This is a genomic window from Vibrio cyclitrophicus (assembly GCA_023206055.1).
GTDB classification, from domain to species: Bacteria; Pseudomonadota; Gammaproteobacteria; order Enterobacterales; family Vibrionaceae; genus Vibrio; species Vibrio cyclitrophicus_A.
Map to the genome: position 1 here is coordinate 1,672,472 of CP065366.1, position 57,671 is coordinate 1,730,142.

Genomic DNA, 57,671 nt, shown 5'->3' on the forward strand with positions numbered 1-57,671 from the left:
GGTGCGTACAGAGTTACACGAATTCTAACTCTGGGTGATGGTACGCCTCGTGACAAACCGTGAGCACATGGTCAATGTCTCGTAGCGTCATGTCAGCATTCACTGAAAATCGGATGATGTTCTTATTCTTACCCGTCGCTGGACGGCAGAACACTGCGCCGAACACATCCCGCTCTTCAAGGAAATCGCGTACTCGCTCTGTATTTCTTTCATTACCGCATTCTAGCGAGACGATTTGAGATTCACTACGGATGTTAAAGCCGATCCGCTTTAAACCCGTAATGAGCGATTGTGCTCGCTTAAACAGGGTTTCTCGTTTGTCATCTGCACCTTTAATCACCTCCAATGTTTTCTCTAAACGAATCACCTCTTGCGGCAACACAGTTGAGCTAAAAATGGCGGGATAAGCGACAAACGGCAAAGTATCGGATAGCTGTTTGGGCCCAAGGATCGCGCCTGCACGATAAGCGAAGGTTTTGGCTAAGCTGACCGTGATAAAGTCGACTTGGTCATTGAGCCCGAGAGCTTGCACCAAGCCTGCACCTTTTTCACCGTGCGTTCCTAATGAGTGCGATTCATCGACGATAACAGCGCAGTCAAACTCCTGCGCCATTTCGTAGATGTCGCGGAGCGGGGCAATGGTACCGATGGTGCTGTAAACCGAGTCGACAACAACCACACCGGAACCATGACGTTCCAGTTGCTTACGTAAATGACTCATATTGTTATGCATAAATGGGTGAGCCATCGCACCCGCCGCGCGAATACCTTCCCATAGCGACATGTGTGCAAAGAAGTCGATATACACAGGCGTATTTGGCGGACAGATTGTTTGAAGCAACCCAATATTGGCTGCCCAACCAGATTGAGAAAGTAGGCAACTTTCCATTCCAACATAGTTCGCGAGTTCGGTTTCAAACGCAGGTTTAGAGTCTGCATCTTGTAAGAAAATCGCAGACATCACGACGTTGTCATCGTGTTCACAGATCGCAGCTTGGTGAGCTTGTTGGATTGCTTTGTTGTGCGACAAAGACAAATAATCATTGCTTTGCAAGACAACGGCGTCGCGCGATGGACGTTTACCCAATACCAAGTGTTTTTGGCTTTGGTTCTGGGTAATTAGATCTTGAATATAGAAGCTCAAGCGTTCTTCAATAAAGGAAGGTAATGGTTTGTTTTTGGTTTTATCACTCATAATAGTTCTCTTCAAATACAGGATAACGCCAGCGCTGACGGCTGTATATTGACGACAAAAAGTGATGTGTCATTAGCCAAGTTGCATAATTTTGTGGGTGCTTGCAAACTCAGCATTTAAGGGTTTTGAGGCGATTGAATTTCCTTACGGTTTGGGGCTTTAGCCGAGTCAAGATATAAAGAATAGCGCGCTCTATTATGATGTAAGGTTATTAAAATTCGATTCTGAATAGCTATCGAATATGAGCTGTGAACGAGGATAAGTTTTATCAATGAGTCCTCTTTTGGTATCAAGGCTATTCTCGATGACTACTTGATAAACGTTAATTGATTCAGATTTGGGATTTGCTGTCTGTCGCTGAACTTAACTGGAGAATTGGGGTTTTGATTGTTATGTTATATCATATCAAAAATAGAACACTCGACATTTGGACATCAATATCATGGATAAAATTAAGCAAGTCTTGCTGGTTGCCGGAACACACGGCAATGAGCTCTCAGGTATTTACCTACACAAGCTGATCAAAGAGCGTATGTATGCCGCCGATCGTTCGACATTTTCTACGAATTCAGTTATCGCAAACCCTAAAGCGGTAGAGCAGAACGTACGATACCTTGATACCGACCTAAACCGTCAGTTTTCTAATGCTAACCACGACGACACTATGGGTTTAGCAGAGTACACAGTGGCGCGACAGTTTATAGACAGACACGCAAGCAAAGAGCAACAACTGATTGTGGATTTACACAACACGACCAGCAATATGGGGGCGACACTAATCTTGCTTTCCAATGATGCTTTCTATCAAAAAATGGGCGCGTATGTGAAACAACGAATGCCTGAAGCTAATATTCTGTTTGAAGATAGAAAGCCTTGGGATGAGCAGCCTTACCTTTGTACTGCTGGGAAGTGTGGGGTGATGATTGAAGTTGGTGCTCAGGCACATGGCTCACTGAAGTTCGATACACTCAAATTGATGAAGCAGATGCTGACCATGGTTCTTGATTACGTTGAGAAGCACAACCTCAACCAAGTACAAGCGTTAGAAGACTACGATGCTTTCTTCTATGTTGAAGAGGTGAATGTTCCGCTTGGCCCAGACGGTATGCGTGTTGCTACTGTGCACCCAGCGATCTGTGGTCGAGATTTCGAGGTAGTGAAGAAAGGTGAGCCAATACTGGCGACTTTCTTTGGCTATGATATTTACTGGGAGCGTGAACAAGACACCTATCCACATTTCATTAATGAAAGTGCTTACGCTAAAGCCAACATTGCCATGGCACTGGCCGACAAGCGTTTGGTCTCAGTGAACTAGCGTTTTGAACCTATAACGGATTAGTTAAAAAGCCCTATGAATGTATCAATTCATAGGGCTTTGATTTTAGGGAGCGGGAGAATTAACCAGTTCTGGTTAGATCTGACACGCCAACAATTGGTTTTCTAGATCGTTGTCGATGCTATAACCAATGACTTCTATTCTGGTTTCATTGCACTCATCTAACTCACACTCTGTTAGGCCATCTTCCGTTAGGTTGTAACCAAAGATGCCGCTTTGAGTGATGAACACCGCTTTCATTCGTTCGGCTTTGAGTCCAACTAATACCTTAAGCAATTGCTGGCGATCGAACAGTTTATCAGCCGCGAATCGCCAACCAATACTTTCAAACCCTTCACCTTGGTTATTAGCCTTTATCATACCGCTCTCTGGCATCGGTAATTCTGAAGCGAGTGGCTTGTCTTGTTTATGATGATGGTGGTGATGGTGCCCATGAGCTTGATGATGGTAAAAGTTGGTGTCTCCTTCAAACTCACCGAAAGGGATCTTACCGTGATGGGCAAATATGAGTTTTGTGTCTGGGTGGCAAACCTGAGCGACGTACTCCGCCAGTTTTTCTGCATCGCCACTTTTGTAGAGATCGACTTTATTACCCACGATGGTATCGGCAATGGTGATTTGCTGATTGAAGGTATCGTGTTCAGAGTAACGTGCGTCAGATAGCTTACGGGCATCGACTAAAGTAACGTTCTTCTGTAGTGACAACACTTTACGATAGTGTTCTGAAGACAGGACTTCTAGCACTTCTTTAGGGTGACCAAGCCCGGTCGGCTCGATCAACAAGCGATCGGGTTTTGCCTCAAACAGCAGTTGATTCAGTGCGATTTGCATCGGTAAACCAGCCGCGCAACATATACAGCCGCCAGGCACTTCTCGGATAAACACTTGTTGTTTGTTGTCGTTCCCTTGGATCAAACTGCCGTCTACGCCGATTTCTCCAAATTCGTTCACCAAAATAGCCCAGTTTTCATCTGCGGGTTTGTTCTTCATTAGATTGAGAATTGCGGTCGTTTTACCTACGCCGAGAAAGCCGGTAATGATATTGGTTGGAATACCCAAGAGAGGCTTTTTATCAGAGTTCATTGGCAATTCTCCTATAACCTTGCACAAGGGTATGGTTTGCCGAAACAACGGACTCTGAAAACGCAGAATACTCGGGTGGTACTTTTGAGATATTGTTCAAATCAAACCCTGAACCGATGTTAGTCATTGGTGGTACATGGAAGTTCTCAGGTAAGTCGTGTCCGTCCACTACACAGTTATGGCGAATCACACAACCTTTGCCAATCACCGCATTAAAGACGACTGAGTTGAAGCCAATAAATACGTCATCACAGACCTGACAAGGACCATGAATGATCGATCGGTGAGCGATGGATGAGCGTTCACCAATAGTGACGGCAGCGCCAGCTTTAGAGTGAATAACCACACCATCTTGAATGTTGGTGTCGCGCTTAATCACAATGGCTTCCATGTCACCTTGTTCGTTGACCTCGTCAGCTCGAATCACAGCGTAAGGGCCAATAAACACGTTGTCTTCAATGATGACCTTGCCGCAGATGATGGCGGTCGGGTCAATGAAAGCGGTCTCCGATACTTCTGGCATATGACCGCTTGGATTTCTTCTTAACATATTGATTTCTTTTTATTGATGGTAATAACTGCTGAACTAGCGCTCGAATGACAGCCTCATTGCTGGAGTGACCATGTCACTAGATATGCCTTTTGATGCATCAGCGATATGCGTATTTTGGTTATCAGGGGATTCTGGATTGCTATAAACCTTGGCACCATTGACCCATGTGTGTTTTATCTGAGCAGAGAATTCGTGCCCTGCGAATGGCGACCACCCACATTGATATAAGCTGTTGTCATTGCTGACTAAAGTAGGTGCTTGCGAGTCAACCAGTACTAAATCAGCGTAGTAACCTTCGCGAATAAAGCCTCGTTCACGTATTGCATAGCGCAGTGCTGGGTTGTGAGCCGTTTTCTCTACAACCTGAGCTATTGTCATTCTTCCAGACTTCACATGGTCAAATAGGGTCAACAATGCATGTTGGACTAAAGGCAAACCGGCGGGTGCTTGTTCATAGGGAACTTGTTTCTCTTCCCATGTATGTGGCGCGTGATCTGTCGCGATGATGTCGATTTGGCCCGTGCTCAATGCTGCTAATAGAGCGTCTTTATCACTAGGGTATTTGACGGCTGGGTTGCACTTAATTTGGTTACCGAGCGTTGCGTAATCTTTATTGCTAAACCATAAGTGATGGACACAAGCTTCTGCGGTAATACGTTTTCCCTGAATGGGGCCGGCTTCAAACTGAGCGAGTTCTTTTTCTGTCGTGATGTGCAGCACATGAAGTTGACTGTTGTGTTTTTTGGCTAGCTCAATCGCATAGGAAGAAGAGGTATAACAAGCTTTGTCATCTCTTAGAATGGGGTGATCTTCAATCGTGAAAACCGCTTTCTCTTTTCTTAATTGTTCTTGGTTTTTCGCGATAACAGGCCCGCTTTCACAGTGAGTGACAATTAGGACGGGAGAATCACGGAATATGGCATTGAGTGCTTGAGGATCTTCAACCAACAGGTTGCCCGTTGAAGCGCCCATAAACACCTTTACACCGCAGTGCTTAGTTGGGTCGAGACGTTTAATTTGTTCGAGATTGTCTTCGGTTGCTCCGAGATAAAACGAGTAATTTGCTAACGAGCTTTGTGCTGCAATATCAAACTTTCTTTCTAAGGCTTCAATGGTCGTTGTAGCAGGGTTTACGTTTGGCATCTCCATATAGCTGGTAATACCGCCTGCAACCGCAGCTCGTGACTCAGTGGCGATTGAGCCTTTGTGTGTTAATCCCGGTTCGCGAAAATGGACTTGGTCGTCAATCATTCCAGGAAGGAGGTAGCAGCCTTGAGCGTCAATAATCTCATCATCTGGCTTTGGTTCGATGTTGTTGGCTATTCTTTCTATTCGCTGGTTAATGATCAATAGATCCGATTCGGTAATGATGCCTTCATTGACCAAACGGGCATTCTTGATGAGTGTTGCAGACATAGCGGTTCATTCTTCCTTTTTGATTAGTGCTAATGCTGGGGGAGTGTCTAAGAAAATAGCGTTACGGCTATGCTTCTTAGAGCTTAGAGCTTAGAGCTTAGAGCTTATGTATCGACGCATTCATCACATACGCAGCTAATCTCTAACTGAGGGCTTGTTACAGTAAAGCCTTCTTGTTTTGCGTGAGATTGAAGATCGCGAATGATAGAAGGGGCGATGGTTTGCTCGCTGATTTTGTCGCACTTAGAGCAAATCAAAAACTGCGGGATACCGTGCTCATGATCGCAAAGGATATGGTCGCAAAGTATGTACTTGTTCGAGACTTGCAGTTTGTGCGCCAAGTGTCGCTCTTCAAGAAATTCCAACACTCGATAAACCGACATCGCTTGAACGTGTTGATCAAAGTGTTCCTTACAATATTCAACGATTTCATACGCAGACAGAGCTTTGTCGGCATGAACCAGTGCTCGCAGTATCAACAGTCTCTTAGCGGTAAACTGTTTTCCGTTTGTTTTACAGCCTTGTTTTACGTGCTCAATGATCGCTTCGATGTCTCTCATTCAATCCACAAAATTAGTGATAATATAGATATGTTATAACATAACAATCAATTTCAAGAAACGAACTTTTACTTCAAGAATCTTTTAGGTGGGATCTCTCTTTTGGTGCGTACCTCGTAGATGCACATAGACGAACATGAGCTATTTATTGTCCACCATTTGCATGTTGTGCCAAAGAAGCTTTCCTATAATGATTGAATTACTGATTAAAAGCCTAAAAGAACATGGGTTATTATAAGTGAATTCGAATTAAATTCTGAAATGATACAAATCTCATATTTAATAACGCTTATTTAGTAACCTCTGTTGAGTCTCATATCAAATCAAGTGGCTGATTTTATTGGGTATCAGAGAAAAGTCTCAAAAATTATTATTTAGATCGCTAAAGTTTTAAATTCTGTATTGTGGTGTTTGTGTGGAGTATAATTCCATTTGGTAGCTATGGATTAGATGGTTTTTAGCTATATGTGTGAAATTTTAAGTGAGTTATCTTTCTGATTTGAAAGAATAATTAAATAGTTAGGATAAAAAAGTTGGCGAAAATCAGAAGCTTGGCATACACTTTCCTTGTAAATGACCTTATCTCATTGATTGAATAGGGTAAATGCTTTGGCGCTACTGGCGATAGTAGCAATGTTTAACATAGCTTTGAGGAAAGTTTTATGGCACTCACGAAGGCCGATTTGGCTGAGAACCTGTTTGAGACACTCGGATACAGCAAGCGGGATGCCAAGGAAACGGTGGAAGTGTTTTTCGAAGAAGTTCGTAAAGCGCTCGAAAATGGCGAACAGGTAAAACTGTCTGGTTTTGGTAATTTTGATCTTCGCGAGAAAAACGAGCGACCTGGTCGTAACCCGAAAACTGGTGAAGACATTCCAATTTCTGCTCGACGTGTTGTTACTTTTAGACCGGGACAAAAACTAAAGGCCCGTGTCGAAAATATTAAAATCGAGAAGTAGCCAAGCAATAGACCACGCCTAGCGTGGTCTTTTTGTATGTGACGTCTAATTTTAAACTGCGTTAAAACTATTCCCTTTATTCTTATCTCTATCTCTATCTCTATCTCTATCTCTATCTCGTCTAGCTTTCTAGAGCTATAAGCCGATAGATTCACTTTGAGCTTTTCGGCTAGCTACGCTGCCTAACTGATCTCCAGAATGTAATATAGCCAAAAAGAAAGGGCTGCAAATTAATGGCAGCCCTTTGAGTTGATATTCTGTGGTGTTCTAAACGGTTTACGCGGCTTTAATATGAGTCGTGATATACGGTTGCCATGCTTGTTGGTAAAGCTCTAAAGATTGGCGTCTTAGGCTATTAATTTGCGCCGCTTCGATATCGTTGATTGGGCGATGTTCTGCAATGGCGTGACGCTCAATACCTTGGATAATTTTATATAGCTCGTGCTCAGGGCCACTTTTCACGTCAGCAATTGCTTTCAAGTGAAGCTGAACTTCAGCAATAATGTTGGTTTTAGGTAAACGAACCAACAAGTTAAGGTCACGGTAGCCTGAGTCAGCTGGCGATTTAAACTTGTTTTTCAGCTTAACAACGTCTGCTTCGCGGCTTAGCGCTTCGTAGACTTCAACCAAGCTCTCTACATCGTTCGCGATGATAGTTGCACGGGCTAAGTCGGTAATTTTTGTTACATCACCATCAAGCTCAAGGGCGATTTTTTCTTCTGCACGAGCTTGAGATTTAACGCCAGCAAATAGCGCTTCAGAATTGGTGAGTAGGGCTGTACTTTTACAGATAGTTTCTAGTTCAGCTTGGCCTTGATGAGCTTTGCTGTACAGAATATCGAAGTCGGTATAAGGCTGAGTCGGACGTGAGTCGAATGCCTTGATGCCATACAAGCCGCTTAGACTATGGCGGAATACATTTGATGAAACTTGGTTTTGCGATGACGCTGTGCGCGATTGATCAGTTGAACTTGTTGAAACAGGTGCTGCTGCGAATGCAGGCGCTCGGCTCAATACCAGAAGCATTAGGGCCGTCGTACGGAGAAATACACTCATTCAAACTCCAAAATACAAGGTTACAAAAACGGGTAGTCAAAAGGGGTAACCAGTAACGCAAAAGAGTAAAAACAGCCTAACTTAACTCGCTACATATTAAATGGGGCTAGTTAAGACAGAAACCAACTTTAACGTTTAATATTGCTTTAAAATGTGAAGATATAGACAAATAATCCAACCGTTAGTTCCGCAATTATCAGAACTTTGAACTTAATCAGTTTCTGATTTTATCGAAACCAATTTGGTACTTTAAACCAAGCTAAGGTTGCTCTTACCTCTCTATACTGTACCCTTGCATTATGACTGTTTAACATGAACGAAAGATGAATAATCCTGAATTTTGGCACAATAAATGGGCAGCCAACCAAATTGGTTTCCACCTTGAAGATGTAAACCCACTTCTGATTAAATTTTGGGAAAAGACTGAGCCTAGCTACGAGAAGAGTGTGTTTGTTCCACTTTGTGGTAAAAGTGAAGATCTGATTTGGCTAGCTTCAAAGCATGAAGATGTTCAAGGTGTCGAGTTAAGCCAGATTGCGGTCCGTGCATTTTTTGCAGAGCACCTTTACACGCCGACTGTGACTCAAATCAATGGTCAGCACGAGCTGTATCAATTCGATGAACTGAACATCTATACAGGCGATTATTTCACAGCGCCGATCCAGCCTGTCGATACCATTTATGATCGCGCGTCTTTAGTCGCATTGCCTCAAGAGATGCGAGTGCAGTATGTCGAGCGTTTAAAACAACTGGTGAAACCGGGTGGAAAGATCCTTCTGGTGACTCTGGATTATGACCAAAGCGAGATGACAGGGCCTCCGTTTAGCGTACCTAAATTAGAGATCGATCAGTTGTTTGCAGGATACAAAATTACATTGTTGAATCAAGATATCGCAGACGATGAACATCCGAAGATTGCTAAGAAAGGCTTGTCTCGATTCAGTGAAGAAGTGTATTTGATTGAGTCAGACGCTTAAATTCAGTGAGCTTTCAAACGAAAAGACCGCTCAAATAAAAAAGATGACACCAACAAAAAGACGGGCTCGATAGCCCGTCTTTTTTATTGTTCAGATTTGAACTCGTGATTGTTCAGAATTGAATAGCTGGTTAGTAAATCACTTTTACTTTTGAAGCACTCTCAATTGCATCTTCAATCGCTGTTTCAGTGCTCTTACGACGAGTAAGTGCCACACCTAAACGACGGCGACCATCGATGTCTGGCTTACCAAACAAGCGAACTTGTGTTTGTGGTGCGTCTAGCGCCTCTGTAAGACCTTCAAAACGAATGTTGGTTGAAGTGCCTTGGCCTAGAATAACCGCTGATGCACACGGGCCGTATTGTGTGATTGATTTGATTGGCATACCCGTAAAGGCGCGCACGTGCAGTGCGAATTCAGATGAGTCTTGAGACATCAATGTTACTAAGCCAGTATCGTGTGGGCGAGGGGAGACTTCGTTGAAGATAACGTGATCGCCTTTAACAAACAGCTCGACACCAAAGATACCGTGACCGCCTAATGCGTTAACCACTTGTTCTGCCGTGTATTGCGCCGCTTTCAGAGCGTTGTCTGACATGATTTGTGGCTGCCATGATTCACGGTAGTCACCGTCTTCTTGGCGGTGACCGATTGGGGCACAGAAATGAACACCGTCGACTGCACGAACGGTTAGAAGAGTGATCTCGTAATCAAAGTCAATAAAGCCTTCAACGATCACACGACCCGCGCCAGTACGACCACCTTCTTGCGCGTAGTTCCAAGACTTTTGAATGTCTTCTTCTGTTTTGATAACGCTTTGGCCTTTACCTGAAGAACTCATTACTGGCTTAACAACGCAAGGCATACCGACGAATTCAACAGCAGCGGCAAAATCTTCAAAGGTGTCTGCAAAGCGGTAAGGAGAAGTGCTTAGTTTTAGCTCTTCTGCGGCTAGGCGACGGATACCTTCGCGGTTCATCGTTAGCTTGGTCGCATTCGCAGTTGGAACGACATTTAAGCCTTGTGCTTCTAGCTCTACTAGCTTGCTGGTAGCAATAGCTTCAATTTCAGGAACTACATAATCTGGCTTTTCTAGTTCGATGATAGCTTGAAGAGCATCACCATCTAACATGTCCACTACATGGCTACGGTGTGCAACTTGCATTGCTGGTGCGTCTGCATAACGGTCACAAGCAATAACTTCCAAACCTAAACGTTGGCACTCGATAGCAACTTCTTTGCCGAGTTCACCTGAACCTAATAGAAGTACACGAGTAGCATTTTCACGAGTAGCAGTACCAAACATAGAAATTCCTTCCGATCTTTTAACGATTGATTGAAAACGGGGTGATCATACTTATTTCAATGATAAAAGCAAACGTTTGCGCAAGTTGTTGCGTTAATTACAGGCATAAAAAAAAGCAGCCCTGTTAAATAGAGCTGCTTATTTAAATTTTTGTTAATTAGATGTACTTAGATTGCTAAGTAAGTCACTGGAATGTCGGGATTTATCGCTTCTAATGTAGATTGCGTATCCGCTAGGTGACTGATGCTACCTTCTGCTATTTCAACCAAAGCAGCACTTTCAATTTGCTCAAAATCGAAGCCAGCCAGTTTAAGTTGAATTAACGCGACTTGCAGAGGTGGAAGGCTTGGGTTGAACGCCGCATTTTCTGCGTAAGCACCCGTGAAAATCTCACCCGATGTCAGTTGTAGTGAAACACCACTTAGGTTTTTTGTGTAAGGAGCATGACTGCGGTTTAGTGCCGCTAGCGCTTCTACAACAATAGGCGTTGTTTCTTCGGTCGTGTACTTATGATCAAGCTTAGTCATTAGGCCAGTTGTCACACCTAGATCAGCAGGGCCGAATGAGTCTGGCAGGTACTCTTGCAGAGACATTTCATCACGTTGTGGCAGCTGAACTTTAAGTTCTTTTGCTGTTGTCAGCTCATTCATGAATTGACGACAGTGACCACAAGGGCTGAAGTTGATCGTGATATCGGAGATACCTTGCTCGCCTTTCATCCAAGCGTGACTGATTGCAGATTGCTCAGCGTGCACTGTTTGACCAAGTTGAGCACCCGCTATTTCAAGGTTTGCACCAAAATACAGAGTACCAGACAAACCACGCACGATAGCACCAACATAAAAGTCAGATAACGGAGCGTAAGAATACGCTGCGGCAAAAGGAAGTAGCGCAATACGTAGCTCGTCATCAGCTAGACCACTTGCTTGCAGTAAGCTGGCAAATTGTTCTGGAGACAATGTCGCGTCAAAGTTGTCTGCTAATACGATGTCACTCAAAAGCGCTTTCATTGATGATGGAGCACTTTCCAGCGCCAGGGTAATACGACTGTTCATGTTGAATCCTTAATTGACCTTAGGCTTTAATTCTATGCGATACTCAGGAATTTTCTGTGATAGTGATCACTATTGCTCTGTTGCTGTTACATTGGCTTGCATAATTAGAGTGAGGTCACAGATGAAATCGATTGCAAAGACAAAAACTACCCTTGATATCGCATTTATTGTCTGAAATTGGGTGCGTTTAGCTAAAAATTGATGAAAAAATGAGAACAAAAAGCCCAAACAGACACTGAAATGCTCAGAGTTTCGCTTGGGCTCATTGGATGTTTTTAAAACTTAAGTCCCAGTCTATTAGCTTAAACTGAAGCCATTAGTTTAAGCGTAGATCCAAACCACGATAGAAAATATGGTCGGTGCAATAATCGAGGTAATTACGCCACAAAGAACTAAAGCTAGGGAACTGAATGCTGCATCTTCCTGATTCTTTTCAGCACACGTTGCCGTACCCAAAGCGTGGGATACGGTACCCATGGTTAAGCCACGGGCGATAGGGCTCTTAATACCAATGATATTGTAGATTGGATAAGCGAAAATTGCCCCAAACAGACCAACAATCAATACTAATATTGCCGCAATCGCTGCTTCACCACCTAAATGGCTCGATACTTCCATCGCTATTGGCGTGGTGACTGATTTACCTAATAAACTCGCAATCAAGGTTAAGTCAGCTTTAAAAGCCACTGCAATTAATGCTGTTGTTGTCATCGACATGACACTGCCGAGCGTGCAAGCAAAGGTAATGATACGCCAGTTGGATCGGATTTGAGGTAACTGTTCATATAGAGGAAAAGCCAGCGCGACTACCGCGGGTTGGAGCATGTAGGTAATCCAAGTATTGTCTGCGTAATAGGTTTCAAAAGGTACTTTGAAAAACAACAGGATTGGAATGATGATACCAATACTGATGAGTAGAGGATTACAAAATGGCGAATTAACTTTTTGGCTTACCCAACGAGCAAACAAGAAAACCACAATGGTCAGTAGAATCCACATGATTATTTACCTCTCGAAAGCAAGCGGTCTAAGAACCATGATAAGGAAACCAACACGATTAAGGTTCCGCCAACGGCGCTTGCCATAATTGGTAAAGCATTGGCGATAAGCATGTCAAAATGATCCATAAGCCCGACGCTGATAGGGACAAACAATAAGATCATCAAACGGATAATCAAGCTTGCACCAGGCTGAACCCAATGCTCAGGAACAATACCAATCACCATAGCGGCAAACAGAATCAACATACCAAAAATACTGCCAGGAATAGAGGTATCTAATAAATGCTGTAACGCGTTACCTGCTGTGAGTGCACCTATGATTAAGGTGAAGGAGATTAAGCAGTATACGAGTTTGATCAATCTTTCTTTCAAAGTGTCACATCTCTTGATAATGGAATTAGCTGGCTAACTTTTCTACGTATTGATAAACCGCCTTCAAGATAGCCATTTTCTTCTCGTCGCTTTCATGTTCGTGCGCAAGGTTTTCTAGGTTCAACATATACTCTTCTAAACGGCTCTCATAAAACTCACGACAATGGTTTGCCCATTTCAGTTGTTCAGTTTCGTCGAGCGTCCATGGGAAATGACGAGCACGATAACGGAACAACAACGGCTTAATGCGTTCATCACTGAAAGTGATATCCAAAGCGGCCAAGTTATTTGGGTCAGTTTCACGAATGATGTTCATCGCTGTTTTGTCAGCAGGTGAAAAGAAACCGTCGTAAAGGTGTGTATCAACATCATCACTCTTTTCATACTCTCGTTCTTGTGAGTACAGGCCGATCAGTTTTTCGCGAATCTCTGGATGTTCGCGCAGTAGTGCCAAGTTCTTCAAACATTGTTGACGATCGATACCGATGGTTTCGGCATTTTCAGCCGTCAGCGTTTTGGCTGGAGCAAGAATAGGGCACTTGTTCAGTTGAACCAATTTGATGGGTACGGGTAACTCGTCTTGACCCAGTTCACTGCGTTTAGTGTAGAGCCTTTCTCTGAGTTCATCAGCATCCAGTTCTAATAGCGGGCTTGGATCTTTCGCTAAATCAACCACGATAACCGCATTTTGGTTGGTTGGGTGCCAAGCCATCGGCACTATCCAACTCGTGTAATTACAATCACGACCAAACATGCCCGAAACGTGCATTAATGGTGTCATGTTTACAATATCAACCAGGTCATTCAGCTTACGCTTATGACGCATGTTGTAAAGGTAATCGAACATCTTAGGTTGTGCAGCTTTTAGCTTCTTCGCTAACTCGATAGTCGCAATAACATCGGCCATCGCGTCGTGCGCGTTTTCGTGTTCAATGCCGTTTGCCACAGATAGGTGCTCCAGTTTGAAGCTTGGATACCCTTCTTCGTTCTCTGGCCAAACAATGCCTTCAGGGCGAAGTGCGTGAACAGCGCGCATTACATCTAATAGATCCCAACGTGAATTACCGTTCTGCCAGCTCCACGCATATGGGTCAATGAAGTTTCGATAACAGGTGTAACGCGTCACTTCATCATCAAATCGAATACTGTTGTAGCCAAGGCTTGTGGTGTTTGGTTTCGCTAATTCAGCATGGATCTTAGCGATAAATTCTGGTTCAGGAAGACCTTGTGAAGCCGCTTTCTGTGGTGTGATACGGGTGATCAACGCTGCTTCAGGTGCAGGGAGGTAATCAGCAGGGGGCTGGCAATAGATAACCAGAGGCTCTCCAATAACATTGAAATCTTGATCGGTACGAACACCCGCAAATTGACTCGGACGGTCTTTTGCTGGGCTAACGCCCCAAGTTTCGTAATCGAAAAAGAAATAGGTTGGCTGATTATCTGAACTCATTGAATTTCCTGAACAGTAGGCGAAGACCGTCTACTGTGGCTGAAGGTTAGTTTTGTTCAGTATCTGATAGGATGCGGTACGCGTGCAACCCAGATCACAAATAAATTGCCGGAAAACGGTGCTTTACTATTCAATCGACTCAGCGGGGAAGGTTTTGAATCCAATTGTGGCTTTTTAATAGTCACGATTTTGCCTGCTTACCTCTTTTCCACCTTAGCCTTTGTAAGGAGAGGAGTTGGGTTTTCAGGTTTACTGCGAATGAGTTTGTTGGTCTTTGACTCTAAAACCGTGTGATTAGAAACTCGCTTGTTGTTTTTGGGCTGGTGCAAATCCTATGTACCTGAGGCTAATCCGCTGTAGCTATGCCTAAATCGCTTTACTATAAACCGTAGTGCAGATGTTTAAGTCGCTCTACTTGTCTGTCTAGGCTTTGTCCAAACAAGGCGATTTTCACAATATAATTCTCTTAGCTTTAATTAAATTTATGGATTTTATGATTGTCGGGGTGAATTGAGCTGGAGATTTGTCACTGTATCATTATTAATGTTTTCTATAATCTGTGTTTGAATTGGATATAAAGAAATCTTTAATATTTCATTTTTATTACAATGCGTACTAAATATCAGTTTGTTTCACTTTTGAGACTGTATTACAACACGTCTATCTATATAGTTATCCAGTTGAGTTGAATAATGAAGGGGATGTTATATTTTATTTGTGGAATATTTTCATTAAGGTGTTTTATAAAAATGAATAACGCACAAAAACAAAGGAATTAGATGTAAAACCAGTTTTATATATAATTGGAAGTAATAATCTAATACCATTATTCTCATTAGTGTTATTTATATCAATTTGCGTGATCTTATTCTCACTGTACCTCATTTCTTTATAAATAAGTGTCAATGTATATATTTTCTAAATAGGATTGTTGTTACTTAATTGTTAACTTTGATTGACTGTTAGGTAACCCTAATAATAAAGCCGATTTTATATAAAGGATTAAAGAAATGAACAAAGTCTTTAAGGTTGTTGCTGTATCTGCACTTTCTATCTCTTCAGCGAACGTTTTCGCTGTGAGTGACACTTTTGATGCAACACTGGAAGTAAAACAAGCAATTACAATGACAAAAACCAGTGATCTTGATTTCGGTATCATCACTTCAGACAACACAACGGACGTTGTTATCGCTCAAGGTGATGCTGGAGCAGCGGCATTTACTCTCTCTGGAGAGTCTGGTGATGCAGTAACAGTAAGTATTTCTGATACTAACTTGGTGAATGGCGTAAATACGATTGCAGCCGAATTTGACTTTAATAACGCTATTACCCTTACGGGTGGTACTGCAGATCTTAATATTGGTGGCACTGCGCGTACTTCAAGTGCGACATTAGTTGCTGGTACATATACTGCTAACGTTGCAGTAGATGTAACTTACCAATAATTAAATGAAACCAGTATAATATTTACGGCTGTTGTAAAGCAGCCGTCTTAACTATGAGCGTTCTATTTAAATACGCAATTTATATCGGTCTAATTTTTTATTCCAGCCCTTTTCATGCGCTAGAAGTTATTCCTGAGAATATGGAAGTAAAATTTCCGGGCATGTATATCTCTGGTTCGGGGCAGAATGCGGATTCAAACCCAGCCAATAGTCAGGTTTATGTGGTGCGCTTTTACGTTGAAGGTGAGCCGGGTAAAAAAATCGTGGTTTCTCTCCCTTCTAAGCAATACCTAAATCATTCTCGTAAATCCAAACGCCTGCGTATTAGGAAGTTTTACTTCGGTTGCGGCTTATCAAAGCGAGGTCGAGCCAAGATCAAAGGCAATGGAAGAAGCAATTTATTGTGTATTGGTGCCAAAGTGAAAATCGGTGCGAACCACCCCGCAGGCCTTTACACCAGTACAATCCCTTTTGAGGTTAATTATAAATGAAGTTGTTTATCTCATGTGTTCTCGGCTTAATCTTCACAACACAAGCCTATGCTCAGCTACTCATCGCTCCGACTCGTTTTGTTTTGGATGCCGACACTTCAGTGACTGAAAAAATCGTCGTCGAAAATAACTCAGATCAACCGATTCGCTTAGAAATAAAACCGATTTATCGCCCAGTAAAGGCGAGTGGTTTGGTTCGGACTGACGCTAATATTGCTGAATCGGAAGACATCGCAAGTTGGATTAAAGTGTCACCACCAATAATTCGTGAACTTAAACCCAATCAAAGACGCACGGTTCGCTTACGTATGAATGCTCTGCCTGCTGACATGGCTGATGGTGAATATCGTGCTTACTTGTGGTTTTCCCCAATAGCAAAAGCCGCAGAGTTATCGGACATTGCGTTGTCTTCAAGCAAAACCAACAGTGACGGTTCAGCTTTTCAACTGAACTTTCATATTAACAGTTATGTGCCTGTTTATGTTCAGAAAGGTAAGCAGGTACAAGATGTTAAGTTTGCCTGTGACAACCAAAGCATCAAGATTCGCAACGATGGTAACTTTCAATTTACTGCAAAATTGAATGTCGACGAGCATAGCGAAAAAGTGGTGCTACTTCGTAATGCTGAACTAACTAAGCCTTTTCCAAAAGGCTCAAAGATCTCACTGGTTCAGAACGAACAGCCTCTGTACGAATGTGTTCTTTAGTGCTCGTTTCATTGTCGCAGACTCTTTAAAGGCTAGTGTTCAATTGCATGCTTTGGCGACTTTTGTTGCTCGCTTCACTGTTTCCTTTTGCTGCGTATTCGCAATCTGAAGAAGAAGGTGAGGGGAGCGAACTCTATCCAGCTCATGTTGAAGTTCGAGTCGGAAAAGTGGGGGATAGCTTTTATCGTGTCATGATGGATGACTACGAAGAACCCTTCATTTCGATATCCAATGCCGCTTTTTATCTGCTCGAAATGAATGGTCAGTGTGATGAAAGCGGATATTGCGAGCTGTACTTGCCACAAGATGTGGGAAGAGAATCTCCGCCGTATATTGTTGATACCGAACAAGCCATCTGTTATCGCGATGACAACAATATCCAGTCGATCAAATATCAAGTCATAGACGATGAAACTTACATCCACTGGTACAGCTTACAAGCTTGTATCCCGGCAAAAGTGCGTTGGGATATTGATGATTATCGGCTCACCGTTTTTCCAGAATTCAGCTCATTAACTGAACTGGAAGCGGCCATTTCTAAGATGAAAAATGAGTCACGTAAGAAGGCCGAGGATCTCAAGCGAGCTGAAAACACACCAGCTTTCGAACCTGTTGCCGCCGTGGGTTTGGCTACTCGGTTAGCGGCTTCTGTTTATCACGACAATGAAACTGGCGGTGACGTTTACGCAATCTCAGACACCATATTAAGCACTGAACACTCTTTGTCTCGCTTGTCGATTGATTCACGAGAAGATAACCCCATCGTTTATTACAACATTGCGATAGGAGCTCATGACGGTGAAGGCTCTTTGGAAGTCGGCCATGTGTTATTAGATGGCAGCGTATTTACCGTGAATCAAACCCTCGAAGATGGGCTCTATTATACCAATCGAAAGCGGCAGACAGAGTTCGGCAACCTTCAACTTGAACGAACGACTCAGCCAAACATCAGCATTGATGTTTTGGTTAATGGTATTTATCAAACCACTTATCGCTCCGATGAGTTTGGACGTTTCGTAGTCGAAGAAGACAATATTTCCCCCGGAGACACCATCAAGTTTCGCTACTACTTGTCGAAAGGTGTTTGGCAAGAGGAGGAGATCACCGTTGCTGGTTTAGAAGATGCATTTTTGCCACGTAACGAGTGGGGCGTGCAAGTGGTGGGTAATGAAGGCGCGGACCGAGCGGGCGCTGTGTCACTTGAATATGGGCTTGCCGATTACTTCACCGTGGGTAGCGCCTTTATGAGGCAACATGGCAAAGACCTTATTGGCTTTCAAGGACGATATTTACCAGCGCACTGGTTTGCTGGCCATATCGGCTGGTTACCAGAGTTCAACCGCTTTCCAATGGAGTTTGATATCTTGATCAACGGCGATCAGTCGGCATCGATAGAGCTTAATAAAACCGATGAATTGGACTTGGAGTCGATGGAGTACGATGTATTCAAATACAACCTGTCGCTTGCAAACCTAACGGCCTTTTTAACGGTGAGAGATGACGACGACGAATTGAGCGTTGAACCCAAGTTGAATTCGAAAGTGGCTCGTAATTTGTTTGTCTCATACGCCGGTGACTATCGGTACACTAAAGCTTCTCATCAAGATGATTATCTACACACTATTGGCCTGGCCAAAAGCGGGTTTTCGGATACGTCGTGGAATATCTCAGGAACCGTTGATGGCTCGGGTCATCATGAACGAACGGAACTGTCCCTAAGGAATGCCTGTAAAGAGTGCCTGCTCGATCCTCTGGAGGTTTTTCAAGAGCTCACCACTAATGTATCGGCTCGCTATCAAAAACAGGAGGTTTCGTTTACTGCCTCTGTAGAAGCTCGTGTGAATCCTTATTTGCTCTTTAAACTGGAAGGAACCGAAGACCGATACGGTGTTGAGATGACGACAGAATTCGGCGCGAAGACTTACTTTGATGAAAGCATTGGTCAGTTTGTTGAGTGGAATCGATACAACCATTCTAAGTTGACGGGCATTGTTTACGATCACCACAAACAACCCATACAAGGTGTAAGCCTACAAATCTTGGACCAACGAGCGGTCAGTGATGCAAAAGGCCAGTTTGAATTCTCAAGTGTTCCCGCTCGAGATAATCTGCCTATCTATATTGATGAAGGGGCACTCGATCTTAACCTGACACCGATTCAAAACCCTGTGTTTGTAAACACTAAGCAAGTCGGGTTAACTCATGCTCACATCGAAATGGTGGTGTCATTTGGTGTCGATGGTACGCTTGAAGGCACATTAGAAGACAATGCCTATTTGCACTTTAAGCACATACAAAAAGGCACCGAGTATTCGAGTGAAATCGAAAGCGATGGCTTCTATATGGTTGAAGGGCTCATCGCGGGTAAATACATTGTGACTTTAGAAATGGGCGACAAGCGATACGTGCAGGGTGCCGACTTGAACGGCGATTTCTGGGTAAGCGACCTCACATTCAACCTCATTGATTTTCATAAGGTGTACTAAATCCGATCGTTTTGATTAGTCTGAAGGAGGCGAGAGTATCAATCGCACTTTTTGTTTCATGGTTAGCTCCCGGTTCTCCAAATCTTTGAATATGGCCTTCCATTCTTGAAAGGTGACCACTATCGGGTTAAAACTGTTTACTGGCTTGGTGACGCCGTAACGTACGGTTTCAACTTCCGGTTCGAACGTACCAAACAACTTATCCCAAATGATCAAAACACCTGCGTAGTTCTTATCGATGTATTGCGGGTTTTTGCCGTGATGTACTCGATGATGCGAAGGGGTATTAAAGATGTATTCAAGTGGCCCCAAGCTTCGTATCCATTGTGTATGGACAAAGAACTGCAAACCTAGATTTAGAAGCACCACAAAGATGACCCACTTAGGCTCAAAACCTATGATGACCAACGGTACCCAGAAAAGCCACATCCCAGCAAGTGGATACATTAAGCTTTGACGGAAAGCCGTACTGAAGTTCATGCTTTCTGAACTGTGGTGCGCGACGTGTGCTGCCCACATCCAGCGAACACGATGGCTTGCTCTATGGAACCAGTAATAGCAAAAGTCTTGCAACACCATCAATACTACAAAACTCAGCACGCCCATTTCAATGTCCATCAAGCGCCAACCAAACAGCCATAGATACAGCTGAACGACCAATAACCCGGTGAGCAAATCGGAGAGTTGGTGCATTCCCGCCAGCGTGAAGTTACACATTACTTCTGAAAGTTTATAGCTCGAGTTATCTGGTAATCGACCTTGCTTCTGACCGATAAAATACTCAGCCAACATGCACACCATGAACAAGGGCGCTAATACAAGCAGTAGCCATTCTGGGTGATTGATTAATGCGTCGATATTCATGTTTTATCCTTGTTGAGACGCCATACGCGTTTTTAGTATCAAGTTTACTTAGACTCGATCGTCTGAGATTCAATCAGCAGAGTTTCGCTACCAGCGGGCAAAGTGATCTTCTGTTAGACCAAGAACACCATCGAGTTGATGTGTCACTCCATTGTTGTCTTCAATCGAGCCAGAAAAGTGACCAATGAACTGACGAAAGTTACTCTTTAAGATCCATAAATTGAGCTTTTCGCTGCGGTTATTTAAGGGCGTAAATGTCAGGTTTATACGTCCATCTTGTGATGTTATCTGCCAAGGTAAGTTCGTGTCTTGGCGACTGAACGTAAACTGTACCGGGTTAAGCAAGTGTCTGGTTCCATTGACCCACAATACGTTTTCGCAGCCTCCGGTTTCATTGACGCCCGCCGCGAGATTCAAGCCAATATCAGTGCCATTGGATTGCGTGTTGATGCTTGCCCAGCGCCAACTGGTTTCGCGCCTCATGTATCCCGCTGAAAAGTCATAACCGGCACGAGCTTGCGTGAGGGTTAATGATGTTCCCTTGATTTGGATGTCGCCGCTGATGCGCAAAGCATTGTGCTTTTGGGTGTAAGTCCAACCTGAATAGCCCGTTGGGCTGCACATCGCCAAGGGCAAGCTGTCGGCTTCAAGCTCTAAAGCGATATCGGCCTTGATGAGTTTGGTATTCAAGCGAACTTGCCATTGTCTGCCTTCGATATCGAAAGCAATGCTTTGGCTTGCAATGCTTGTCTTTCCTTCAAATGGTGAAGGTGTAACATGCTTATCAAACCCTAATGGCCTCAACCAAGATGACTCTTCTAGATGGTTGTTCTCGATGTTGTAGACATAACAAAACGCTGAGCCCAAGTAGCGAATATCCGCGATAGCGACGCCGATAATGTGCGTGTCGGTGACGATGCTGGCAAACTGGAATTGCTTATAGTGGAAGTGCTTCTGCCAAGGGTTTGCTCTTGAGTCCATCGAGTTTCGGTAGTCAAAGTTCTCGATGTTCAGTTGTTTTGGGATGCCATCGAAATGTCCAATGATCGGCTGACCATTAGAATCAATCAAACTGTGTGGGGCAGGGTTCGTTTTTATCATTGCGATGGTTCACATAAATTTAACAATTAAAGCCATTGTGCGATGAGTAGCGTAGAATTGGGAGGTCATATTCGGACAAGAGCGCGTTACCAATCACGATTTTGTTAGCATGTGTTGTTGAGGCTGAGTAGTCAGGTTTATGGGAATGGGCTCGATATAAGGAGAGACGATTGGAGATTATCGCGGAGTATAAGCCAACCGGGCATCGGCATCAGTTGGGTACATTAGATATCGCGCTGCTGATGAATACCTTAGAGCAACGAGGTATCGATATTGAAAGACTACTCAATGATGTGGGTTTGCCGAACATGGATTGGCGAGACCTGAATGGAAAGCTGACTTACGCTGATAAGCTCTCGTTATTTAGCGCGGCGAATCAGAGCTTTCCTCACGATGGCTTAGGGCTTTGGTTGGGAGAGCATGCTAGCTTGAGCCACTTTGGTGTGTTGGGTTATGCACTATCGGCCAGTCAAAATGTCGGGGAGGCCATCAAGTCAGGTTTTAAGTACCTGCGCTTAAACGGGCCTATCTTCTCGGTTAGATTGCTTTTAGATTCTGAACAAGCGGTGATCCAGATTGAAAATACTTTTGAGGTGGGAGAGCTACTTCCTTTCTGCAGTGAGTATTTCCTGAGTTCAATTGTCTCTTTGTTCAAAGAGCTGACAGGCCATGATCTGGATATTCACACTCTGGCTTTACCATACGTTCGCCCTAACTACGCCAAGCTTTATGATAACCGTTTCCAGTGTCCGGTGATTTTTGAACAAAACCATTGTGAGCTGCGTTTTGATGCCTCGGTTTTGGATCAAACCTTGTTGACTCATGATGCTGCAACACTGAAGCGTTATCTCGCGTCTTGCCAATCGATAGTCGATACGTTGGACTCTGAACATTTGTTGACTAACCAAATCAAAACGATCTTTTATCAAACTGCAGGTAGCTTCCCAAATATTGAACAACTCGCAGAAGAGTTTGGTTGTAGCTCTCGTACACTCAGGCGAGAGCTAGTGACCAATGACTCCAGCTATCAATTATTGCTTACCGAAGTTCGAGTGGAACTGGCCAAAGAGCTATTACTCGGTACAACCATGAGCATTGATGACATCGGTGAAAGGCTCGGTTATAGCGACCCCGCAAATTTCAGAAGGGCGTTTAAAGGTTGGCTCAATAAAACGCCCGCGCAGTTTCGTGACGGTTTAAGTTAAAGCGTTACTTGCTAAAAAACTGTTCTCTGAAATCGGTGACTTGCTGCTGATAGTAACTGTCCCAATCTTGTTGAGCCCAAGTGTTATGACTTGAGGTTCGCCGAGCGTTTAACGTTACTTTGAGTTGACTCAGTTGCTCGTGATAAGTCATCACGGTTTGTTTTTGTTGTACGACTTGTTGTTCGCGCTCGGCAATATCATGGGCTTTTGTTGCGTCTAAGTAGATCTCTTGAAGGTCGGTTTTGATTGAGACTATCTCAGAAGGACTATAACTGGTGGGTATCAAAGAGACAGCTAGCTCATATTTTTGAAGCTGTGTTTCGGCATTTAATGTGCCCGTATTGTTTTGCCATTCGTTAAGCAAATCTTGATAGTTGGCCAAAAACTGGCTCGCTTCGTTCTCTTCAAGGGTGTTGGCGTCAAGCGTAAAATCCAGATGAGCAAACTGGTCTGCGAATAACTGATGGGCCAACTCTCCCCATACTTGCTGTGCAGATTGTTTGAATAGGGCAACACGCTCTTCAAGTGTCTCTATGGATTCAAGAGGGATGGTACTTTGGGTTAATTGCCAGTCGACTGTGAGCTGTGGATAGTCGCTCAGCAACTCAAACCATATACTCGGCAACTCTGATTTCAATCGTGTCAGTTGCTCAGTGCAGTCATTGCGTTGTTGGCAAAGCGTCCAGAACTCATCGAGTTCATCGAATAGAGCCTTGCCTTCAAGCTCTGTCAAATTTTCAGCATACGTTTCCCCGCCCGATGATTCAGCTTCGGCTTGTTTGTTCTGTGATGCTGCATTTTCCGAACTGTTGGTTGCAGTTGGTGTGGAATTATCGTCGGCAGTTGTCGTAGAAACACGTGGCTTAGCTTCTGTGTGTTGAGCAGAAGATAGCGGTGTTTCAGTGGATTTTGATGACCACGAATAGCTAACAATGCTCGCCGTTAAGACGAGCATGAGGGTTAAGATAACTCGATGCATTATGGGTTCACCGGGTTACTTGATCACAGCACTAACAGGGAAGTGGTCTGAAAGGTTGTAGTGCTTCCATAACTCACTGCTTGTTGATCTTGGAACATCCACGCGATTGTCGTTATGCGCTTTAGCTGCATACTCTGAGCTCACTACCACATAATCGAGATACTCAACGTTCTCACCACCCGACATAGGTTCGCCCGCAAAGTTGTTGATGCGTGGGTCAAAGGTTGAAGCGGTGTAACCAGAGTAGGTTGGTTCATCAGCTTGCAGGTTAGCGAACATCTGTTGGTAGTCGTCTGGGAACTTCAGCTTGTTCACGTTGAAGTCACCGCTGTAAATAACCGTCTCTGAAGTTGGTATTTCCAGTGATTGAGCAAGCTGACGCATCTGTTTAAATTGACGCTGTCGGTAGTCACGAGCGGTATCCGTATCGAACGATGCTGTGTGCGTACCAAACACATGGTAAGCCTGACCGTTCTTGATAACCTCGGCATAATTAACCCCTTTGTCTGCGAAGCAATCCGTTCCGGTACAATCAGGGAAAACATACTGAGCTTCGTTAACGATAGGGTAGCGGCTGACAATGATTACGCCGCCGTCATGGATGTTAATCCCATCTTTATCGAGCATTTTGGTTTGGTACGGGTACTCTTTTGCAAGTTCACGCAAGAACTCATCTCTGCCGTTAGCAAACACCTCTTGTAGCGCCAGTACGTCATAGCCTTTTACGTATTGAGGGATAATGTCATAACGGTCACCGATGTGCGAGGCAATGGCAGGCAGCGCCCAGATGTTGTAGGTCATGACCTTGAGTGTATTGGCATCCGGCTCTGGCTGCTCATCCACTTTTGGCGGGGTGATGGTGTAATAAATGTCATCATAGCGCGCTGTAGAATCGGCTTTAAGTGCTAGCTCTGCATTGACCCCGAATGCATCGGTCGTGCTGCGATGAATATTACGATCGTCATGCAACGCTAGGTTGACGTCTGCGGCGCTCAAACCATGTTGCAGTGTTGAGTTATACCAATGTCCCTTCATGGTTTGGTTGAGCGTGACACTCTCACCCACTGCGTTCGATACCACAGTGTCAAACTCATAGGTCTTCCCAGATTTCACACCAGTCCAGCGGTTGAAACTGATCAGCTTCTTCGTCTCCCAAGGGCCAATCTGTTCAACATGCTGTTGCCACTCATCACCGAGTTGAAGCAGGTCGGTACCGCTGTGGTTGGCTTGAATGGTCATTACTTGATTGGTGTTATTGGTGAGATACACGTCGGTGTCTGCTATCGCAGAGGTCGAAGCGATTGATGTGGATGCCACAAGTGCAGCTAACCAAGTCCATTGAGTTTTCATCGTTTACGTTATCCTTATTGATTGATGTCTAGAATAACGTAGTCAAGAGTTATGACATTGGAGTTATAACTCTATGGCATTTATTCAAATATGAGATATATGCCAAGGTTTTATAAAATTGATTAACCATTGAAAATTAGCATATTGTCTTGTTGGAATGATAAATGGTACGCGCGCGAATAATAGAGTCAGTTAATGGTTTCGAGTCGGTAGGTGAGGCATTGTTAGTGTGTTTAAGTGAAAACTGTGTGGCGGGGAAAAGTGGAAGTGGTGAGCAACAAGAAGTGAATATGGACGCAGCTTAGAGCTATCAGCACAAATTTTGCGATTGTTCTGTAATTTGTTCTTGTTCAGTAAACAGAAACCTTAAAAACAGGTATGATAGTGCCGTTTTTAATCCTGAACTGGGAAAGTCATGGCAAAGTTAACACTCCAAGAGCAGATGCTTAAAGCTGGCTTGGTAAATGAGAAAAAATTAAAGAAGGCGAAGAAAGGCTCTAAAAAGTCTCGCGTTCAGTCTCGTGAAGCAAAAGCGGCAGCTGAAGAAACTAAACTGGCGCAGCAAGCGAAAGACAAAGAGCTAAACCAACAGTTGAAAGAGCAGCAGTTGAGCAAAGAAATTAAAGCTCAAGTGAAGCAACTGATTGAGATGAACAAGATCGAACAGAAGAACGGTGAGATCAAATACAACTTCACCGACGGTACGCTAGTTAAATACCTTTACGTAGAAGAGCTGACTCAAAAGCAACTAAGTAAAGGCATTCTAAGTATTGCTCGTCAAGGCGAGAGCTATGTTGTGATTCCAACAGCAGTAGCGAACAAGATTGCTATGCGCGACGAAGAATCTATCGTTGATACGCAGGCAGGTAGCACAGACGAAGTAGACGAAGATGACCCGTACAAAGACTTCGTGATCCCAGATGATCTAATGTGGTAATCCGTTTTACCTAGCTCCATTCTAATGGCTAGCTAAGTTTACAGGATCTAAGAATGCAGCGAACAATCACTCGATTGTCGCTGCATTTTTTTTTGCGTGAAATGACTTAAGTAAATGTGGAATAACACTTAATGCTCTGACATGCCGTAAACAAGGCTATCATTGGTACTTGCATGATCGATGAAGTCGGTATTAGCGCGCTGTTCGTGTTGGTCATAGCCATCGAAGTAACAGTCGCCAATTTCATTGCGCGGGCACACGTGAATGTGGTCTTTAATGACCAGTTCGGTAGAACAGCATGGGCAATGCTTTACATGTCCAGTGAGTACCGTAGATCGATTTGGTTTCATACATCCTCCTGATAGGCAATATAATATGATTGCCTATTTGCCCCCTAAGTTACGCAAATTAGTGTGTCGTTATGATTTCATTTTTAAGTCAATAAAAAACGATTCGTAGAGTGAATATTTAGGTATTAATGTAAGACCAAGAAATAATAAAACGAACTAAGAATAGAAAGTGGATCGGCCATATAGTCGGCTTTCACTGGTATAACATTCAGCCGAAGAGGTTGAAGTCGAGCTCGCTACGACGAATATGTTGGTCAGATGAAACCAACAAGCCCTAGTGAGCTGTGTATCATTTTATCGACTTAAACTTTCAAAGTAATTCTGAACAAATTTAACGAACACTTGGTGTTTCTTTGCCGGATAAATAACTTGCGGATAGAACAGGTAAATACTGTTGCCATGTTGCAGACATTCATTAGGCAGCACTCTTTCTAACTCTCCAAGCTCAACCTCTTTCGCAACGTAGTAACTCGCGATACGAATAATACCGCTTCCTACTATGGCTTGTTGCTTAAGCAAGTGATTGTCATTACTTGAAAGCCAGCCGGACACATCAATGTTTGCAGACTTTAAAGGCCACTCGGTTTGATGCAGCGTTGCTAAGCATTGATGATCACTTAAGTCACTCACATTGGTTGGACGACCAAATTGATCAAGATAACCGGGCGTTGCGACTAAATCATGCTGATAGCTAATCAAATGTTTCGCCACCATGTTGTCCGGTGGGGTATTGGTGGCGCGAAACGCGATATCGATATCATCTTGGTTGAGATTAAAGTTGGTGTAGCTGCTATTTATCTCAAAACGGATCTCTGGATATTGCTGCCTAAACTGTTGGCAGATATCGAATAGATATACCTCAGTAAACATCTTTGGCGCGGTGAGACGCAATAGACCTTTTACGATGTCGTGTTGTTCCGAAACACTACGCTCGAGCTGCAACACTTGAGAACGAATCGTTAAACCTTGTTGTAACGCGCGTTCGCCTTCTTGAGTTAAACGAACACTGCGCGTGGTTCTGACCAAAAGAGGGCACTGTAAATCATTCTCTAAACGTTTGATCTGCTCAGAAAGGTAGCTCTTAGAGATACCGAGCTTTTCTGCTGCTTTGGTAAAGTTAAGTTGCTGAGCAAGTTCCACAAATAGGATCAGTCGTTCTATTCTCTTGTGCTCGTTCATGTGCGTATGCCTTCAAAATTGGTCAGCTCTATTGTTCGTCATATCAAACAATCATTTCGTAACTAGCATATTCTGTTTTCTAAAAAGAACAATATGATAGAGGCATATTTATTGGCATCAAATCTTCAAAGCGAGATCAGGTATGACGAACAGCATTGAATCTACAAATAAAACGAATGATAAAAAGAGCATTCCGTTATCAAACTATCTACCGAATGTCGGGCAGGTTGCCTACGGCTGCATGGGCTTAGGTGGTGGCTGGAATGATAATCCAGTAACGGCGGCTGATGTAGCGCAAACACGCAGCGTAATCGACACAGCATTAGAGTCAGGGATCAACCTGTTCGACCATGCAGACATTTATACCTTCAGCAAAGCAGAGCAAGCTTTTGGTCAAGCGTTACAGCAAGCTCCTGAATTACGTGATCAGATGTTCATTCAATCTAAATGTGGTATTCGTTTTGAAGGCGAGGGCAATGTTGGTCGTTATGATTTCTCGGCAGATTGGGTAAGTCAATCGGTAGACGGCATTCTCAACCGATTGAATACTGAAAAGCTCGACGTGCTGTTACTACATCGCCCCGATCCTTTGATGGAACTCGATGAACTAGCAAGAACGCTAGAAGATTTGAAAGCTCAGGGCAAGGTCGATTTCTTCGGTGTCTCTAACATGAACAGCCACCAAATTCAGTACCTACAATCTGCGCTCGGGCAACCCATTGTCGCAAATCAAGTTGAGATGAGCTTGGCTAAGCTTGATTGGCTTAATGATGGCGTGATGATTAACTCGCAAGGTCACCATCAATCTGATTTTGCTGCAGGCACACTTGAGCATTGCCAAATGAAGGGCATTCAATTGCAAGCGTGGGGCTGCTTGGCACAAGGTCGATTTGCTGAGCAAGGTTTGTATTCAGAACATGACAACGTGAAAAAGACCGCGCATTACGTAGCTCAGCTAGCGAATCAATATGGCGTAGAAAGTGAAGCGATTGTGTTGGCGTTTTTACTTCGTCATCCAGCAGGTATTCAGCCTGTTATTGGTACGACTAACCTAGAGCGAATCAAAGCTTCGGCAGTCGCGACTCAGATAAATCTGTCGCGTGAAGAGTGGTACAACTTATACGTGTATTCACGTGGTCAAGCGCTGCCTTAAGGAATGAGAATGTTGAATCAAAAGATCGTACAGCAACTTGTGTCTAGCGCTCTCAACATTGCCGAGCGTAATCAACAAGCAATCGCGGTGAGCGTGTGTGATACGCACGGTGAGTTATTGGCGTTTATTCGTATGGATAATGTGAGCGTACAAGCCGGATTGTTAGCACAGAACAAAGCTTATACGTCTGCAAGAGACAGACAGCCAAGTGGTAACTTAGGTGCTTGGGCGAGAGAAACCGGTAAAGATTTAAGTTACTGGACCGACTCTAAGATCACTGGTTTCAAAGGTGGTGTTCCAATTGAACATCAAGGGCAGGTGATTGGTGCTCTCGGTATCAGCGGGTTGAGTGAAGATGACGATGAAGCACTTGCCGAAAAAGTGATTCAACTGATGATCTAAGTTTAGTTAGGTGTGAAGTAACAAACGTTATAAACAACAGATAATAAAAAACCAATGCATGTGCATCGGTTTTTTGTTTAACGAGACTCAAGTTATTAAATCAATCGAACCGATTAAGCGTTCGCTTGCTCCAGATCTTGTTGCTTGTCTTTCTTACCCAATAGGCGACTTGTGATAGTACCGGCTGTCATTGCACCTGATACGTTAAGCGCTGTACGTGCCATATCGATAAGCGGCTCGATAGAGATAAGCAGTGCAGCGATAGTCACTGGAAGGCCCATCGCTGGTAATACGATAAGTGCAGCGAACGTTGCACCGCCACCCACACCCGCGATACCGAATGAGCTCACTGTAATAATCGCAATCAGAGACAGAATGAAGTTGATGTCCATTGGGTCGATGCCGACTGTTGGCGCAACCATAACTGCTAGCATTGCAGGGTAGATACCTGCACAGCCATTTTGGCCAATTGTTGCACCGAAAGTAGCAGACAGGTTAGCAATCGCTGGTGGCACGTTTAGCTTAGTGATTTGAGCTTCAACGTTCAGTGGAATTGTTGCTGCAGAACTACGAGACGTGAAAGCAAATGTCAGTACAGGCCAGATTTTTTGGAAGTACTCTTTCGGGTTTACACCAACAAAAGAGACCAACACACCGTGGACAACGAACATCAGGATGATTGCGACGTAAGAAGCAACGATGAAACCCAGTAAGCTTAGGATGTCAGAAGCACTTGATGTTGCTACAACTTTCGCCATTAACGCAGCGATGCCGTATGGCGTTAGTGCCATAATCATCTTAACTAAGCGCATTACGATAGATTGAGCCGCTTCAACGAAAGTGCGAATTGGTGATTCCAACTCTTCTTTCTCTGCCATCACTTTACGAGCAGCGATACCTGTTAGCACACCGAAGATAACCACCGCGATGATTGAAGTTGAACGAGCACCGGTTAGATCTGCAAACGGGTTAGTTGGAATGAAGCTAACCAGCATTTGTGGAATCGTTAGGTCAGACACACTTCCCATGCGGTTTTCTAGTGTTGCGATACGAGCCGTTTCACGAGCACCTTCTGTTAGGCCTTCTGCCGAAAGACCGAATGCTTGAGCCACAGCAATACCCACAATCGCAGAGATCGCTGTGGTTACCAATAATACTGAAATAGTGATACCAGAAATCTTGCCCAGTGACCCACCTTTCTCAAGCTTCACCACTGCCGCAATCATTGAAACCAATACTAATGGCATGATCACCATTTTTAGTAGGCCAACATAGCCGCTGCCGACAACATTTACCCAATCCAACGTTTCTTTGATGGCCGGGTTGCCTTCACCCAGTAGCAGCTGTAAGCCTAATCCGAAAGCACTACCAAAAACCAAACCTAATAGAACGAGACGAGAAAGTGTGTTTTCTTTTTTCTGCTGTCCGTAGAGAAAGAAGAGGATACCAGTGAATACCGATAAGGCAGCGATAGCTGAAAATGACATTTGTTTTCCTTATGAATTTCTTTATATCGATAGCGCGATTAAATATATGGGCGCAAATACTGTTAGCTACAGTAGCGACCTGTAATAAAACGTAAAATAAGGAAAAGTAATTTAATAGAACGATAAGTAATATCCACTCAATAGGATGGGTGGATATTCAACATTGTGATGAATAGGTGAGCTTTTTAGCGATATTTTGCTAATAAATTGAGCATGTCACTCGATGAGTAAATTTCGATATTTTGGAAATTATTTTCGAATAATCGGAACAACATTGCTTTGGCTACGTCTTTCGACTGAATAGGTCGAAGATTTTTGAACTTACCAAACATAAACGGAGACAGCAGAGGAAAGAGACTTTGCAGGAGTTTTTCATCAGCTCTTGGTTCATCACGTTCACCCACCAGCGGACCAGGACGTGCGATGAAAAGCTGCTTGAAGCCAATGCGCATCAAATTTTGTTCCATTTGCCCCTTGCACTTTAGGTAGTGGGAATAGGAATCTAGTGAAGCGCCATAGCTAGAAACGACCGCCACGCGTTGAACTCCAAGAAACTTCATCGACTGTGCTACTTGGCTAACCAGTTCGACATCAATTTTGCGAAGCGCTTCTTTTGAGCCTGCCTTTTTCTTGGTCGTACCTAAGCAGATAACGCCAAGATTAGGCGTCGCATTCGCGTCATCCCAACAGGTAACTTGCAGGTCACTGTGAATAAGAGTGTGGAGCTTGGTGGAGTCAAATTGTGAGTCTAATGCTCTTCGGGATAGGGCATAGATATGATCAACCGCTGGTTCATCGATGAGCAACTTCATCACATGATGACCAATTAGCCCTGTTGCACCGGCCACCACGACCGATGTTTTGTCTCCAGAAATGCTCATTCTAATCCCTTATTCACTGCACAAGTGCTTGTTTAATATAAACAGTGTTTGAATTTTAAGCGAATAAAAATTTGTTAAACGAGTGGTCAGTAGCTTAGGAGCGGGCTCCGGTTTATGGAAAAAGAGGTGATTTCGTTTGGTTTGAAATTTAAGTTAGGCTTTAAATATAACAAAGCCCGTTGGGCGACGGGCTTTGTTACTTTCTTTACAACTTATTAGGTGAAGGATAGTGGGATTTTCCTTACCTTTTTGCTAGCTTTCTTACCGGACTTATTAGGTTTTCTTTTACTTGAGTTTGGAATCATTACACCTCCTAAATCTTAGTTTCTTTGCTTTGTTGCTTGTAGTCGACTCTTTGAAGCTAAGTGATGGCAGTCACTTTATTTTTTACGATGTTGCTCAACTTACTTTAAGTCTAACTTATCAATTGAGAGGGATTGAAAAGCTATTTGCTTAACTTACTAAAAGGAGAGGTTAGTAAGTTAAATTAGTTAAAGCATAATCGATGCCAAAACGTAAGTGATTGATTTTTGGTTTTGGCGGTGTCTAACCTCAGACCATGTTGTCTTTTTGATTCTCAATTTGAGAAAAGTGGCCTTGAACTGCTCAAATTAAGAACACTCTCTGCGGTTTCCGTCATATAGCCATAGATACAGCTTTGCTTAACACGTAAACTGAGTCGTAATTCACATAGACCAAGGACGTGCTATGAACCTCAAGCTTGATACTCTAGCTCCCACTCAGATCTATCACCTGATGACACAAACCGTTGTTCCTCGCCCTATTGCGTGGGCATTGACGGAATCTTCTGAACAAGAGTACAACCTAGCGCCTTTCTCTTATTTCACGCCTGTTTCCAGCAATCCGCCGCTACTGATGTTATCGGTTGGGAAGAAGCCATCGGGCGAAATCAAAGACACCACTCGTAATGCCCTTGAAACAGGTAAACTGGTGATTCACATTGCTTCTTCAAATTCTGCAGAAACAATGACAGCAACAGCAGCGACTCTCGATCACGGTGAATCTGAAGTAACCGCGAATAATATCGAGTTGGTTGAGTTTGAAGGCTTTTCTTTACCTAGAGTGAAGGAGTGTGCGGTCGCTTTTGGCTGCACCTTGTACGAAGTGAAAGAGGTTGGAGAAGTGCCACAAAGCCTTATTTTTGCTCAAATCGAAACCGTGTACATTGCTGAAGATGTGATCGATAAAGAGAGTGAACGTCTTAAGGTTGATGCGTTAGCATTGGACCCACTGTCTAGACTTGGTGGCGGTGAATACGCCACGCTTTCCAATGTGTTCTCTGTCGCTCGTCCTAAATAGCCATTCCTAAATTAATGTACCCAGAATAAGCGTTTTTAAAAACTATGTTAGATACCCAATACTCGCAGTACATCCAACACCGAATTGACCAAAAAACCAAACCACTCGGTGCGCTTGGCTTATTAGAAAAAATCGCACATCAACTGGCATTGATTCAGAGCCAAGGCAAAGAAGCTGCGGTGGAACACATTGAATTGAATAAGCCAAGTATCATCATTTTTGCTGGCGACCATGGCATAGCAGATGAAGGTGTGAGCATTGCTCCAAGTGCCGTCACGCAACAGATGGTGTTGAACTTCTTGAGCGGTGGCGCGGCGATCAATTGCTTCTGTACGGTGAACAACATCGATATCACGGTAGTAGATACGGGTATATTGTTGCCTGTGAAATCTGACAGTGACATGTTGATCTCTCAGCGCTTGGGTACACGGACCAATAACTTTGCCAATGAAGCGGCAATGAACTTGGAAACGGTGGAACGAGGTATAGATTTGGGTGCGAAACTTGTTTCAAAAACTATCTCGAACGACACCAATATCATCATGTTTGGTGAAATGGGCATCGGTAATACCAGCAGCGCATCAGCGATCTTAAGTGCATTGTCGAATCGTGCTGCAGCGGAGTGTGTTGGCCTAGGCACTGGTATCAACAACGAACAGTTAGCACGAAAAGTAGCGGTGGTTGAGCAGGGCGTAGCTCGCTGCAAAGGACTCGATCCTAAATCGGTTTTGGCTCAAGTCGGTGGCTATGAAATCGTTCAAATGGTCGGTGGTTTCCTTGGTGCATACCAAAATAGAACACCGGTATTGGTCGATGGTTTTATCGTGTCAGTCGCGGCGTATGTCGCGACCTTAATTGAACCGAATTGCCGTGACTATATGATCTTTGCACATCGCTCTGAAGAGTCAGGGCACAAAATTTTGTTAGAGCTGCTAGACGCTGAACCTCTGCTCGATCTTGGATTGAGGTTAGGCGAGGGTACAGGCGCAGCTTTGGCTATGCCAATTATTCGTGCGGCAGCCGAGTTCTATAACAACATGGCGAGCTTCGAAAGTGCGGGAGTCACGGTTTAATGAGTGATGCACCAGAAAGGTCTTTGAAAGATCGAGTCACTTATCAGTGGGAGCTGTTTTCGTTGGCAATGGGCTTCTTTTCTCGTTTGCCGATGCCAAAGGATACCCCTTATTCATCAGAGCGAATGAACCGTTCTGGGCGCTACTTTTCAACGGTTGGTTTGTTACTTGGTGTTCTGTGTGGCGGTGTATTCTTGCTACTCGATGCCATACTGCCGAGTGCAGTGGCCATCTTTTTGATGATGAGTTTTAGCTTGATGCTCACTGGCGCTTTCCATGAGGACGGTTTGACCGACATGGCGGATGGCATTGGTGGTGGCATGACTTTAGAACGCCGCTTGACCATCATGAAAGATAGCCGCATCGGTACATACGGCGCGTCTGCGCTGATCATGGCTCTGCTTGGCAAGTGGGTTTTGCTCAATGAACTCGTCAGCATGACTGGATTGTTTTTGGTCATTGTGACGAGCTACACCTTTAGCCGTGCGATTGCTGCATCGCTGATTTACGACATGCCTTATGTTAGCGACTTGGATACCAGTAAAAGCAAGCCATTGGCCAACAAGCAAACTAAGGGCGAGCTCGTTTTTCTCTTGCTTGTAGGCGTACTGCCTAGTCTGTGGTTTGGTCTTGAATTCGCTTTGATTTTATCTGTCGTTGCCTATCTGTTCAGAACAGGTTTCAAAAAGTGGTTAACGGCTCGAATTGGTGGCTTTACTGGTGACTGCTTGGGGGCTGCTCAACAGTTAATGGAGTTACTGATTTATCTTGTATTCATTACTGCATTTTACAATGGTTTTCTATAACGGCTTCCTATGACTAACATGAATCAAACTAATCAAACAAGCCAGCGAAACAGCCACCTGGTATTGGGTGGAGCTCGTTCTGGTAAGTCGAGTTTTGCAGAGCAACAAGCATTATGTGCGCTTGAAGCATGTTCAAATGGACGCCTCAATTATATTGCGACAGCGACGTATCTTGATGACGAAATGCGAGAGCGAATAGCGCACCATCAACAACGTCGTGGGAAACAGTGGATTGAGCATGAAGTACCCGTTGAGTTAGCTGAAAAACTGCAGTCTTTTGACCAAGATGATGTGGTGCTGATTGATTGCCTAACCTTGTGGCTGAACAACATCATCTTTGAATTGGGTGATGACGCAACCAATGAACAGGTTGAAGTTGTGATTGAAGCTTTGATTAGAAGCGTGGAACAAAGCCCAGCACACATTATCATGGTGTCTAACGAAGTCGGTTTGGGCGTGGTGCCACTGGGTAAAGTGTCGCGCTTGTTTGTCGACAATGCTGGGCGAATGAACCAAGCATTGGCTCGCGTTGTCGAACGAGTTACGTTGATAGCCGCCGGATTGCCACTGCGCTTAAAACCATCTAATCATTCGCTTGATACTCAAGGTTAGGTCTAACTCATGGTCAACGGAACAACCAAAAACATCTATTTGCTAAGACATGGCAAAGTTGAAGGGAAAGCAGCACTCAATGGTTTATCTGATGTGTTGGTTAACGCAGATCTTCAACAACAGATAGGCGAGGCGCTCGTTACACAAGACATTACCTTTGAGAGCATAGTTACTTCACCACTAAGACGATGTAGTGACCTCGCGAACTTGTCTGCACAGCGTATGTCTTTGCCTTTGTCTGTTGTAACAGGTTTTCAGGAAATGAACTTCGGTGAAGTAGATGGTGTTCCATTTGATGAACTTGAAGACAAGTGGGAGATGCTAGAAACCTTTTGGCAAGCTCCTGCGAATCATCAATTAACGGGTGCAGAAAGTTTACAAGGTTTCCACGACAGAGTAACTCAAGCTTGGTCGCAACTTTTGAACGATCCAAGTGACAATATATTGTTGGTTACTCATGGTGGTGTGATTCGCATATTGTTAGCGCACTGCCTTGATATTGATTGGAAAAACCCGAGTTTGTACTCGAAGTTATCGATAGAAAACGCGTCGATAACTCATATTCAAATTACTCAGTTTGCACAGAGCTTTATTAGCGTCAAATCGATAGGGCTGCCTGTTCTCTGAGTGTTAAAAATACACAGTTTAAGAATTAACAATCTATTAGACCTGTAAATTGAAACAGAAATATAAATAGAAGTATAAAGCGACGTTTACAGCCGCTATACCAGATTGGTATTACTACCTACGTGAAAGGAATTTAGTCATGACAACACCAAGTTGGGATCTAAGCATTGCTTATAGCGATCTTAATGATGCAAAAATCGAACAGGACATTGAACTCATTCAGCAGTGTATTGAATTGTTGAACCTACACGTTGAAAAGCGTCATATCATTCTAGCGATGCAAAACGCGATTCAAACTTCAGAAGCGGCAGGCACGTTACTCAGTACGATCAACACCTTCGCTAATTGCCACGCATCGGTCGACGCGACACACACAGAAGCCAAAGCACTGCTTGGTCGTGTTGCGAAGCTAAACTCTGAAATGTCTCAAGCGTTCAGCCCTTACGAAGACATGCTAATTCACGCAGAACCAGAATTTATTGATGCAGTATTAGAGCATGACAGCGCAGATGTAGCAGGGCAACGCTTTGCGATTGAAAGCTCGCGTAAGTTATCAAGCAGCCGACTCAGTGTTGCTGAAGAGCAGTTACTAGCTGCGATGAAAGTCGATGGCCGCGATGCATGGGGTCGTTTATACGATAACCTGACGGGTTCTTTAAAACTGTCACTAAAGCTGGACGGTGAAGACGAAGCTCTAGGTTTTTCACAAGCCGCGAGTTTGTTGTATGGCAGCGAATTCGACAAACAAGAACCGGCATGGCGCGCGGTTCAAGGTGCAATGAAAACGCATCAAGAGTCGTTTGCTTCGATTCTAAATGCATTGGCAGGTTGGCGACTGACTGAAAACAAAAAGCGCTCGAAAATAAGCGACGTGCATTTCCTTGATCCAAGCCTACACGGTAGCCGCATTGTGCCAGAAACGCTAGATACTATGATGTCGGTTGCAAAAGCCAATCGCGCAGTAGGCCAGAAAGCGGGTCTATTGATGGCAAGAGTTCACGGCTTGGATGAAATGAAGCCTTGGAACCATTTAGCGGCTATGCCACCACTCGGTGACAGCGAATCTAAAGTTTATCCATTTGATGAAGCGATCGAAGTGATTAAAACCGCCTTCGCTGAAGTCAATCCAGAGATGTCTGATTTTGTCACATTAATGGTTGAGAACGGTTGGATTGATGCCGCGCCTGCTGCGAACAAACGCCTAGGTGCGTACTGTACTAAGTTTGCAGCCACTCGCACGCCATTAGTTTTCATGACTTGGAATGGTAGTCGCTCAGATCTAATGACATTAGCTCATGAATTGGGCCACGCTTTCCACAACTGGGTGATGAAAGACATGCCACTGTGTCAAACTCGCTACCCAATGACGCTAGCAGAAACCGCTTCGATCTTTGCTGAGAATATTGTTCGTGACCACTTGTTGAAGCAAGCACAAACACGAAATGAAAAATTGGAAATGCTGTGGGAAGAGCTTTCTTCTTCTTTGGCATTAATGGTGAACATTCCCGTTCGTTTTGAGTTTGAGAAAGCCTTCTACGAGCAGCGTGAAAAAGGCGAACTAACAGCTAAGCAGCTGTGTGACTTAATGGAAACGACTTGGAAAGATTGGTACGGCGATGCAATGACAGAAGCCGACCCTTACTTCTGGGCGAGTAAGCTGCACTTCAGCATCTCTCAAGTGAGCTTCTACAATTACCCATACCTGTTCGGTTACTTATTCAGTAAAGGCGTTTACGCACAACGTGATTCTAAGGGCGAACAATTCTACGGCGATTATGTCTCATTGCTTCGTGATACTGGCAGCATGATGGCAGAAGAAGTGGTACAAAAACACCTTGGAATGGATCTGACTGAAGCCGATTTTTGGCAACAAAGCATCGATATGGTCAAAGTTCAAATTGATGAATTTGAAAGATTACTGAATCAGAAAGATTAATTGATCTCAATCTGTTCATCGTGGGTAAGAGCTGTGTTAGCTTACGTGGCTCTTATCTTGCTGAAATGACTAAATTTAAAATGGTCATCTAGAACAGAATTAAAAAATCATTATTTGGAACAGACGTCGGTTTGTTGATAAGCAAGAAATCTAAAATATATGGGCAGTATTTGTGAGTGATAACGGAGTTTCTGTTGATAAGTGCGATCCTAGCAACACAATTTCTATGAACAATTTATTAACATACGGCCGTGCAATTAAGGAGTAGCGCATGACGAAGACCCTCTTTCGCCAATCATTTCTTTTTGACAGCCTAGATCTTGAGCAAGAAGTGTTTGCAGAACAGACCGTGCTAAGCAACGGTGTTCAAATTAAGCTTCATCAACGTGGTGTGTTGGAAGTGATTCCCGCGGAATATAATTCTGAAACTAAGAACATCATCTTTTCAACAGGTGTTCATGGCGACGAAACCTCTCCAATGGAGCTTATCGATAAGCTCATTGAGGATATAGAAACAGGCTTTCAGGAAGTTAACGCGAGATGCTTGTTTATCATCGCTCACCCTGAAGCAACCAACGCGCATACTCGTTTTCTTGACGTGAACATGAATCGTCTGTTTGATGAAAAGCAGCACGAGAGCAATCGAGAAGTGGATATTGCGAAGAACTTAAAGTTCTTAGTGACTGAGTTTTATAAACAAACGGAACCTGCCACTCGCTGGCATCTAGATCTGCATTGTGCGATCCGCTTGTCTAAGCATTATTCGTTCGCGGTGAGTCCTAAGGTTCGACACGAAGTTCGCAATAAAGAGCTGTTTGATTTCATTAATAGTGCGCACGTTGAAGCGGTGTTGTTGTCGAACGCACCAACCAGTACATTTAGCTGGTACAGTGCCGAAAACTTCGCCGCTCAAGCGTTAACAATGGAGCTAGGGCAGGTCGCGCGAATTGGTGAGAACCAGCTTGATAAGCTCACTGCTTTTGACTTGGCGATGCGTAACCTGATTGCTGAAATAGAACCCGAGCATTTGCCAAAGAAAACCATTACCTATCGTGTAAGCCGAACGATTGTTCGTTTGCACGATGACTTTGATTTCATGTTCTCTGATGACGTTGAGAATTTTACCGCGTTCAAGCACGGTGAAGTGTTCGGTCATGATGGTGATAAACCATTAATGGCGAAGAATGAAAACGAAGCTGTGGTGTTCCCAAATCGAAACGTGGCCATTGGTCAGCGAGCGGCCTTAATGGTGTGCGAAGTTGAAACACGGTTCGACCACGGTCAGCTTGTGTACGATTAATATCCAGTCGGATTTAAGCGACTAAAACAACCACTCAACTGGTTGAAATATCAAGGTTCACATTACGGTGTGAGCCTTGAGTTTATTTAGGGATACAGGTAAGGTTACGCGAACAATTTCAAAGTAGCTTGATATGGATTTCCAACAACTTCTTCACCAAAAACAGCACAAATGGACCCGAGCCATTTATCTGATGACAGCACTGCTTGTCGCGCTGAGTGTAATTTACCTAATGGTTGGCGATCTCTTTATTTCCCCTCTGGGCACCTTGTCCGCGTTAGAACAAAAACTACTGATTGATTTACGCTTACCTCGATTATTGGCTGCGATTGCTATCGGGGCTGGTTTAGCTGTGTCTGGCGCAAGTTTGCAAGTTTTACTCGGTAATGTATTAGCCGAACCCGGTGTGCTCGGTATTTCAGGTGGCGCGAGTTTAGCAATGGTGGTCGTGTTGTTCTTCTTGCCGTTTGCTCCGACTCCAGAACTCTTCATGATCGCCGCTGTTTTAGGTTCGCTCTGTTTCACCGTGATTCTGGTGAGCATGGTCAAAACGATGCGACTGACCACGGCCAAATTATTGCTGGTGGGTGTCGCGTTAGGCATTCTTTCAGGCGCGATGGTGACATGGGCGTTCTATTTTAGTGATGACCTCAGCCTTCGCCTATTAATGTACTGGTTGATGGGCAGTTTAGGTGGCGTGACTTGGTATCAACACTCACTGACGTTAGTGATGATCCCCGTGATTATTTGGTTGTGTTTGCAAGGTAGTAAGCTAGATAAGTTAATGATTGGCGAAACGCATGCTGCACAGTTAGGTGTGAACGTTCCGAGATTACGCTGGCGTTTAATCTTCGCTGTGTCTATTTTAGTCGGTTGCGCGGTGGCATTGGGCGGCGTGATCAGCTTTGTTGGCTTGGTTGTGCCACACTTGTTACGTTTAGCAATTGGTACCGACAACCGATATCTTCTTCCTTTGTCTGCCGTTGCTGGCGCTGCATTGTTGGTGTTTGCTGATATTTGCGCGCGTACATTACTCGATTCTGCAGAATTGCCTTTGGGTGTGATGACCACCAGTATCGGTGCGCCTATCTTCATTTGGATGTTAATTAAAAATCATGATTCAAATTAAGAGCCTGAGCGTCGGCGCTCGTTTATTACCACTATCATTTGAGCTCAATCAAGGGCAGGTAACTCACGTTATAGGTCCCAATGGCAGTGGTAAAAGTACCTTACTCGAAGCGATATCGGGTATTGGTGATGGTTACAAAGGCTATATAAAGATCGATGGGCAAGACTTATCTGTGTTGTCTTTACAAGACTTATCATTACACCGTGCTTATCTTTGTCAAAGCGCAAGGCCAGCCTTCAACTTAGAAGTGTTCCAATATCTCGCGCTCTCATTACCGAGTTCATCACACGGACTTGATACTGAAATCAACGCAGCTTTGGAAGAAATTAGTCAGATGTTGGACATCACAGACAAACTTCATCGTTCAATTCAGACACTATCTGGTGGTGAATGGCAACGCGTTCGCTTGGCAGGCATGTGTCTGCAAATCTGGCCGACGCTTAATCCTTACGCAAAGCTGCTGATCCTCGATGAACCCGCAGCTCCGTTGGATATTGCTCAAGAAGGCTTGTTATACAAGCTGATCGACCGAGTGGCAGAGAAGGGCATAGCTGTGATTATGGCAAACCACGACCTGAACCGGACCCTAAGACACGCAGACCAAGTGTTGTTGCTCGACAAAGGTGTACTTCAAGCATCAGGCAGTGCAGAACAAGTGCTCACCCCTGAGCAGCTAGAGTCCGTGTTCAACACTGAAGTAAAAAGTATCTCTGTAGATGGTCAAACCTATCTAGTCTTCGAGTAACGTCACTTTTCATAACGTAGCTTCTAATAACGTTACTTTTTATAACACGATGGACTCTTTTTAAGAGAAGGACCTTTAAATTATCACTGCGCGTTTGAAGGTTTTTTAATAACTCCTGCTGTATTCGCTCGAATACTCTTCTAGCCAGTATTACTGATTTATAAATAGAAGCGGTTACGCTGATTTTGGTTTGTCATCGTTCTCGTTTATATAGTGATGAGAATGATTTTGATTAGTGATATTACTTTGATCTAGATACAAAAATGGCATGTTTATCAATGGTAGTCTCCTTAGCATTACCTTGATAGGGCCAACACTCTGAACTTTTTCTCTCGCACTGCGAAACGCACATTGTTGATTTTGTCGTTATTCATGCTTCCTTTGAGCTTGAACATATCGTCGATCGTGCACCAGTTAGAAATGGGAGAAGAGATACATGCGCAGCATCATTGTGGTATTTATGACGCGGTACAAAGTGCCGTTCATAGCAGTAGTTTCCCCATTACAACTAAGACTCAAGCGCCGACTTATCAAAAGTTGACGCGCTTTTCAATATCACTTCCCATATTCGAACTGCCTCGTACTCGTTCGCCTCCATACGTTTAGCCTCAAAAGTATCGTTATCTATTAGTCCATCATCGTCGCATCTATTCGTCCTCAAGACGTTTATGTGTTCTGCGCCTATGCGTGGCTTTTGTTGGCAACATGATTAGGGGACATACGCCGTCTTGTTGTCGCTGCATTTAATAGAACAAACGAAATCATCACCAAATTTTCTAACGACATCATTCTTATTGTTGAAACAAACAATAAGAAAAATGAATGTGTCACTAACTCTTGATGATATTTATCGTTATAGTACTATCAAATTAGTTAATCATAATAATTATCATTACCATTAAGGTTTGTTTATGCCGTTTAAAAAACTTATCGCTACTTTAGCTGTTGCTGCTTCTGCTGTTATACCTGTTCAAAATGCGTTTGCTGAGGAGAGTACTCTTACTTTTGCAAACTATCGTGATATCCGTGACCTAAACCCACACCTTTACGGTGGTGAGATCTTTGCACAAAATCTTATCTTTGAAGGACTAGTACACCTTGGCAAAAATGGTGTACTTGAACCTTGGTTGGCGAAAAGCTGGAGCACTTCAGAGGATGGTAAAACCTATACATTTAAACTACGTGATGATGTCACGTTTTCTGATGGCAAGCCGTTTGACGCCAATGTTGTGAAAGCGAACTTCGATGCGCTGTTGGATAACGCTAATCGCCATACATGGCTTGAGTCTATCCGCCTGATGGTGGAAATTGAGAAGACAGGCAAAGAGAGTGTCAGAGTGGTAGATAGCCACACAATTGAGGTTGAGTTTGCTGAATCATACTACCCATTCCTTGTTGAGCTTGGTGTAACTCGTCCATTTCGTTTCCTTTCTCCAGAATGTTTTAAAGACGGAACCACCAAGAATGGCGCTAGCTGCTATGTAGGCACTGGTAGCTATGTGTTGACAGAAAACGTGGTTGACCAACGCGCAACGTTCGAGCGAAACGAAAACTACTGGGGTGAACAACCACAAGCCGATAAGATCGTGGCAAAGGTAATTCCAGACAATCAATCGCGTCTGCTTTCACTACGCAGTGGCGAAATCGATATGGTTTACGGCCTACAACTTGTTAGCGCGCAGTCATACAAACAGTTTGAGAAAGATCCGCGTTTTGGCACAGAGCTTTCTGAGCCAGTATCGACACGTATGTTGATTTTGAACTCGACTAGCGAAAACCTAAGTGATACTCGAGTTCGTCAGGCACTGAGCCACCTTACCAACAAATCAATCATCGCAGAACGCATTATGTTGGGCTTAGAAAAGCCAGCGGACACTTTGCTTGCGAAGAATGTCCCTTACGCTGATATCGAACTGACGCCATACCAATATGACGTTGCTCAAGCTGAAAAACTGTTGGATGAAGCCGGCTGGAAGAAAGACGGCAAGACTCGTAAGTTGGACGGAAAACCATTTGAAATCACGCTTTCTTATGACAGTGACAAAGTCGTAGAGCGTACTATCGCACAGTACTTACAAAGTGAATGGTCGAAGGTTGGCCTAAAGATGAACATCGTTGGTGAAGAAGAACAAGCACACCGCGATCGCCTGAAACAAGGTGAGTTTGATTTGTCGTTCAATATTTCTTGGGGTACGCCTTACGACCCTCAATCGTTCCTTGGTGGTATGCGTAAACCGGTATATGGCGATTACGCGGCACAACAAGGCATTCCACAAAAAGCTGAGATTGATAACCACATCTTAGAAGCGTTGGAAGCTATTGATGAAACCAAGCGTCAAGAGCATTACACGTACGTACTGAAAACACTGCACGAACAAGCGATCTACATTCCGATCAGCTACGAGCAAAACCGTGCGGTATTCAACAAGCGTGTAGAAGGTGTTGGTTTTAACCCATCTCAATTTGAAATCCCGCTGCAACGTATGTCAGTAAAGTAAGTAATAGATACTCTTTGTCTGTTCCCTTTACCACTGATTAGCTTATTGACTGACGCTCTTTTCGGGGTGTCAGTCTTTTTGCTTACTGTTTATATTAAGAAAGTAACCGAATGGCTAAATACATCCTAAAGCGATTACTGAGTGCGAGTGTGACACTGTTTTTTGTCTCTTTTATCGCGTTTGCCTTAGTTAATATTATTCCAGCAGACCCTGCTGAAGTGGCACTGCGTGTCAATGACACCACGCCAAGTCCAGAAGCCATTGAAGAAATTCGCTTAGAGCTTGGGTTAGACCGTCCGTTTTTAGTCCGTTATACCGATTGGCTAGTATCGTCTGTGCAAGGCGACTTTGGTATCTCGTACACCAATACCAATCGACTGGTTTCTGAAGAGCTTGCACGAAGCTTCCCATACACGCTGAAACTTGCAGGGTTATCACTCATCTTGTTGGTGTGTGTCAGTATCCCTATGGGTGTGCTCAGCGCCGTGTATAAAGATCATTGGTTTGATCGCATCGTCCGAGTATTTATTTTTGCTAGTACCGCAATGCCCAACTTCTGGTTGGCTTTTATTCTAATTTGGGTGTTTTCAATCAATCTATATTGGTTACCAAGCAGCGGTGCGACCACTTTCAGCCATTTCATCTTACCGTCAGTAACTCTGTGTATGGCTTATGTTGCTACGTACATCCGCCTGATCCGTAACTCTATGTTGGATTCAATGAATCACAACTATGTGAATTACGCGCGCGCTCGTGGTATTTCAGAGCACAGTGTCGTTTGGAAGCACCTTCTTAAAAACTCGCTACAAACCTCAATGACAGCACTAGGCATCGGCATCGTTCGTTTGATTGCCGGTACCGTCGTTATCGAAAGTATATTCGCGATACCTGGTTTAGGACGACTCGCTTTGGCTGCGATTTTCAATCGTGATTACCCAATTATCCAAGCTTATATCTTGGTGATGGGTAGCTTGTTTGTTGTGTCTAATTTACTGATTGATATTTTACATACGGTGGTCGATCCCCGTCTCAAGTCAGGAGCGAAGAACTCATGATAAGACGCCTACTTTCCAATCAGACCGTTGTTGTTTGCCTGTTTATCTTAACGGCTATCTGCTTAATGGGGGCTTTTGCGCCTTACCTTGCGCTGCACGATCCTAACTTGGCGGATGTGATTAACTCTATGATGCCTATGTCGATGGAGTACCCACTCGGCACTGACCATTTGGGTCGATGTATCTATTCTCGTTTGTTGTTTGGTATTCGTACCACGCTGTATTACTCGCTATTAACCATGGTTATTACGGCAGTCGTCGGCGGCTTCATTGGTGTGGTTTCTGGTTACATGCGAGGCAAGGTCGATTCATTGATCATGCGTGGCTGCGAAGTCATGTTGTCATTCCCGTATGAAATTATTGTTTTGAGTATTGTGGGCATCATGGGTCCGGGTATTTTCAACATCATAATTGCGAACTTTATTGCGAAAATCGCATGGTATGTGCGTATTGTTCGAAGCTCAGTGATTTCGTTTAACCACCAAAACTACATCCTGTACTCACGTACGGTTAAGACACCTCAAAGTTTTATCTTTCGTAAGCACTTAGCACCGAACATCGCTGCTGAGGTCATCATTCTTGCGACTCTAGATCTAGGCTGGATTATATTGAGCATCTCAACACTGTCTTTCCTTGGTTTAGGTGTACAGCCTCCAACGGCAGAGTGGGGCGCAATGTTGAGTGATGCCAAAGAAGTTCTCTTCTCTAATCCTGAGCAGATGGTCATCCCCGGGATTGCAATCATGGTTGTGGTGGCGTGTTGTAACTTACTTGGTGACTCTTTACGTGATGTATTAGACCCAAGAACGGAGCAAAGATGATGTTAGAAGTTAAAAATCTTAGCGTCGCGCTACATAAACCGACACACAGAGATCTAGTCTCTGATGTAAGCTTTACACTCAAAGAAGATCAATGTTTGGGTATTTTGGGTGAATCAGGTAGCGGCAAAAGCCTGACCTGCAATGCGATTAACGGCTTGTTGAACGACTCTTTCTCTATTTCGGGTGATGCGCTGTTTGAAGGCAAGAATCTATTTGATATGCCTCAGAAGCAGCGTCGTCAATTAAGGGGTGAGCAGATCTCGATGATCATGCAAAGCCCAATGACGGCGTTCAATCCACTGTTCACGATTGGCAATCAAGCTGTCGAAACCATAAAGCAACACCAGTCAATGAGTACTAAAGAGGCTATTGATCTGTTCTGCGATGTGCTGACTCGTGTCAACCTGAAATCAGTCCGCGATTTAATTAAGAAGTACCCGCATGAACTTAGCGGGGGCATGCTGCAACGAATTATGGTGGCATTGGCATTGGTGCTGAAACCCAAGCTGATTATTGCCGATGAGCCCACAACGGCGATTGATTATATCTCGCAACGAGAAGTGGTTAAGGAGCTAGAGTTTGTACGAGAGCAGTTTGGTACCAGTCTAATTTTCGTTAGCCACGACCTGAGTTTGGTTTCTCATATTGCAGATAACGTTATGGTTATGAATCAAGGCAAAGTGGTTGAGTACGGCGCTACTCGCAAGGTGTTCACTCAACCAGAAAGCAAACACACGCGTTACTTAGTGGATACTCGTATGGCATTAGTAAATCGATTTAAATCTGTCATGGAGAGCTGCTAATGTTGATTGAAGTAAAGAACGTCACCAAGGCATTCAAAAACGACGATAGTTGGTTTTTTCCTAGCTACCAAAATGTACTCAATGGTGTGTCTATCACGGTTAATGAAGGTGAGTGTGTCGGCGTGGTCGGCGAATCGGGCAGTGGCAAAAGTACACTAGGGAAAGTCATACTTGGTCTAGAAGCGGCCGACAGTGGCGAGGTGGTACTTGGCAACGCTATTTCGAACCTACCTATGCACCAAGTAATGAGTGTGGTATTTCAAGATTACAACACCTCGGTGAACCCGCGATTGACGATTCGAGAGATCATCAACGAGCCTTTGATTAACGAAAAGGTGGGTAAGGCAGAACGAGAATCCCACTTGGTTCTGCTACTTGAAGAAGTGGGCTTAGATGCAGACATGCTTGACCGTTATCCACATCAACTCAGCGGTGGACAATTACAGCGTGTGTGTATCGCAAGAGCGGTAGCGCCCAACCCTAAGTTTATCTTGCTTGATGAAGCGGTGAGCTCTTTAGATGTATCTGTTCAGGTACAAGTTCTCGACCTCTTGCAAAAACTCAAACAAGAGCGCCAGATTTCGTATTTGTTTATCACACACGATATTGCTGTCGCGAGTTTTCTTTGTGATCGTTTAATGTTTTTTAAAGATGGCCAAATCGTCGAGCAAGTCGATGATATGCGAAATCTGAAACACGTAAGTGACCCTTACACCAAGAGCTTGTTAGAAGCGGCTAGCTATCTAGAAATACCGTTTGAAACTGAGTTTGGCCAAAAATGACACTGATTCATAAAGATTCTTTAAAATAGCGTTCCCATTTATTGTTTCTACCGTAACTCAACCTTTATTGGGTGCTGTGGATACCGCCGTTATTGATTCCTTTCCTTCAGTTTAACTAACGTTCATTTCGACAAGACGTGTAGTGCATATCCCTAAAGCGGCTTAATCATTAAGTCGCTTTTTTATGCATCTCGGATGGTTTTTCCTCTATCAAGACGGAATACTGAGATCCAATAATTCGAAGCAACATCATCTATCTACAATGCATTTGTTTGAGTTGTGTGATGCTGATTCCTATGAATATAAAACTCGCTGTTATTGATAAAATTGACGTATATATTTTTCGTTGTTCTTCAAACAAAAACTATAAACCCTCGAACTGCAATTTTGATTGGTAAGTGACCAATTGATGTAGTGCGCAGGGTAAAATAATAGAGAGTGGGAAAGTGACAACAATAAATAATAATATTCTAAAAGTAGCAGTAGGTATGGCTATGCTATCGAGTGTGCCTTCAGTGGCAAATGCTCATGGTTGGTCTGAATTTCCAAGCGCACGTCAGAACACGTGTTACGAGCAAGGCGGGATTTGGTCGGGTGCACCACCGAATGCAGCATGTGCTCAGGCGAAAGATATTTCTGGCTCTTACCCGTTCGTTCAACGTAACGAGTACGCGAAAAATATCCAAGATTTCAACAATTTCAATGCTGTAAAAGCGGCGATTCCTGACGGCACGCTATGTTATGCCAACGATTCGCAAAAGCGCGGCATGGGTGCGCCTCATACTGGTTGGACTCGTACCGAGCTAAGCACTGGTACATTTGAATATGTATTCAACGCGACTGCGCCACACAACCCTTCATTTTGGGAGTTTTACCTAACGAAGCCGAACGCAGACCTAAGTAAAGGCCTAGCGTGGGGTGACTTAGATCTTATCCAAGAAGTGGGTAATGTCCCTGTAAACGGTGGCAAATACCGTATCAATGTGACTATTCCTTCAGACCGCTCTGGCGATGCAATCCTATATGTACGTTGGCAACGTGACGATGCAGCAGGCGAAGGCTTCTACAACTGTTCAGACATTACTATCGCGGGTGGTACAACACCTCCGCCAGATCCTACACCACAACCGGATCTAGTTCGTGGCGACTTGTTTGTTTCAGACCAATTTGGAACACCAGAAATTGGCGATACAGTTAAGTACGACATCATCAACAAATACGGTGAAGTAGCACGTAGCTTCGACATCGTTATTGATGCGAGCAACGTGAATGATTGGGCTCGTCTGCTAGCTTCGGAAATCAACGGTTGGCACGAAGAGTTTAAAGACGGTGCGATCTTCATCGGTGACTGGCACGCCGAAATGCAGCACTACATGTACTTCCAAAACGATCCTTCACGTAACTTCTTTAACTCAAAAGATAGCCGTGCTTCTGGTCAGTTAACACTGATTGAAGGTGGTGACGGCGGTGTTGAGCCATTAAAAGGCGACATCTACGAGCTAGTGAAGAGTGATAATGTGGTTAATGCTGGCGACAAAGTTGTGATTGCAACGAGCGAAGCAGCAAACCTAACACAAACTCAAGGTTCTGCAGTTAGCATTCAAAACAATGGTACGGCTTCAATTGTTGTAGACACGACTGCAATTACGGCGAACGAAACTTTGTCATTCATTGCTAGCTCTATTGAAAGCGAAAGTGTTGAAACCTTCACGTTCGAAGTGATTGCTGATGACGGTGGCGTAACACCAGACCCAGATCCAACGCCGGATCCAGATCCGACTCCTGACCCTACGCCAGATCCAGGCACGTGGGACTCATCTGCGACTTACCTTGGTGGCGAAGTCGTGACTTACTCGAACCAGTCATGGAAAGCACAATGGTGGGTTCAAGGTGGTACAAACCCTAAAGCGACCTACGAAAACGACCAATGGGGCGTTTGGCGTCCAGCTAACTAATCTTAGCTATCGTTAGTTAATTAGCTTTAAAGTAATAACCAAGACACCACACTTTTTGACGAGTGTGGTGTCTTTTTTTATTGGAAAGGCTTAATAAACGAAATAGGTTTGATTTCTGTTGGTTTTATCCTTCCATATAGTAAAAGAGCGTCACAAACATCAACTGGTCGATAAGTAATAATTGTAAATCTGTTCAATGGGTGGCGAGGGTTTTATGGAACTAACCAGTAAGCAAGTTGGAGTCTTTAAAGGAATGGCGTTGGCTATGTTAACCGCCATTGTTGCAATCTGGGCAGCGATCGTTTTAGACCCCTTCAATTACGCCCAAGCCAGTATGCTAGAAGATAGGGTGACAGTTTTAGGGCTTTCTCTGATACTGCCGACCTTGATGTTAATCGTCTCTATTGGGCGTTTAGCCAAGTATCGGTTCTTCAGCCCAGAAGATATCGATGGCAGTGGGTTAACGTCCGGCACAAAGCGAGCCATCATTTTGCAAAGCATGCTTCAAAATACCTTAGAGCAATTAGTTATTGCAGTCGGTGTGTATACGGCGTGGTGTTTGTTGATGCCCTACGCTTGGTTATCGGCGGGACTCGTGTGTTCAGTGTTGTTTTTTATGGGGCGTATCTTCTTTTTCAAAGGCTACAGTCATGGAGCACCGGCAAGGGCTTTTGGTTTTGCATTAACCTTCTATTCAACGGTCGTGCTGTGCTTAGTATTGGTGGTCACTCAAGTTATATCCCTTTAAAATCAGTGGTTTGATTTATTATCCTTCCTAAATTGCGTAAGGCTTAGTTCTTTATTCGTAGAACAAAATGGTAAAATTCGAGTCGAGTGAACTGCATTCTTTTCAGAACACCAGTATCTCAACTCTATATCAGATTTAATCAAAACAATCTTTCCTAACCTATTGTTAAATATTTACTATTTGATAATGTGTCTAGGTGCACATTAAGGATGTGTTTCATATTTAGCGATGAAAATAGTAGGAGTTGCGATGAGTATTATAGTGAGACGGTCTGAACCGTCGGATGCAAAGGGAATCAAAGAAGTTTACGAATGCACTAATGCTTATACCGGTACGCTGCAACTCCCAAATCCATCTCTGGAAAGCTGGCAAAAACGAATATCTAACATGCCTGACAACGTGTACTCGTATGTCGCGATGATCGACGATGAGATTGTTGGCAACTTGGGAATGGAAGTGTGTGTGAACCCAAGAAGACGACATGTCGCTTCATTTGGTATGGGTGTTAAAGACGATGTGTTAAGTAGAGGCGTTGGTAGTCAACTGCTCGCGACCGCGATCGACTTGTGTGATAACTGGATTAACATTAAGCGAATGGAGCTCACGGTATATACCGATAACGAAAGAGCGATCAGCCTGTATAAGAAGTTCGGTTTCGTGATTGAAGGAGAGTCTGCAGGGTTCGCTTTTAGAAATGGCGAATATGTGGCGGCTTATCACATGGCGCGACTGGTATAACATTCGATTACAACTAAAACAGGTAAAATTAACACACGGCTGCAATTTACACGCAGTTGCCATCAGACACAGCTAAAATTAACTGACAGATAATAAAACGCCACGTTATTTAAACGTGGCGTTTGCTATTTTAGTTCGCTGGTGCTTTAAACAACTATAGCCATAACCTTAGTTCAGTCGCAAACTTAGTTAAGCCGTTAGTGGCTCAAGGTTCGCAGGGCGGTAGTGTACTGATTTTAGTACTTTACCTTGGCGAACTGTCTTGCCTTCAGATACGAAATCTTCCGCGCACTTTGCAATGATGTATTCGCCTTTCTGAACAGCCATCAGCTTGATGTTTTGCTCAGCATAGAAAGCTTCTGTTTCAGCGTATTCTGTTTCGGTGCGACATACTTTGCTCATGTTGCTCGAGTGTACTTCGTCCCAGCACGGTAAGAAGTCAATTGAACGGTTTTTAGAAACATTCAACAGTAGGTCGATCAGGTAGCTGATTGCTAGGTTGTCTTCTACCTTAGCTTGACCAAGGTGAACCAAGCGTCCCATCAAAACATAAACGCTGTCTACAATAGCGTCCGCTTGTTCGATTTTAGAGTCAGCTTCTGCAAGTTCTGTCAGTTCTTCGATCGCTAGAGAGGTATGTAGCGTATCGCCCTTTTCGTCCATTGTTTCAGGAGCAGCAACAGGCAGATCAAAAGTACTGCGGAACTCTTCAATGTCGCGGTAAAGGTGATCGTAGATTTCTTGGCTTAGTTGAGAAAGGTTCATTTTCCTATCCATTCTGTTTCGTTAATGGATTATTTTACCAAAGCTAGGAATAGGGTGCTAACGCAAAGTCGAAGAAGTCGACTTTTATTCGTTGGACCAATGAGGTATTTTGCATACAAACTAATTGATTATTATGTTTTTTTACACTTTACTCTTTTTAATATACCAAATATTAATGTTGTCATTAACTTCGGCAGCAGTGGGACTCCATTTATGAACCAAGCTAGTGAAAGTGAAATTGTTATACGCCGCTTGTATCAAATCACCAATGATTATCGAAAGGGCTTCGATATTCAAATCGCTCAGCTACTTATTATGGGGCTTGAACGCTTCAACCTTGATATTGGTATCTTATCGAAAGTCGATGGTAATGCTTATGTTGTTGAACATTGTGTTACGCCTGACGGGGTAGAGCTCAATAGCGGTGACACCTTCGATTATCGTTCAACCTATTGCGAAATTACTTGTAAATCGATCGGTCCTATCTGCATTGAGCATTGTGGCAAACACGATAAGTATGCGAAGCATCCTGCTTACCAGTCTTTTGGTTTGGAGTCTTATATTGGGGTTCCCATTTTTGTTAATGATGAGCTTTATGGCACCTTAAATTTTTCAAGCCCGGCACCTTACCATCGCGAGTTCAAAGAGTTCGATGTCGACGTGATGAGGCTAATGGCGTCATGGATAGAAGTGGAACTGGTAAGAAGGCAGCAAGAGCGAAAACTCAAAGAGCTGAATGAGAAGTTAGAGTACCAAGCTATGTACGATCCTTTGACACACCTGCCGAATCGACGTTGCTTGTTTAAAACGTTGAACGCAGAAGTGGAACAGTTAAAAGGATCTTTAGGAAAGGGAACCTTGGCGGTTGTCGACATCGACTTCTTTAAACAGGTCAACGACACTTATGGCCACCAAATGGGTGATGTTGTATTAAAGAAAGTGGCGAACGTGCTGAGCAATAACACTCAAGAAGGTGAGTTTGTGGCGCGTTTTGGTGGTGAAGAGTTCATTCTTTGGTATCCAAATAAAAACCCAAGTTGTGTTGAAGATAAGTTCATGACTCTTTTGCAAGAGATGAAGAAAATCACGCTTGATAGAAAGCCTGTCACTATATCAATCGGTGCGTGTCATTTTGAGTTGAGTACAGGGGATACCAAAGGGGAAAGGATGTCGGCGTTAGATAAACTAATCAAAGTTGCCGATGAATGTCTGTACATTGCGAAACAGAATGGACGAGATCAGTTCATTTCTCGTCCATATCATCAAGAGCGCTCGGGAATATGAGCGATTAACTGAACTATTAGCTAAACAAGTAAGGGAACAGTTTACGGCGTTCTTCTGGCGTTAAAGACTCAACTCTCGCGATGTTGGTATCAGGAATCGCTTCAGGGTTAGGGTAGTGCTTCAACACTTTTTCCATACTTGCTTCACGAATCAAATGGTAAACCGGATAAGGAGAGCGATTCGTTAGGTTCTCATCGTCTTCTGGGTCTGCGCCACCAAAACAATAGTCTGGATGAAAGGTGGCCACTTGATAAGTACCTTCCCAATCTTCTTGTTTGATCAGGGCTTCAATCCAATCAATGAACATGTTGTAGTCGAAAAAATCTTGCAGCATGTTAGGAACAACCACCAAAGTTGTCTCTAACTCGGCAACCGGTGTGTTATCTAACTCAACAAAATGCGTCATGATGTCTTCTAGCAACACTTCTTCGGTTTCTGCTTCGCTCACAAAGATCTTAATTTGCTTATTACGTTGTGGCTTAGCTGCGAATGGACACAGGTTTAGGCCAATAACGACATCGTCTAACCACTGTTTTACTTGGTCGTGGATGGTTTGAAGATCAGTGCTTTGAGTGTTCGACATAACAGGTTCCGAAATGAAATTTTGCGTAGGATATCAGAACGGACGTTAATCAAAAGCAATAATTGAGTTACAAACTCAGTCGTAGTTATGCTTGTGCGAGTTTGGACGTAGATACTTGTAGCTGTTTCAACTGGTAGACCCATGCAAATATCGCAACATAGAAGATAGAGCCGCCTGCAATTACGCCATTCCAACCAAACAGTTGCCAGCAATACAAAAGTAAGAACCCACCTAAACTACCGCCAATATAATAGTGAACCAGATAGAGCGCGGTAGCTGTTGCCTTAGCACTCGGGGCTTTTTGACTCACCCAAGAGTAGGCAAGGGTATGGGCGAAGAACGCGCCGCCGCTAATCAATAACAAACCAGCTAACATGAACGGGACTTTATCGACCGCAGAAACTAGCATTCCGATTAAGCTAATGCACACGCCCATCAAGATACCGTTTAGCGGATCAAAGCGAAGCGTCCATCTGTTGGATAGCTTCGAACTGACCGTTCCGGCCAAGTAACATAGGAATATAAGCGATGCTAAACCCACAGACACTGAATGAGGTGCGGATACTAGCCTAAAGCCCATTACTGAATACAGGTTTACGAACAGGGCAAAGTTAGCGCCACCAATCAACATCGCGAGCCATAAGGTACGGTTTTTTAAGTGCGTCACTACCGAGCGATTATGATGAAAGAACAGCCCTTTCTGCGGTTTGAAGTTTTGTTGGTCAGGCAGGCTATACGCAATATAGAGTGCGCCAAGTAAAGAGCCGACAACGAAAAACAACACAGTCGCATGCCAGTCAAAATAATCCGTAATCAAGCCGCCCAATACACGCCCGAAGATGCCACCTAATGAGTTAGCCGCAATATAACCGCCTATCGCGACTGCGAATGCTTTCGGTGATAACTCTTCGACCATGTAGGCAACAGCCACACCTGCAAAAGCAGCAACCGCTATTCCCATGAATGCTCTGGCAATAACAAGCTGTAGTAGGGTAGTTGTGAACACCATGCTCAGTCCGATTAGCGGGATAGCAAATAAGCTGAACAGAATGATGGGTTTTCGGCCAAAGGTTTCAGAAGCGATTGCCCAAGGCACCAAGCTGATGGAAAGCCCAAGTGTTGTCGCGGCAAACAGCCAGTTGATTTGAGTTTCAGATACTTGGAAGTGCTCCGCCATGTGCGGCAAAATTGGCTGAAAGAGATAAAGGTTACAGAAAATGATAAATGAGCCAATCGCCAATGATTGGGTGATGCGTTTGTATTGAGGACTGCCTTTATCAAACATTTACGTTGAGCCTGCGCGAGTTAGTAAGCTATTTGTGAACAAGTTATCAGCACAAGTGTGATTAAAGAAATATATTAAAAATATCACCTCTATATATTTAATATATCGCCATGCTTGAATCAAAACCACTTCGTCATTTCTTAGCTGTTGCGCAGTTTGGTAACTTCACTCAAGCCGCCAAAGCGCTGCATATCGCGCAGCCTGCATTGAGTATCTCCATTAAAAAACTCGAACAGACGCTTGAGCTGATTCTCTTCCGTCGTGGAGATAAATCCGTCACCCTAACGGAAGAGGGAAAGGTACTGTTTGAACATGCGAAGCGAATATCCCAGCAGTTTGATGATGCTCAACTCGCAATGAATGAGTTAAAGGGACTGGAAAAAGGCGAGGTGCGATTGGGCGCTCCAAGCATGATGGGGAGTTACTTTTTCCCGCAAGTTGTGATGGCATTTAAAAGCCAATACCCAAACCTCAAGTTGACCTTGATTGATGCGGGTACTGAATCGATTAGGGAGATGCTATTAAACGGCGAACTCGATATTGGCGTAATCAACCATGAGAATGTCCCTGATGCTTTCGAAACCGACCACTTGTTGAGTTCTGAGATGCTCGCCGTTGTCGGTAAGGAACATCCGTTAGCACAGCAGCCTTCGATGACCTTTGAAGAATTTTTCGCTCAAGAGCTGATCATGTTCAAGTCGGGTTATTTCCACCGTGACTTTATCGACGCAACGTGTAAAAAATACAACCTAGACATGACCATCGCATTCGAAACCAACTTGCTCCCGATGATTCTTTCTATCGTGAAGCGAGAGTTTGCCATCACTGCGCTGCTTAGCTTGGTGACAGAATATGAGGAAGACGTAGTAGGCGTGCCATTTAAAGACCCTGTGAAGCTGAACCTATCTTTGGCGTGGAGAAAGGAAGGGTATCTGTCCAAGGCAGACCGAACCTTTATTGATTTCGTTAAGAGGTATGTGTGATTTAATAAGATATAAATAAACAAAGCCCGAAGATCCTAGGTTGGACATTCGGGCTTTGTTTGTAGAAATATAAGTCTCTTAAGTCACGTTAAGTGTTCTTTGAGTTATACATCTTATCGAAGTTCTTCTGATTCCAACCAACCATCACTTGATCGCCGATCTTAAGCACGGGGATAGAACGAGCACCCATCGCTTGTAATTCTTTGCGGCCACGCTGCATTTTTGCATTCGTCAGGCGGTAAACAATTTTCTTAGAGTCCAAATAGCGCTGGGCATCTTTACAGTGCGGGCATTTGTCTGCGACGTACAATACAACACGTTTCATTTTTACAATCTCTTTTTGAGTCTAGCTCTTGGTGAATCTCGCTAAAGTGTAACGAATCCTAGGTGATTAGAAAAGTGTGATCAGTTACACTATGCGGCTCAATTTTCAAGACCACAACGTATTGTCGTGGTGTAACTTGTACGGTCTTTCAGCATGCATCCTTCTTTACGCTATATTCAAGGCTATCCTAAGCACATTCTTGATCCTGTGACTCAACTTGTTGAGTCGGGTAAATTGGTGCCGTGGTTTGAAGCTCGCTACCCAAAGAATCATGAAATCAAAAGCGAGAAAGCCCTGTTTGACTATGCGATTGAGATAAAAAATCGCTACATGAAAAAAACACCACCGATCAGCAAGGTGATTTACGACGGCAAGATACACCTAATCAATAATGCGTTGGGTCTTCATTCTTACGTTGCGAAGAATCACGGTGGAAAGATCAAATCAAAGAATGAAATTCGTATCGCCAGTGTTTTTAAAAATGCACCAGAACCTTTGCTGAGAATGCTGGTGGTACATGAACTGGCGCATATCAAAGAGAAAGAGCACGACAAAGCCTTTTACCAACTATGCTGTCACATGGAACCGGAATATCATCAACTTGAGTTGGATGCCCGTTTATTCATGATGTATTTAGATTTAAAGAAGTAGCCCAATGAGCCAATCACAAAATAGAACTACGTTAAGCCTGTCGAAAAACAGCACTTCATCAGCAAAAACAAAAGACAATCAAGCTGATGTTAAGCCAAGTACAGCTAAGCCGAGCAGTGACAAGCGTATTTCTACCAAGAACACATCGGATAAAAGCCGCAATAACAGTGCACCGAAAGGCGCTGGTAATAACAAAGCAAAGCGACCTTTTGCAAAAGATAGCCAAGGTAAGCAGAGTGCGAATAAAGGAGCAGCGAATAAGGGGTCTTTCAACAAAACGGCTTTTAATAAAAACGCAGCCCAAAAAAGACGTTCGGCTGAAAAACCTCAAGGTGGTTTGCACCCAAGAAATCAGCACACTGGTCGCTATGACTTCGAGTTATTGGTTTCCGCGTTGCCTGAGCTAAAAGAGCACCTGATCAAGAACCCAATGGGCGAAGACACCATTAATTTCTCTGATCCATTAGCCGTTAAGCTACTCAACAAAGCTTTGTTGGCGCATCATTATGGCGTTAAACATTGGGATATTCCCACTGGTTACTTGTGTCCGCCAATTCCTGGTCGTGCAGACTACATTCACAGAGTGGCCGACATTCTTAATAGCGATGGCCAAGGTGAACCTTATAATCATGCTTCTGTAAAAGCATTAGATATTGGTGTTGGTGCAAACTGTATTTATCCAATTATTGGTGCGACAGAGTATAAGTGGCGCTGCACGGGTACGGATGTCGATTCAGTCTCTATCAAAACAGCGAACTTCATTGCTGAAAGTAACCCTAATCTAAAAGGTAAGATTCGCGCTCGCCTACAAGCCGACTCTGAATCTATCTTTAAGGGCGTGATTAAAGATAATGAACGTTACGATGTCACAATTTGTAACCCTCCATTCCATAGCTCTCTAGAAGAAGCGGAAAAGGGTTCACAACGTAAGCTGGATAACCTAGCGGCAAACCGTGCTAAGAAAGCCGGTCAGTCGTTCAAGCCAGAGACGAACAAAAAGTCAGTTAAGTTAGATAAATCAACTAAGCAAGAGAAACCAACCTTAAACTTTGGTGGCCAAAAGTCTGAACTTTGGTGTCCGGGTGGTGAAGCCGCTTTCATTATGAAGATGGCGAGAGAGAGTCAACTTTTTGCTACTCAAGTCTTGTGGTTTACGACATTGATTTCTAAGAAAGACAACGTCGATATGGTTCGCTCTGAGCTAGGTAAGCTACGCGCTAAACAAGTGAAAGTGGTCGAGATGTCGCAAGGCCAGAAGGTGAGTCGCTTTATCGCATGGACCTTTATGGACGATGAGCAAAGACAAGAGTGGATTGCGCTTAAATAGTGGCCGCACTTAGTTAAGACATTAAGCTGAAATATGGACGGGCTTGTTGTTAACGCAACAAGCCCGTTTTTTGTGTTTTGCATAATCGTTAAGCAGAAAGCAATTCATCTAATTTACTCTGATACTTCTGCTCTAGAGCACTATTACCCGCTTTATTTTCGAGATCGACCAAGATTTTAAGCGA

General features: G+C 43.8%; 58 protein-coding genes (1 of these 58 cut by a window edge). 34 read left to right on the forward strand and 24 right to left on the reverse strand.

Features of this window, described 5'->3' with window-relative positions; all coding sequences use genetic code 11:
• Window positions 1-13: 13 nt before the first annotated feature.
• Window positions 14-1,195 (reverse strand): quorum-sensing autoinducer CAI-1 synthase, encoded by a 1,182-nt coding sequence (gene cqsA, locus ITG09_07505; GenBank protein ID UPR53457.1) that lies wholly within the window; start codon window positions 1,193-1,195, stop codon window positions 14-16.
• A 442-nt stretch (window positions 1,196-1,637) separates the two neighbouring features.
• Here cqsA and ITG09_07510 point away from each other — a divergent pair, with 442 nt between their 5' ends.
• Window positions 1,638-2,510, forward strand: coding sequence for an aspartoacylase (locus ITG09_07510; protein UPR53458.1), 873 nt, complete (start codon window positions 1,638-1,640; stop codon window positions 2,508-2,510).
• Window positions 2,511-2,606: 96 nt separating this feature from the next.
• Here the strand turns inward: ITG09_07510 and ITG09_07515 are convergent, their stop codons facing one another.
• The 4 genes from ITG09_07515 to ITG09_07530 form a co-directional block, all read right to left on the reverse strand.
• On the reverse strand, window positions 2,607-3,614 hold the full coding sequence (locus tag ITG09_07515) for a GTP-binding protein (protein ID UPR53459.1): 1,008 nt from the start codon (window positions 3,612-3,614) through the stop codon (window positions 2,607-2,609).
• Window positions 3,604-4,164 (reverse strand): carbonate dehydratase, encoded by a 561-nt coding sequence (locus ITG09_07520; protein UPR53460.1) that lies wholly within the window; start codon window positions 4,162-4,164, stop codon window positions 3,604-3,606. The genes ITG09_07515 and ITG09_07520 overlap by 11 nt, the downstream gene beginning before the upstream one ends.
• 36 nt (window positions 4,165-4,200) lie before the next feature.
• Window positions 4,201-5,583: a dihydroorotase gene (locus tag ITG09_07525; protein UPR53461.1), complete on the reverse strand. Its 1,383-nt coding sequence runs from the start codon at window positions 5,581-5,583 to the stop codon at window positions 4,201-4,203.
• 104 nt (window positions 5,584-5,687) lie between these two features.
• Entirely contained in the window at window positions 5,688-6,143 is a 456-nt protein-coding gene (locus ITG09_07530) for a transcriptional repressor (GenBank protein UPR53462.1), read from the reverse strand.
• A gap of 662 nt (window positions 6,144-6,805) precedes the next feature.
• Between ITG09_07530 and ihfA the strand changes: the two genes are divergently transcribed.
• Window positions 6,806-7,102 (forward strand): integration host factor subunit alpha, encoded by a 297-nt coding sequence (ihfA, locus tag ITG09_07535; GenBank protein UPR53463.1) that lies wholly within the window; start codon window positions 6,806-6,808, stop codon window positions 7,100-7,102.
• A gap of 276 nt (window positions 7,103-7,378) precedes the next feature.
• Here ihfA and ITG09_07540 read toward each other — a convergent pair whose 3' ends face one another.
• Window positions 7,379-8,158 carry a RelA/SpoT domain-containing protein gene (locus ITG09_07540; protein UPR53464.1) on the reverse strand — a complete coding sequence of 260 codons (780 nt, stop codon included), beginning with the start codon at window positions 8,156-8,158 and terminating at the stop codon, window positions 7,379-7,381.
• A 323-nt stretch (window positions 8,159-8,481) separates the two neighbouring features.
• Between ITG09_07540 and ITG09_07545 the strand changes: the two genes are divergently transcribed.
• On the forward strand, window positions 8,482-9,135 hold the full coding sequence (locus tag ITG09_07545; GenBank protein ID UPR53465.1) for a thiopurine S-methyltransferase: 654 nt from the start codon (window positions 8,482-8,484) through the stop codon (window positions 9,133-9,135).
• A gap of 130 nt (window positions 9,136-9,265) precedes the next feature.
• Here ITG09_07545 and purT read toward each other — a convergent pair whose 3' ends face one another.
• The 5 genes from purT to sbcB form a co-directional block, all read right to left on the reverse strand.
• Entirely contained in the window at window positions 9,266-10,441 is a 1,176-nt protein-coding gene (gene purT, locus ITG09_07550; GenBank protein UPR53466.1) for a formate-dependent phosphoribosylglycinamide formyltransferase, read from the reverse strand.
• Between the two features lie 167 nt (window positions 10,442-10,608).
• Window positions 10,609-11,496, reverse strand: a complete 888-nt coding sequence (gene cdd, locus ITG09_07555) for a cytidine deaminase (GenBank protein UPR53467.1) — start codon at window positions 11,494-11,496, stop codon at window positions 10,609-10,611.
• A gap of 321 nt (window positions 11,497-11,817) precedes the next feature.
• Entirely contained in the window at window positions 11,818-12,495 is a 678-nt protein-coding gene (locus ITG09_07560; GenBank protein ID UPR53468.1) for an LrgB family protein, read from the reverse strand.
• Between the two features lie 2 nt (window positions 12,496-12,497).
• Window positions 12,498-12,869, reverse strand: coding sequence for a CidA/LrgA family protein (locus ITG09_07565; protein UPR53469.1), 372 nt, complete (start codon window positions 12,867-12,869; stop codon window positions 12,498-12,500).
• 25 nt (window positions 12,870-12,894) lie between these two features.
• Window positions 12,895-14,319, reverse strand: coding sequence for an exodeoxyribonuclease I (gene sbcB, locus ITG09_07570; GenBank protein UPR53470.1), 1,425 nt, complete (start codon window positions 14,317-14,319; stop codon window positions 12,895-12,897).
• A 1,010-nt stretch (window positions 14,320-15,329) separates the two neighbouring features.
• Here sbcB and ITG09_07575 point away from each other — a divergent pair.
• Genes ITG09_07575 through ITG09_07590 form a run of 4 tightly spaced genes read left to right on the forward strand, consistent with a single transcriptional unit; the run spans window position 15,330 to window position 19,448 of the window.
• Window positions 15,330-15,764 carry a DUF4402 domain-containing protein gene (locus ITG09_07575; protein UPR53471.1) on the forward strand — a complete coding sequence of 145 codons (435 nt, stop codon included), beginning with the start codon at window positions 15,330-15,332 and terminating at the stop codon, window positions 15,762-15,764.
• Between the two features lie 53 nt (window positions 15,765-15,817).
• A complete protein-coding gene (locus tag ITG09_07580; GenBank protein ID UPR53472.1) occupies window positions 15,818-16,255 on the forward strand; it encodes a DUF4402 domain-containing protein in 438 nt (145 codons plus the stop codon).
• On the forward strand, window positions 16,252-16,962 hold the full coding sequence (locus ITG09_07585; protein ID UPR53473.1) for a molecular chaperone: 711 nt from the start codon (window positions 16,252-16,254) through the stop codon (window positions 16,960-16,962). Before ITG09_07580 ends, ITG09_07585 begins: the two co-directional genes overlap by 4 nt.
• Before the next feature lie 47 nt (window positions 16,963-17,009).
• Window positions 17,010-19,448 (forward strand): carboxypeptidase regulatory-like domain-containing protein, encoded by a 2,439-nt coding sequence (locus tag ITG09_07590; GenBank protein ID UPR53474.1) that lies wholly within the window; start codon window positions 17,010-17,012, stop codon window positions 19,446-19,448.
• A 15-nt stretch (window positions 19,449-19,463) separates the two neighbouring features.
• Here the strand turns inward: ITG09_07590 and ITG09_07595 are convergent, their stop codons facing one another.
• The gene (locus ITG09_07595) at window positions 19,464-20,312 is read right to left on the reverse strand and encodes a sterol desaturase family protein (protein UPR53475.1); all 849 of its coding nucleotides are present in this window, start codon (window positions 20,310-20,312) and stop codon (window positions 19,464-19,466) included.
• A gap of 87 nt (window positions 20,313-20,399) precedes the next feature.
• Window positions 20,400-21,413, reverse strand: a complete 1,014-nt coding sequence (locus tag ITG09_07600; protein UPR53476.1) for a DUF2804 domain-containing protein — start codon at window positions 21,411-21,413, stop codon at window positions 20,400-20,402.
• Between the two features lie 170 nt (window positions 21,414-21,583).
• Between ITG09_07600 and ITG09_07605 the strand changes: the two genes are divergently transcribed.
• Window positions 21,584-22,618: an AraC family transcriptional regulator gene (locus ITG09_07605; protein UPR53477.1), complete on the forward strand. Its 1,035-nt coding sequence runs from the start codon at window positions 21,584-21,586 to the stop codon at window positions 22,616-22,618.
• A 4-nt stretch (window positions 22,619-22,622) separates the two neighbouring features.
• On the opposite strand, the gene ITG09_07610 is transcribed toward ITG09_07605, so the two are convergent.
• A complete protein-coding gene (locus tag ITG09_07610; GenBank protein UPR53606.1) occupies window positions 22,623-23,573 on the reverse strand; it encodes a chromosome partitioning protein ParA in 951 nt (316 codons plus the stop codon).
• 39 nt (window positions 23,574-23,612) lie between these two features.
• The gene (locus tag ITG09_07615) at window positions 23,613-24,947 is read right to left on the reverse strand and encodes a sphingomyelin phosphodiesterase (GenBank protein ID UPR53478.1); all 1,335 of its coding nucleotides are present in this window, start codon (window positions 24,945-24,947) and stop codon (window positions 23,613-23,615) included.
• A gap of 164 nt (window positions 24,948-25,111) precedes the next feature.
• On the opposite strand from ITG09_07615, the gene ITG09_07620 reads away from it, so the two are divergent.
• Together ITG09_07620 and ITG09_07625 are read left to right on the forward strand one after the other, a co-directional pair.
• Entirely contained in the window at window positions 25,112-25,252 is a 141-nt protein-coding gene (locus tag ITG09_07620) for a hypothetical protein (GenBank protein ID UPR53479.1), read from the forward strand.
• 110 nt (window positions 25,253-25,362) lie between these two features.
• On the forward strand, window positions 25,363-25,884 hold the full coding sequence (locus tag ITG09_07625) for a DUF2058 domain-containing protein (GenBank protein ID UPR53480.1): 522 nt from the start codon (window positions 25,363-25,365) through the stop codon (window positions 25,882-25,884).
• A 128-nt stretch (window positions 25,885-26,012) separates the two neighbouring features.
• Here the strand turns inward: ITG09_07625 and ITG09_07630 are convergent, their stop codons facing one another.
• Together ITG09_07630 and ITG09_07635 are read right to left on the reverse strand one after the other, a co-directional pair.
• On the reverse strand, window positions 26,013-26,234 hold the full coding sequence (locus tag ITG09_07630) for a hypothetical protein (protein UPR53481.1): 222 nt from the start codon (window positions 26,232-26,234) through the stop codon (window positions 26,013-26,015).
• 294 nt (window positions 26,235-26,528) lie between these two features.
• The gene (locus ITG09_07635) at window positions 26,529-27,413 is read right to left on the reverse strand and encodes a LysR family transcriptional regulator (protein UPR53482.1); all 885 of its coding nucleotides are present in this window, start codon (window positions 27,411-27,413) and stop codon (window positions 26,529-26,531) included.
• A gap of 142 nt (window positions 27,414-27,555) precedes the next feature.
• Here ITG09_07635 and ITG09_07640 point away from each other — a divergent pair, with 142 nt between their 5' ends.
• Together ITG09_07640 and ITG09_07645 are read left to right on the forward strand one after the other, a co-directional pair.
• Entirely contained in the window at window positions 27,556-28,566 is a 1,011-nt protein-coding gene (locus tag ITG09_07640) for an aldo/keto reductase (GenBank protein UPR53483.1), read from the forward strand.
• Window positions 28,567-28,575: 9 nt separating this feature from the next.
• Window positions 28,576-28,968, forward strand: a complete 393-nt coding sequence (locus ITG09_07645) for a heme-binding protein (protein ID UPR53484.1) — start codon at window positions 28,576-28,578, stop codon at window positions 28,966-28,968.
• A gap of 113 nt (window positions 28,969-29,081) precedes the next feature.
• On the opposite strand, the gene ITG09_07650 is transcribed toward ITG09_07645, so the two are convergent.
• Together ITG09_07650 and ITG09_07655 are read right to left on the reverse strand one after the other, a co-directional pair.
• On the reverse strand, window positions 29,082-30,455 hold the full coding sequence (locus ITG09_07650; protein ID UPR53485.1) for an L-cystine transporter: 1,374 nt from the start codon (window positions 30,453-30,455) through the stop codon (window positions 29,082-29,084).
• A gap of 185 nt (window positions 30,456-30,640) precedes the next feature.
• On the reverse strand, window positions 30,641-31,336 hold the full coding sequence (locus ITG09_07655) for an NAD(P)H-binding protein (protein ID UPR53486.1): 696 nt from the start codon (window positions 31,334-31,336) through the stop codon (window positions 30,641-30,643).
• Between the two features lie 708 nt (window positions 31,337-32,044).
• On the opposite strand from ITG09_07655, the gene ITG09_07660 reads away from it, so the two are divergent.
• The 18 genes from ITG09_07660 (at window position 32,045) to ITG09_07745 (ending at window position 50,284) form a co-directional block, all read left to right on the forward strand.
• On the forward strand, window positions 32,045-32,656 hold the full coding sequence (locus ITG09_07660) for a flavin reductase family protein (protein ID UPR53487.1): 612 nt from the start codon (window positions 32,045-32,047) through the stop codon (window positions 32,654-32,656).
• 44 nt (window positions 32,657-32,700) lie between these two features.
• The gene (gene cobT, locus ITG09_07665; GenBank protein UPR53488.1) at window positions 32,701-33,729 is read left to right on the forward strand and encodes a nicotinate-nucleotide--dimethylbenzimidazole phosphoribosyltransferase; all 1,029 of its coding nucleotides are present in this window, start codon (window positions 32,701-32,703) and stop codon (window positions 33,727-33,729) included.
• Window positions 33,729-34,535: an adenosylcobinamide-GDP ribazoletransferase gene (locus tag ITG09_07670; GenBank protein UPR53489.1), complete on the forward strand. Its 807-nt coding sequence runs from the start codon at window positions 33,729-33,731 to the stop codon at window positions 34,533-34,535. Before cobT ends, ITG09_07670 begins: the two co-directional genes overlap by 1 nt.
• Before the next feature lie 9 nt (window positions 34,536-34,544).
• Window positions 34,545-35,147, forward strand: coding sequence for a bifunctional adenosylcobinamide kinase/adenosylcobinamide-phosphate guanylyltransferase (gene cobU / locus ITG09_07675; GenBank protein UPR53490.1), 603 nt, complete (start codon window positions 34,545-34,547; stop codon window positions 35,145-35,147).
• A 9-nt stretch (window positions 35,148-35,156) separates the two neighbouring features.
• Entirely contained in the window at window positions 35,157-35,774 is a 618-nt protein-coding gene (locus ITG09_07680) for a histidine phosphatase family protein (GenBank protein UPR53491.1), read from the forward strand.
• Between the two features lie 139 nt (window positions 35,775-35,913).
• On the forward strand, window positions 35,914-37,710 hold the full coding sequence (locus ITG09_07685; GenBank protein UPR53492.1) for a M3 family oligoendopeptidase: 1,797 nt from the start codon (window positions 35,914-35,916) through the stop codon (window positions 37,708-37,710).
• A 271-nt stretch (window positions 37,711-37,981) separates the two neighbouring features.
• The gene (locus ITG09_07690) at window positions 37,982-39,010 is read left to right on the forward strand and encodes a succinylglutamate desuccinylase (GenBank protein UPR53493.1); all 1,029 of its coding nucleotides are present in this window, start codon (window positions 37,982-37,984) and stop codon (window positions 39,008-39,010) included.
• Between the two features lie 133 nt (window positions 39,011-39,143).
• The gene (gene btuC / locus ITG09_07695) at window positions 39,144-40,139 is read left to right on the forward strand and encodes a vitamin B12 ABC transporter permease BtuC (protein ID UPR53494.1); all 996 of its coding nucleotides are present in this window, start codon (window positions 39,144-39,146) and stop codon (window positions 40,137-40,139) included.
• Entirely contained in the window at window positions 40,126-40,884 is a 759-nt protein-coding gene (gene btuD / locus ITG09_07700; GenBank protein UPR53495.1) for a vitamin B12 ABC transporter ATP-binding protein BtuD, read from the forward strand. The genes btuC and btuD overlap by 14 nt, the downstream gene beginning before the upstream one ends.
• A 351-nt stretch (window positions 40,885-41,235) precedes the next feature.
• Window positions 41,236-41,490 carry a DUF2607 family protein gene (locus ITG09_07705; protein UPR53496.1) on the forward strand — a complete coding sequence of 85 codons (255 nt, stop codon included), beginning with the start codon at window positions 41,236-41,238 and terminating at the stop codon, window positions 41,488-41,490.
• 305 nt (window positions 41,491-41,795) lie between these two features.
• Window positions 41,796-43,382 carry a nickel ABC transporter, nickel/metallophore periplasmic binding protein gene (gene nikA, locus ITG09_07710; GenBank protein UPR53497.1) on the forward strand — a complete coding sequence of 529 codons (1,587 nt, stop codon included), beginning with the start codon at window positions 41,796-41,798 and terminating at the stop codon, window positions 43,380-43,382.
• 110 nt (window positions 43,383-43,492) lie between these two features.
• Window positions 43,493-44,437, forward strand: a complete 945-nt coding sequence (locus tag ITG09_07715; protein UPR53498.1) for an ABC transporter permease subunit — start codon at window positions 43,493-43,495, stop codon at window positions 44,435-44,437.
• Complete coding sequence (locus ITG09_07720; protein ID UPR53499.1) at window positions 44,434-45,258, forward strand: ABC transporter permease subunit; 825 nt, start codon at window positions 44,434-44,436, stop codon at window positions 45,256-45,258. Before ITG09_07715 ends, ITG09_07720 begins: the two co-directional genes overlap by 4 nt.
• On the forward strand, window positions 45,255-46,061 hold the full coding sequence (locus ITG09_07725) for an ABC transporter ATP-binding protein (GenBank protein UPR53500.1): 807 nt from the start codon (window positions 45,255-45,257) through the stop codon (window positions 46,059-46,061). The genes ITG09_07720 and ITG09_07725 overlap by 4 nt, the downstream gene beginning before the upstream one ends.
• Entirely contained in the window at window positions 46,061-46,843 is a 783-nt protein-coding gene (locus ITG09_07730; GenBank protein UPR53501.1) for an ABC transporter ATP-binding protein, read from the forward strand. The genes ITG09_07725 and ITG09_07730 overlap by 1 nt, the downstream gene beginning before the upstream one ends.
• Window positions 46,844-47,337: 494 nt before the next feature.
• A complete protein-coding gene (locus ITG09_07735) occupies window positions 47,338-48,798 on the forward strand; it encodes a lytic polysaccharide monooxygenase (GenBank protein ID UPR53607.1) in 1,461 nt (486 codons plus the stop codon).
• A gap of 196 nt (window positions 48,799-48,994) precedes the next feature.
• Window positions 48,995-49,546, forward strand: coding sequence for an MAPEG family protein (locus ITG09_07740; GenBank protein UPR53502.1), 552 nt, complete (start codon window positions 48,995-48,997; stop codon window positions 49,544-49,546).
• A 249-nt stretch (window positions 49,547-49,795) separates the two neighbouring features.
• Window positions 49,796-50,284 (forward strand): GNAT family N-acetyltransferase, encoded by a 489-nt coding sequence (locus ITG09_07745; GenBank protein UPR53503.1) that lies wholly within the window; start codon window positions 49,796-49,798, stop codon window positions 50,282-50,284.
• A 189-nt stretch (window positions 50,285-50,473) separates the two neighbouring features.
• On the opposite strand, the gene ITG09_07750 is transcribed toward ITG09_07745, so the two are convergent.
• Complete coding sequence (locus ITG09_07750; GenBank protein UPR53504.1) at window positions 50,474-51,049, reverse strand: nucleoside triphosphate pyrophosphohydrolase family protein; 576 nt, start codon at window positions 51,047-51,049, stop codon at window positions 50,474-50,476.
• Between the two features lie 213 nt (window positions 51,050-51,262).
• Between ITG09_07750 and ITG09_07755 the strand changes: the two genes are divergently transcribed.
• Complete coding sequence (locus ITG09_07755; GenBank protein UPR53505.1) at window positions 51,263-52,333, forward strand: sensor domain-containing diguanylate cyclase; 1,071 nt, start codon at window positions 51,263-51,265, stop codon at window positions 52,331-52,333.
• A gap of 16 nt (window positions 52,334-52,349) precedes the next feature.
• Here ITG09_07755 and ITG09_07760 read toward each other — a convergent pair whose 3' ends face one another.
• Both ITG09_07760 and ITG09_07765 read right to left on the reverse strand, forming a co-directional pair.
• Window positions 52,350-52,916 (reverse strand): DUF1415 domain-containing protein, encoded by a 567-nt coding sequence (locus ITG09_07760; protein ID UPR53506.1) that lies wholly within the window; start codon window positions 52,914-52,916, stop codon window positions 52,350-52,352.
• A gap of 85 nt (window positions 52,917-53,001) precedes the next feature.
• A complete protein-coding gene (locus ITG09_07765) occupies window positions 53,002-54,201 on the reverse strand; it encodes an MFS transporter (protein ID UPR53507.1) in 1,200 nt (399 codons plus the stop codon).
• A gap of 110 nt (window positions 54,202-54,311) precedes the next feature.
• On the opposite strand from ITG09_07765, the gene ITG09_07770 reads away from it, so the two are divergent.
• Entirely contained in the window at window positions 54,312-55,184 is an 873-nt protein-coding gene (locus tag ITG09_07770) for a LysR family transcriptional regulator (GenBank protein UPR53508.1), read from the forward strand.
• An 88-nt stretch (window positions 55,185-55,272) separates the two neighbouring features.
• Here the strand turns inward: ITG09_07770 and ITG09_07775 are convergent, their stop codons facing one another.
• Window positions 55,273-55,509: a glutaredoxin family protein gene (locus ITG09_07775; GenBank protein UPR53509.1), complete on the reverse strand. Its 237-nt coding sequence runs from the start codon at window positions 55,507-55,509 to the stop codon at window positions 55,273-55,275.
• A gap of 153 nt (window positions 55,510-55,662) precedes the next feature.
• Between ITG09_07775 and ITG09_07780 the strand changes: the two genes are divergently transcribed.
• Window positions 55,663-56,160, forward strand: coding sequence for a M48 family metallopeptidase (locus ITG09_07780; GenBank protein UPR53510.1), 498 nt, complete (start codon window positions 55,663-55,665; stop codon window positions 56,158-56,160).
• Window positions 56,161-56,164: 4 nt separating this feature from the next.
• Window positions 56,165-57,487 carry a 23S rRNA (adenine(1618)-N(6))-methyltransferase RlmF gene (gene rlmF, locus ITG09_07785; GenBank protein UPR53511.1) on the forward strand — a complete coding sequence of 441 codons (1,323 nt, stop codon included), beginning with the start codon at window positions 56,165-56,167 and terminating at the stop codon, window positions 57,485-57,487.
• An 88-nt stretch (window positions 57,488-57,575) separates the two neighbouring features.
• Here the strand turns inward: rlmF and pilW are convergent, their stop codons facing one another.
• On the reverse strand, window positions 57,576-57,671 hold the 3' portion of the coding sequence (gene pilW / locus ITG09_07790; GenBank protein UPR53512.1) for a type IV pilus biogenesis/stability protein PilW. The gene runs 672 nt beyond the window's last position; only the last 96 of its 768 coding nucleotides appear in the window; its start codon lies off the right edge, out of view; the stop codon is at window positions 57,576-57,578.

Coding starts and splice junctions, on each gene's coding strand:
- cqsA (UPR53457.1), bottom strand. CDS start 1,195: ATGAGTGATAAAACCAAAAACAAACCATTACCTTCCTTTATTGAAGAA.
- ITG09_07510 (UPR53458.1), top strand. CDS start 1,638: ATGGATAAAATTAAGCAAGTCTTGCTGGTTGCCGGAACACACGGCAAT.
- ITG09_07515 (UPR53459.1), bottom strand. CDS start 3,614: ATGAACTCTGATAAAAAGCCTCTCTTGGGTATTCCAACCAATATCATT.
- ITG09_07520 (UPR53460.1), bottom strand. CDS start 4,164: ATGTTAAGAAGAAATCCAAGCGGTCATATGCCAGAAGTATCGGAGACC.
- ITG09_07525 (UPR53461.1), bottom strand. CDS start 5,583: ATGTCTGCAACACTCATCAAGAATGCCCGTTTGGTCAATGAAGGCATC.
- ITG09_07530 (UPR53462.1), bottom strand. CDS start 6,143: ATGAGAGACATCGAAGCGATCATTGAGCACGTAAAACAAGGCTGTAAA.
- ihfA (UPR53463.1), top strand. CDS start 6,806: ATGGCACTCACGAAGGCCGATTTGGCTGAGAACCTGTTTGAGACACTC.
- ITG09_07540 (UPR53464.1), bottom strand. CDS start 8,158: ATGAGTGTATTTCTCCGTACGACGGCCCTAATGCTTCTGGTATTGAGC.
- ITG09_07545 (UPR53465.1), top strand. CDS start 8,482: ATGAATAATCCTGAATTTTGGCACAATAAATGGGCAGCCAACCAAATT.
- purT (UPR53466.1), bottom strand. CDS start 10,441: ATGTTTGGTACTGCTACTCGTGAAAATGCTACTCGTGTACTTCTATTA.
- cdd (UPR53467.1), bottom strand. CDS start 11,496: ATGAACAGTCGTATTACCCTGGCGCTGGAAAGTGCTCCATCATCAATG.
- ITG09_07560 (UPR53468.1), bottom strand. CDS start 12,495: ATGTGGATTCTACTGACCATTGTGGTTTTCTTGTTTGCTCGTTGGGTA.
- sbcB (UPR53470.1), bottom strand. CDS start 14,319: ATGAGTTCAGATAATCAGCCAACCTATTTCTTTTTCGATTACGAAACT.
- ITG09_07575 (UPR53471.1), top strand. CDS start 15,330: ATGAACAAAGTCTTTAAGGTTGTTGCTGTATCTGCACTTTCTATCTCT.
- ITG09_07580 (UPR53472.1), top strand. CDS start 15,818: ATGAGCGTTCTATTTAAATACGCAATTTATATCGGTCTAATTTTTTAT.
- ITG09_07585 (UPR53473.1), top strand. CDS start 16,252: ATGAAGTTGTTTATCTCATGTGTTCTCGGCTTAATCTTCACAACACAA.
- ITG09_07590 (UPR53474.1), top strand. CDS start 17,010: ATGCTTTGGCGACTTTTGTTGCTCGCTTCACTGTTTCCTTTTGCTGCG.
- ITG09_07595 (UPR53475.1), bottom strand. CDS start 20,312: ATGAATATCGACGCATTAATCAATCACCCAGAATGGCTACTGCTTGTA.
- ITG09_07600 (UPR53476.1), bottom strand. CDS start 21,413: ATGATAAAAACGAACCCTGCCCCACACAGTTTGATTGATTCTAATGGT.
- ITG09_07610 (UPR53606.1), bottom strand. CDS start 23,573: ATGCTCGTCTTAACGGCGAGCATTGTTAGCTATTCGTGGTCATCAAAA.
- ITG09_07615 (UPR53478.1), bottom strand. CDS start 24,947: ATGAAAACTCAATGGACTTGGTTAGCTGCACTTGTGGCATCCACATCA.
- ITG09_07620 (UPR53479.1), top strand. CDS start 25,112: ATGGTACGCGCGCGAATAATAGAGTCAGTTAATGGTTTCGAGTCGGTA.
- ITG09_07625 (UPR53480.1), top strand. CDS start 25,363: ATGGCAAAGTTAACACTCCAAGAGCAGATGCTTAAAGCTGGCTTGGTA.
- ITG09_07630 (UPR53481.1), bottom strand. CDS start 26,234: ATGAAACCAAATCGATCTACGGTACTCACTGGACATGTAAAGCATTGC.
- ITG09_07635 (UPR53482.1), bottom strand. CDS start 27,413: ATGAACGAGCACAAGAGAATAGAACGACTGATCCTATTTGTGGAACTT.
- ITG09_07640 (UPR53483.1), top strand. CDS start 27,556: ATGACGAACAGCATTGAATCTACAAATAAAACGAATGATAAAAAGAGC.
- ITG09_07645 (UPR53484.1), top strand. CDS start 28,576: ATGTTGAATCAAAAGATCGTACAGCAACTTGTGTCTAGCGCTCTCAAC.
- ITG09_07650 (UPR53485.1), bottom strand. CDS start 30,455: ATGTCATTTTCAGCTATCGCTGCCTTATCGGTATTCACTGGTATCCTC.
- ITG09_07655 (UPR53486.1), bottom strand. CDS start 31,336: ATGAGCATTTCTGGAGACAAAACATCGGTCGTGGTGGCCGGTGCAACA.
- ITG09_07660 (UPR53487.1), top strand. CDS start 32,045: ATGAACCTCAAGCTTGATACTCTAGCTCCCACTCAGATCTATCACCTG.
- cobT (UPR53488.1), top strand. CDS start 32,701: ATGTTAGATACCCAATACTCGCAGTACATCCAACACCGAATTGACCAA.
- ITG09_07670 (UPR53489.1), top strand. CDS start 33,729: ATGAGTGATGCACCAGAAAGGTCTTTGAAAGATCGAGTCACTTATCAG.
- cobU (UPR53490.1), top strand. CDS start 34,545: ATGACTAACATGAATCAAACTAATCAAACAAGCCAGCGAAACAGCCAC.
- ITG09_07680 (UPR53491.1), top strand. CDS start 35,157: ATGGTCAACGGAACAACCAAAAACATCTATTTGCTAAGACATGGCAAA.
- ITG09_07685 (UPR53492.1), top strand. CDS start 35,914: ATGACAACACCAAGTTGGGATCTAAGCATTGCTTATAGCGATCTTAAT.
- ITG09_07690 (UPR53493.1), top strand. CDS start 37,982: ATGACGAAGACCCTCTTTCGCCAATCATTTCTTTTTGACAGCCTAGAT.
- btuC (UPR53494.1), top strand. CDS start 39,144: ATGGATTTCCAACAACTTCTTCACCAAAAACAGCACAAATGGACCCGA.
- btuD (UPR53495.1), top strand. CDS start 40,126: ATGATTCAAATTAAGAGCCTGAGCGTCGGCGCTCGTTTATTACCACTA.
- nikA (UPR53497.1), top strand. CDS start 41,796: ATGCCGTTTAAAAAACTTATCGCTACTTTAGCTGTTGCTGCTTCTGCT.
- ITG09_07715 (UPR53498.1), top strand. CDS start 43,493: ATGGCTAAATACATCCTAAAGCGATTACTGAGTGCGAGTGTGACACTG.
- ITG09_07720 (UPR53499.1), top strand. CDS start 44,434: ATGATAAGACGCCTACTTTCCAATCAGACCGTTGTTGTTTGCCTGTTT.
- ITG09_07725 (UPR53500.1), top strand. CDS start 45,255: ATGATGTTAGAAGTTAAAAATCTTAGCGTCGCGCTACATAAACCGACA.
- ITG09_07730 (UPR53501.1), top strand. CDS start 46,061: ATGTTGATTGAAGTAAAGAACGTCACCAAGGCATTCAAAAACGACGAT.
- ITG09_07735 (UPR53607.1), top strand. CDS start 47,338: ATGCTATCGAGTGTGCCTTCAGTGGCAAATGCTCATGGTTGGTCTGAA.
- ITG09_07740 (UPR53502.1), top strand. CDS start 48,995: ATGGGTGGCGAGGGTTTTATGGAACTAACCAGTAAGCAAGTTGGAGTC.
- ITG09_07745 (UPR53503.1), top strand. CDS start 49,796: ATGAGTATTATAGTGAGACGGTCTGAACCGTCGGATGCAAAGGGAATC.
- ITG09_07750 (UPR53504.1), bottom strand. CDS start 51,049: ATGAACCTTTCTCAACTAAGCCAAGAAATCTACGATCACCTTTACCGC.
- ITG09_07755 (UPR53505.1), top strand. CDS start 51,263: ATGAACCAAGCTAGTGAAAGTGAAATTGTTATACGCCGCTTGTATCAA.
- ITG09_07760 (UPR53506.1), bottom strand. CDS start 52,916: ATGTCGAACACTCAAAGCACTGATCTTCAAACCATCCACGACCAAGTA.
- ITG09_07765 (UPR53507.1), bottom strand. CDS start 54,201: ATGTTTGATAAAGGCAGTCCTCAATACAAACGCATCACCCAATCATTG.
- ITG09_07770 (UPR53508.1), top strand. CDS start 54,312: ATGCTTGAATCAAAACCACTTCGTCATTTCTTAGCTGTTGCGCAGTTT.
- ITG09_07775 (UPR53509.1), bottom strand. CDS start 55,509: ATGAAACGTGTTGTATTGTACGTCGCAGACAAATGCCCGCACTGTAAA.
- ITG09_07780 (UPR53510.1), top strand. CDS start 55,663: ATGCATCCTTCTTTACGCTATATTCAAGGCTATCCTAAGCACATTCTT.
- rlmF (UPR53511.1), top strand. CDS start 56,165: ATGAGCCAATCACAAAATAGAACTACGTTAAGCCTGTCGAAAAACAGC.